Source organism: Nocardia sp. NPDC052566 (genome assembly GCF_044547285.1).
Classification (GTDB): domain Bacteria; phylum Actinomycetota; class Actinomycetes; order Mycobacteriales; family Mycobacteriaceae; genus Nocardia.
The window spans coordinates 169192-225432 of record NZ_JBIUAF010000006.1; the positions used below are offsets into that span (position 1 = coordinate 169192).

At 67.1% G+C, this 56241-nt stretch carries 57 protein-coding genes (2 of these 57 cut by a window edge); 24 read left to right on the forward strand and 33 right to left on the reverse strand.

Annotated elements, in window-relative coordinates; all coding sequences use genetic code 11:
• The 3 genes in view from ACIG5A_RS30495 to ACIG5A_RS30505 are tightly spaced (at most 2 nt apart) and all read right to left on the reverse strand, a layout consistent with a single transcriptional unit that may run on beyond the window.
• Positions 1 to 124: the 5' end (the start) of a hypothetical protein gene (locus tag ACIG5A_RS30495; protein WP_397246293.1), read on the reverse strand. Its footprint begins 1361 nt before the window's first position; 124 of the gene's 1485 nt are visible here — the first part of the coding sequence; its start codon is at positions 122 to 124; the stop codon falls past the left edge of the window.
• 2 nt (positions 125 to 126) lie between these two features.
• Complete coding sequence (locus ACIG5A_RS30500) at positions 127 to 1074, reverse strand: protein phosphatase 2C domain-containing protein (protein WP_397246295.1); 948 nt, start codon at positions 1072 to 1074, stop codon at positions 127 to 129.
• Positions 1074 to 1754: a hypothetical protein gene (locus ACIG5A_RS30505; RefSeq protein WP_397246298.1), complete on the reverse strand. Its 681-nt coding sequence runs from the start codon at positions 1752 to 1754 to the stop codon at positions 1074 to 1076. The genes ACIG5A_RS30500 and ACIG5A_RS30505 overlap by 1 nt, the downstream gene beginning before the upstream one ends.
• A gap of 551 nt (positions 1755 to 2305) precedes the next feature.
• Here ACIG5A_RS30505 and ACIG5A_RS30510 point away from each other — a divergent pair.
• Entirely contained in the window at positions 2306 to 2617 is a 312-nt protein-coding gene (locus ACIG5A_RS30510; protein ID WP_397246300.1) for a hypothetical protein, read from the forward strand.
• Between the two features lie 85 nt (positions 2618 to 2702).
• On the opposite strand, the gene ACIG5A_RS30515 is transcribed toward ACIG5A_RS30510, so the two are convergent.
• The 8 genes from ACIG5A_RS30515 to ACIG5A_RS30550 form a co-directional block, all read right to left on the reverse strand.
• Entirely contained in the window at positions 2703 to 3242 is a 540-nt protein-coding gene (locus ACIG5A_RS30515) for a tetratricopeptide repeat protein (protein ID WP_397246302.1), read from the reverse strand.
• A 116-nt stretch (positions 3243 to 3358) separates the two neighbouring features.
• Complete coding sequence (locus tag ACIG5A_RS30520; RefSeq protein ID WP_397246305.1) at positions 3359 to 4336, reverse strand: M64 family metallopeptidase; 978 nt, start codon at positions 4334 to 4336, stop codon at positions 3359 to 3361.
• Between the two features lie 237 nt (positions 4337 to 4573).
• Complete coding sequence (locus tag ACIG5A_RS30525; protein WP_397246307.1) at positions 4574 to 4990, reverse strand: hypothetical protein; 417 nt, start codon at positions 4988 to 4990, stop codon at positions 4574 to 4576.
• A 159-nt stretch (positions 4991 to 5149) separates the two neighbouring features.
• A complete protein-coding gene (locus ACIG5A_RS30530) occupies positions 5150 to 6112 on the reverse strand; it encodes an isopenicillin N synthase family dioxygenase (RefSeq protein WP_397246309.1) in 963 nt (320 codons plus the stop codon).
• Positions 6113 to 6366: 254 nt separating this feature from the next.
• Positions 6367 to 7641 (reverse strand): alpha/beta hydrolase, encoded by a 1275-nt coding sequence (locus ACIG5A_RS30535; protein ID WP_397246311.1) that lies wholly within the window; start codon positions 7639 to 7641, stop codon positions 6367 to 6369.
• Positions 7642 to 7704: 63 nt separating this feature from the next.
• Positions 7705 to 8358 carry a pyridoxamine 5'-phosphate oxidase family protein gene (locus ACIG5A_RS30540; protein WP_397246313.1) on the reverse strand — a complete coding sequence of 218 codons (654 nt, stop codon included), beginning with the start codon at positions 8356 to 8358 and terminating at the stop codon, positions 7705 to 7707.
• A 243-nt stretch (positions 8359 to 8601) separates the two neighbouring features.
• On the reverse strand, positions 8602 to 9372 hold the full coding sequence (locus ACIG5A_RS30545) for an SDR family NAD(P)-dependent oxidoreductase (RefSeq protein ID WP_397246316.1): 771 nt from the start codon (positions 9370 to 9372) through the stop codon (positions 8602 to 8604).
• A 157-nt stretch (positions 9373 to 9529) separates the two neighbouring features.
• The gene (locus ACIG5A_RS30550) at positions 9530 to 9976 is read right to left on the reverse strand and encodes a MarR family winged helix-turn-helix transcriptional regulator (RefSeq protein WP_397246319.1); all 447 of its coding nucleotides are present in this window, start codon (positions 9974 to 9976) and stop codon (positions 9530 to 9532) included.
• An 83-nt stretch (positions 9977 to 10059) separates the two neighbouring features.
• Between ACIG5A_RS30550 and ACIG5A_RS30555 the strand changes: the two genes are divergently transcribed.
• A complete protein-coding gene (locus tag ACIG5A_RS30555; RefSeq protein ID WP_397246322.1) occupies positions 10060 to 10434 on the forward strand; it encodes a cupin domain-containing protein in 375 nt (124 codons plus the stop codon).
• A 32-nt stretch (positions 10435 to 10466) separates the two neighbouring features.
• Positions 10467 to 10841, forward strand: coding sequence for a cupin domain-containing protein (locus ACIG5A_RS30560; protein WP_397246325.1), 375 nt, complete (start codon positions 10467 to 10469; stop codon positions 10839 to 10841).
• Positions 10842 to 10906: 65 nt separating this feature from the next.
• On the opposite strand, the gene ACIG5A_RS30565 is transcribed toward ACIG5A_RS30560, so the two are convergent.
• Together ACIG5A_RS30565 and ACIG5A_RS30570 are read right to left on the reverse strand one after the other, a co-directional pair.
• Positions 10907 to 12187, reverse strand: a complete 1281-nt coding sequence (locus ACIG5A_RS30565) for a hypothetical protein (protein ID WP_397246327.1) — start codon at positions 12185 to 12187, stop codon at positions 10907 to 10909.
• A 16-nt stretch (positions 12188 to 12203) separates the two neighbouring features.
• Positions 12204 to 13529 (reverse strand): tannase/feruloyl esterase family alpha/beta hydrolase, encoded by a 1326-nt coding sequence (locus ACIG5A_RS30570; protein WP_397246330.1) that lies wholly within the window; start codon positions 13527 to 13529, stop codon positions 12204 to 12206.
• A 157-nt stretch (positions 13530 to 13686) separates the two neighbouring features.
• On the opposite strand from ACIG5A_RS30570, the gene ACIG5A_RS30575 reads away from it, so the two are divergent.
• Positions 13687 to 15585 carry a helix-turn-helix domain-containing protein gene (locus tag ACIG5A_RS30575; protein WP_397246332.1) on the forward strand — a complete coding sequence of 633 codons (1899 nt, stop codon included), beginning with the start codon at positions 13687 to 13689 and terminating at the stop codon, positions 15583 to 15585.
• Here the strand turns inward: ACIG5A_RS30575 and ACIG5A_RS30580 are convergent, their stop codons facing one another.
• Genes ACIG5A_RS30580 through ACIG5A_RS30590 form a run of 3 tightly spaced genes read right to left on the reverse strand, consistent with a single transcriptional unit; the run spans position 15586 to position 19623 of the window.
• Positions 15586 to 16938, reverse strand: a complete 1353-nt coding sequence (locus ACIG5A_RS30580; RefSeq protein WP_397246334.1) for a cytochrome P450 — start codon at positions 16936 to 16938, stop codon at positions 15586 to 15588. It abuts the gene before it with no gap.
• Positions 16935 to 18026, reverse strand: a complete 1092-nt coding sequence (locus ACIG5A_RS30585) for an alpha-hydroxy acid oxidase (RefSeq protein ID WP_397246337.1) — start codon at positions 18024 to 18026, stop codon at positions 16935 to 16937. Before ACIG5A_RS30585 ends, ACIG5A_RS30580 begins: the two co-directional genes overlap by 4 nt.
• A gap of 7 nt (positions 18027 to 18033) precedes the next feature.
• Entirely contained in the window at positions 18034 to 19623 is a 1590-nt protein-coding gene (locus ACIG5A_RS30590) for an NAD(P)-binding domain-containing protein (RefSeq protein WP_397246339.1), read from the reverse strand.
• Positions 19624 to 19933: 310 nt separating this feature from the next.
• Here ACIG5A_RS30590 and ACIG5A_RS30595 point away from each other — a divergent pair, with 310 nt between their 5' ends.
• Positions 19934 to 21247 (forward strand): MFS transporter, encoded by a 1314-nt coding sequence (locus tag ACIG5A_RS30595; RefSeq protein WP_397246342.1) that lies wholly within the window; start codon positions 19934 to 19936, stop codon positions 21245 to 21247.
• Positions 21244 to 22425, forward strand: a complete 1182-nt coding sequence (locus ACIG5A_RS30600; protein ID WP_397246344.1) for a 4-hydroxybenzoate 3-monooxygenase — start codon at positions 21244 to 21246, stop codon at positions 22423 to 22425. The genes ACIG5A_RS30595 and ACIG5A_RS30600 overlap by 4 nt, the downstream gene beginning before the upstream one ends.
• 4 nt (positions 22426 to 22429) lie before the next feature.
• Here the strand turns inward: ACIG5A_RS30600 and ACIG5A_RS30605 are convergent, their stop codons facing one another.
• The 10 genes from ACIG5A_RS30605 to ACIG5A_RS30650 form a co-directional block, all read right to left on the reverse strand.
• A complete protein-coding gene (locus tag ACIG5A_RS30605) occupies positions 22430 to 23257 on the reverse strand; it encodes an IclR family transcriptional regulator C-terminal domain-containing protein (RefSeq protein WP_397246346.1) in 828 nt (275 codons plus the stop codon).
• A 19-nt stretch (positions 23258 to 23276) separates the two neighbouring features.
• Positions 23277 to 23663: a 4-carboxymuconolactone decarboxylase gene (gene pcaC / locus ACIG5A_RS30610; RefSeq protein WP_397246348.1), complete on the reverse strand. Its 387-nt coding sequence runs from the start codon at positions 23661 to 23663 to the stop codon at positions 23277 to 23279.
• Positions 23660 to 24433, reverse strand: coding sequence for a 3-oxoadipate enol-lactonase (pcaD, locus tag ACIG5A_RS30615; protein WP_397246350.1), 774 nt, complete (start codon positions 24431 to 24433; stop codon positions 23660 to 23662). Before pcaD ends, pcaC begins: the two co-directional genes overlap by 4 nt.
• Positions 24434 to 24719: 286 nt before the next feature.
• Positions 24720 to 26072 (reverse strand): 3-carboxy-cis,cis-muconate cycloisomerase, encoded by a 1353-nt coding sequence (gene pcaB / locus ACIG5A_RS30620; protein WP_397246352.1) that lies wholly within the window; start codon positions 26070 to 26072, stop codon positions 24720 to 24722.
• Positions 26065 to 26604 (reverse strand): protocatechuate 3,4-dioxygenase subunit alpha, encoded by a 540-nt coding sequence (pcaG, locus tag ACIG5A_RS30625; protein ID WP_397246354.1) that lies wholly within the window; start codon positions 26602 to 26604, stop codon positions 26065 to 26067. Before pcaG ends, pcaB begins: the two co-directional genes overlap by 8 nt.
• The gene (gene pcaH, locus ACIG5A_RS30630; RefSeq protein WP_397246357.1) at positions 26597 to 27310 is read right to left on the reverse strand and encodes a protocatechuate 3,4-dioxygenase subunit beta; all 714 of its coding nucleotides are present in this window, start codon (positions 27308 to 27310) and stop codon (positions 26597 to 26599) included. The genes pcaG and pcaH overlap by 8 nt, the downstream gene beginning before the upstream one ends.
• On the reverse strand, positions 27307 to 28485 hold the full coding sequence (locus ACIG5A_RS30635; protein WP_397246360.1) for a thiolase family protein: 1179 nt from the start codon (positions 28483 to 28485) through the stop codon (positions 27307 to 27309). The genes pcaH and ACIG5A_RS30635 overlap by 4 nt, the downstream gene beginning before the upstream one ends.
• Positions 28482 to 29258, reverse strand: a complete 777-nt coding sequence (locus ACIG5A_RS30640; protein WP_397246362.1) for a CoA-transferase subunit beta — start codon at positions 29256 to 29258, stop codon at positions 28482 to 28484. The genes ACIG5A_RS30635 and ACIG5A_RS30640 overlap by 4 nt, the downstream gene beginning before the upstream one ends.
• Positions 29255 to 30067, reverse strand: coding sequence for a CoA transferase subunit A (locus tag ACIG5A_RS30645; RefSeq protein ID WP_397246364.1), 813 nt, complete (start codon positions 30065 to 30067; stop codon positions 29255 to 29257). The genes ACIG5A_RS30640 and ACIG5A_RS30645 overlap by 4 nt, the downstream gene beginning before the upstream one ends.
• Positions 30068 to 30163: 96 nt before the next feature.
• Positions 30164 to 30574 carry a hypothetical protein gene (locus tag ACIG5A_RS30650; protein WP_397246367.1) on the reverse strand — a complete coding sequence of 137 codons (411 nt, stop codon included), beginning with the start codon at positions 30572 to 30574 and terminating at the stop codon, positions 30164 to 30166.
• 180 nt (positions 30575 to 30754) lie between these two features.
• On the opposite strand from ACIG5A_RS30650, the gene ACIG5A_RS30655 reads away from it, so the two are divergent.
• Positions 30755 to 32377, forward strand: coding sequence for an MFS transporter (locus ACIG5A_RS30655; protein ID WP_397247951.1), 1623 nt, complete (start codon positions 30755 to 30757; stop codon positions 32375 to 32377).
• A 33-nt stretch (positions 32378 to 32410) separates the two neighbouring features.
• Here ACIG5A_RS30655 and ACIG5A_RS30660 read toward each other — a convergent pair whose 3' ends face one another.
• On the reverse strand, positions 32411 to 32794 hold the full coding sequence (locus ACIG5A_RS30660; RefSeq protein ID WP_397247953.1) for a potassium channel family protein: 384 nt from the start codon (positions 32792 to 32794) through the stop codon (positions 32411 to 32413).
• On the opposite strand from ACIG5A_RS30660, the gene ACIG5A_RS30665 reads away from it, so the two are divergent.
• The 8 genes from ACIG5A_RS30665 to ACIG5A_RS30700 all read left to right on the forward strand — a co-directional run bounded on the left by ACIG5A_RS30665 (position 32712) and on the right by ACIG5A_RS30700 (position 42179).
• Complete coding sequence (locus tag ACIG5A_RS30665) at positions 32712 to 33005, forward strand: hypothetical protein (RefSeq protein WP_397248027.1); 294 nt, start codon at positions 32712 to 32714, stop codon at positions 33003 to 33005. The two genes, ACIG5A_RS30660 and ACIG5A_RS30665, sit on opposite strands and share 83 nt — an antisense overlap.
• Before the next feature lie 94 nt (positions 33006 to 33099).
• A complete protein-coding gene (locus ACIG5A_RS30670) occupies positions 33100 to 34428 on the forward strand; it encodes a hypothetical protein (protein ID WP_397246369.1) in 1329 nt (442 codons plus the stop codon).
• 86 nt (positions 34429 to 34514) lie between these two features.
• A complete protein-coding gene (locus ACIG5A_RS30675; protein WP_397246372.1) occupies positions 34515 to 35819 on the forward strand; it encodes a transcriptional regulator in 1305 nt (434 codons plus the stop codon).
• 92 nt (positions 35820 to 35911) lie between these two features.
• Positions 35912 to 37435, forward strand: a complete 1524-nt coding sequence (adh, locus tag ACIG5A_RS30680) for an aldehyde dehydrogenase (protein ID WP_397246374.1) — start codon at positions 35912 to 35914, stop codon at positions 37433 to 37435.
• Positions 37435 to 37968 carry a DUF779 domain-containing protein gene (locus ACIG5A_RS30685; protein ID WP_397246377.1) on the forward strand — a complete coding sequence of 178 codons (534 nt, stop codon included), beginning with the start codon at positions 37435 to 37437 and terminating at the stop codon, positions 37966 to 37968. The genes adh and ACIG5A_RS30685 overlap by 1 nt, the downstream gene beginning before the upstream one ends.
• A 25-nt stretch (positions 37969 to 37993) precedes the next feature.
• A complete protein-coding gene (eat, locus tag ACIG5A_RS30690) occupies positions 37994 to 39427 on the forward strand; it encodes an ethanolamine permease (RefSeq protein WP_397246380.1) in 1434 nt (477 codons plus the stop codon).
• Positions 39424 to 40836, forward strand: coding sequence for an ethanolamine ammonia-lyase subunit EutB (locus tag ACIG5A_RS30695; RefSeq protein ID WP_397246383.1), 1413 nt, complete (start codon positions 39424 to 39426; stop codon positions 40834 to 40836). Before eat ends, ACIG5A_RS30695 begins: the two co-directional genes overlap by 4 nt.
• 434 nt (positions 40837 to 41270) lie before the next feature.
• Positions 41271 to 42179, forward strand: coding sequence for an ethanolamine ammonia-lyase subunit EutC (locus ACIG5A_RS30700; RefSeq protein ID WP_397246386.1), 909 nt, complete (start codon positions 41271 to 41273; stop codon positions 42177 to 42179).
• Positions 42180 to 42212: 33 nt separating this feature from the next.
• Here ACIG5A_RS30700 and ACIG5A_RS30705 read toward each other — a convergent pair whose 3' ends face one another.
• The 3 genes from ACIG5A_RS30705 to ACIG5A_RS30715 all read right to left on the reverse strand — a co-directional run bounded on the left by ACIG5A_RS30705 (position 42213) and on the right by ACIG5A_RS30715 (position 44922).
• Complete coding sequence (locus ACIG5A_RS30705; RefSeq protein ID WP_397246388.1) at positions 42213 to 42638, reverse strand: type II toxin-antitoxin system VapC family toxin; 426 nt, start codon at positions 42636 to 42638, stop codon at positions 42213 to 42215.
• Entirely contained in the window at positions 42626 to 42856 is a 231-nt protein-coding gene (locus ACIG5A_RS30710; protein WP_397246391.1) for a CopG family transcriptional regulator, read from the reverse strand. The genes ACIG5A_RS30705 and ACIG5A_RS30710 overlap by 13 nt, the downstream gene beginning before the upstream one ends.
• Before the next feature lie 89 nt (positions 42857 to 42945).
• Positions 42946 to 44922, reverse strand: a complete 1977-nt coding sequence (locus ACIG5A_RS30715; RefSeq protein WP_397246393.1) for a glycosyl hydrolase family 18 protein — start codon at positions 44920 to 44922, stop codon at positions 42946 to 42948.
• A gap of 502 nt (positions 44923 to 45424) precedes the next feature.
• Between ACIG5A_RS30715 and ACIG5A_RS30720 the strand changes: the two genes are divergently transcribed.
• Both ACIG5A_RS30720 and ACIG5A_RS30725 read left to right on the forward strand, forming a co-directional pair.
• Positions 45425 to 45760, forward strand: a complete 336-nt coding sequence (locus ACIG5A_RS30720) for a hypothetical protein (RefSeq protein WP_397246395.1) — start codon at positions 45425 to 45427, stop codon at positions 45758 to 45760.
• Positions 45761 to 45812: 52 nt separating this feature from the next.
• A complete protein-coding gene (locus ACIG5A_RS30725) occupies positions 45813 to 46373 on the forward strand; it encodes a hypothetical protein (protein ID WP_397246397.1) in 561 nt (186 codons plus the stop codon).
• Between the two features lie 37 nt (positions 46374 to 46410).
• Here ACIG5A_RS30725 and ACIG5A_RS30730 read toward each other — a convergent pair whose 3' ends face one another.
• Both ACIG5A_RS30730 and ACIG5A_RS30735 read right to left on the reverse strand, forming a co-directional pair.
• Positions 46411 to 47838 (reverse strand): protein kinase, encoded by a 1428-nt coding sequence (locus tag ACIG5A_RS30730; RefSeq protein WP_397246399.1) that lies wholly within the window; start codon positions 47836 to 47838, stop codon positions 46411 to 46413.
• A gap of 281 nt (positions 47839 to 48119) precedes the next feature.
• Entirely contained in the window at positions 48120 to 49316 is a 1197-nt protein-coding gene (locus tag ACIG5A_RS30735; RefSeq protein WP_397246402.1) for an MFS transporter, read from the reverse strand.
• Between the two features lie 306 nt (positions 49317 to 49622).
• On the opposite strand from ACIG5A_RS30735, the gene ACIG5A_RS30740 reads away from it, so the two are divergent.
• The 7 genes from ACIG5A_RS30740 (at position 49623) to ACIG5A_RS30770 (ending at position 55578) form a co-directional block, all read left to right on the forward strand.
• A complete protein-coding gene (locus ACIG5A_RS30740) occupies positions 49623 to 52328 on the forward strand; it encodes an AAA family ATPase (RefSeq protein ID WP_397246405.1) in 2706 nt (901 codons plus the stop codon).
• A gap of 37 nt (positions 52329 to 52365) precedes the next feature.
• Positions 52366 to 52839, forward strand: coding sequence for a hypothetical protein (locus ACIG5A_RS30745; RefSeq protein ID WP_397246408.1), 474 nt, complete (start codon positions 52366 to 52368; stop codon positions 52837 to 52839).
• Complete coding sequence (gene atpB, locus ACIG5A_RS30750; RefSeq protein ID WP_397246410.1) at positions 52836 to 53558, forward strand: F0F1 ATP synthase subunit A; 723 nt, start codon at positions 52836 to 52838, stop codon at positions 53556 to 53558. Before ACIG5A_RS30745 ends, atpB begins: the two co-directional genes overlap by 4 nt.
• Positions 53559 to 53577: 19 nt before the next feature.
• Positions 53578 to 53838 (forward strand): ATP synthase F0 subunit C, encoded by a 261-nt coding sequence (gene atpE, locus ACIG5A_RS30755; RefSeq protein WP_397246413.1) that lies wholly within the window; start codon positions 53578 to 53580, stop codon positions 53836 to 53838.
• A gap of 6 nt (positions 53839 to 53844) precedes the next feature.
• Positions 53845 to 54318, forward strand: a complete 474-nt coding sequence (locus ACIG5A_RS30760; protein WP_397246416.1) for a F0F1 ATP synthase subunit B — start codon at positions 53845 to 53847, stop codon at positions 54316 to 54318.
• 3 nt (positions 54319 to 54321) lie between these two features.
• A complete protein-coding gene (locus tag ACIG5A_RS30765) occupies positions 54322 to 54819 on the forward strand; it encodes a hypothetical protein (protein WP_397246418.1) in 498 nt (165 codons plus the stop codon).
• A gap of 141 nt (positions 54820 to 54960) precedes the next feature.
• Positions 54961 to 55578: a hypothetical protein gene (locus ACIG5A_RS30770; RefSeq protein WP_397246420.1), complete on the forward strand. Its 618-nt coding sequence runs from the start codon at positions 54961 to 54963 to the stop codon at positions 55576 to 55578.
• Here the strand turns inward: ACIG5A_RS30770 and ACIG5A_RS30775 are convergent, their stop codons facing one another.
• On the reverse strand, positions 55579 to 56241 hold the 3' portion of the coding sequence (locus ACIG5A_RS30775; RefSeq protein WP_397246422.1) for a lactonase family protein. It continues 477 nt past the right edge of the window; only the last 663 of its 1140 coding nucleotides appear in the window; its start codon lies off the right edge, out of view; its stop codon occupies positions 55579 to 55581.

The following is a 56241-nucleotide window of genomic DNA, read 5'->3' on the forward strand; positions in this document are numbered from 1 at the left end:
CGTCGGTGTTGTTGATCTTCTTGTTGCTGACGTGGTAGACGCTGCCCTGACCGCCTCGGCCGATTTGGTTTCCCACCTCGAGTGAGTGGTAGCCGACGGCGTGGGATCTATTGGGCAGGTTCACTATCAGCTCCGGGCGCGGGGCCAGACCGCGAGCAGAGTTCGATCGTCGTCGAAGGTTTCGCGGGAGAAATCCAGTACGTGGGCCAGCCAGATCGCAGACGGTGGGGCCGTCAGGTGGCGGCTGAACAGTGCGCCGACCAGACCGTCGCCGTCGCCGAGTGGATCACCGAAACCGTCGGTGCCGACCAGCAGCGTTTGCTCCGCCGAAAGGCGGGCTGTGACGAGTTGGTCCAGCGGATCGGGCACATACGGCAGGGGTGTCACTTCGTTGGAAACCACTTCGATGTCCGCACCTGTCTTGGACGAGAACAGCGGATGGTAGCTGGCCGCTGCCCCGTCGAAGATCCATGCGCTGGAGTCACCGATCCGGAAGACGTCCACGACCGGACCTTTCGGATCGGGACGCACCGTTCCGGCGACAAGTGTCGTGCCGTACAAGTTCGCGACCTCGGCCGAGGTCGGGTCGTTCACGTCCAATTGCCACTGCGCCAGCTCAAATAGTCGATCGGCGCAGCTGTAGGCGACGTTTTGGAAGTCGATGGGCCCGGAGGTTTCGGCCAGCAGGTTCAGCATTGCCTGGACGGCGATTTCGCACGCTTCCAGCGCGCCGCACTCCGATCGCGTCGCGCTCGATACGCCGTCGGCGACCGCGAAGACGATCGTGCCGGTCGGTTCATGGGCGGCGGCGCGCGCGGAATCTTGACGTGGGCGCCGATAGTAGCGGTGATTGGCGCCACGCACCGAGGCGAACCGGAGCGTCAGGGCTGTGGTCGACCAGCCGTCGCACTCGGTGTCGGGCGGGTGGGAGGCGTCCAATCCTGGTGGGCGGGCTTCGAATTGCGGGCCGGGTACGTCCACGATGATCGGCTGCCACGGACGTGGCGGCGCCGGTTCCTCGGCCGATGGAGTCTGCGTCTGGCTCGCGGCCGCAACGGCGCTCCATGGGCGCACTAGCCGACCTCGTCGATCGCCATCGTGAACTGGTCGGGACGGTTCACGACCAGTTGCGGATTACCGGTACCCAGTGCTTGGCTCGACGCGACGAGGCTGGCGGTGAGTGAGTGGAAGAACTCCGAGATCGCAGCACCGATATCGACCCCGGCTTTGGCAACGAAGGCGAACTCCTGTCGCGTGGCGACTTCGAGCATGGTCACCGCCCGGGCATCACCGATGCCGCAGGCGATGATGTTGGGAGCGGTCGGAGTGCGAGCTTTGTCGATCAGCAGGCTGTGTGGAGCACGCCACGCCCCATTGTCAGTCGGCTGACCGTCACTGAGGAAGAACACGACAGGGCGATGAACCTTATACCCTTCTTCGCGTAAGAACTGCACATCGGTGGGAATCCGGGCCAGCAGATCGTCGAACACTGCCTTGTAGTTGGTCAAACCCCGGATAATTACGCCGGGAAGAGAGGTTTCGGTGCGCATGTCGGTGATGGCCAGACGGACCTGGACATCGTCGGAGAATCCGAGTACAGCCAACCGCAGTTTGGCGGCGACCATCGGCTCGGCGCGCAGCCCTTCACACAATGACGCCAAGCCGTTGAACAGCTCGTCTTGGTATGGCCCCATCGACCCGGACTCGTCGGCCAGCACATACGCGGGCAACAACACCCCTCTAGTCTCGGCCACCGATCCTCCTGAACATGCTGTGTACGGACCTACCTCGGGAAGGAAACAGTCCCGCAGGAGCGCGCGTTCTCGTAACTACTACGGCTTCTAGGCCGCAATGCCCGCTCGGGTCCGAGCGCGTCAGCGTGAATAGATCTCCCCGGTCGAGAACGGTGCCCTTTCGGCAGGCGGCGGTCTCGATCTACCAACGATACTGTATAACAACGGATTTGATATTGAACAGCCATTGTTGTGGGGACGCGGCAGTTCCTCGACAGCGCGTCCAGCAGATGGTTGGCTGGTCGAATCTCGTTCTCGTCGAACCGTTCTAGCCCGGGGCGGACTTCCGCGCCATCGGCTGCGTGTCATTCAAGGGGTGCTGGGAGATTGCCTACTCCGTGCCGAGGGCGCCACCTGGACGGATGGGTAACGCACCGCGGGCTTGCGATCGGGTGTCGCCAGTGCGGCGCACGCTGTTGTGCCGGATGCGCCGGTGGTCGAATCGAACACGCCCCGTGTCGACACGCGCGAGGGAATTCGGTAGTGGTGAACTGGGGCAATATCATTCGGCTATGACAGGCAACGGTGATGTGCTCGTGGTGCGGGAGCTCGATGTCGGTGGTCGGCGGGTCAGGGTGACGATCGACATGCCGCAGAGAATCTCGGAGTCGACGGGTAATGGCTACCTATGCCAGGTCGGCATCGAAGGTTTGGCGCCGCAACCGGTCCGGTTGCAGGCGTGTTCGGCCACGGTGCCGCAGGCGCTGCGGACGGCGCTGTCGACCATCACACGTCGGCTCGGCATCGGATTGGAGACCCTGCTCGGCGACGCCCTCATCGGAGTCCGGCCGCGGGAATCCTTCGCCGGAGCCGGGAAACTCTGAACCGACGTCGATAGCTCGGAGCGCAGGCCCGGAGCGTGATGCCGATCGCGTTCCGGGCCTGGCTCGCGTAATCATTTGTGCCGGGCTAATTGCCGACCTCTCGGTCTGGCGTCTGCTGCTGAGCTGTGCTCAGCTGGCTCTGCTGGTGAATGAGATCGCCGCGAGTCCGCAGGGTATCCGGGTGGTCAGGGCCGAGCACCCGGTCTCGCGTGTCGAGCAACTGCTGGAAGTCGGCGGCGGCGGCCTCGTGATCTCCGGCGGATGCCCGGGTGTCGGCCAGCATGTCCAATGTTCGCAGTGTGTCCGGATGGTGGAAGCCAAGCGTGCGTGCTCGCCCGTCGTGCACCTGCTGGTAAGCGGCGATGGCCGCGGCGTAGTCACCCATCATGGCCCGGGAGGTGGCCAGGTTGGACAGCGTGATCAGCGACTCCTCGTGATCGGCGCCGAGGATGCGCACCCGGGCGGCATGCAATCGCTCATAGCCGGCGGCTGCTCCGGCGAAATCGCGGCAGTCGAACTGGAATTCGGTCAGCCGGCGCAGGCTGGTCAAGGTGTCACGATGATCGGCCCCCAGTATGCGAGTCTGGTCGGCAATCAACTGCTCATAATCCGAAACGATGCTCACACGATCCACGGTACGACTGGAAAGCCCATCTGCTCAGCACTTTTCGGAGCGGGGTAACGTATCCGAAACCGGCCGGAGCGGCCGGCCGGTTGTGGTGGCTCGAATATGTCGGTGGTTCACCGGGATTGGGCCGGATCGGAGAGGTCGCGTGGGGCTTTGCGTTCGATCGCGGAGACCATCGCGTCCAGGCCGATCAGGTTGAATTCGCGGCCGAGGGAGCGCATCAGGGAGTTCTCGGTGGGGCGGTAGACGCCGTACTTGTGGTAGACAGCGCCCTCGTAGGTGCTGACCACGCCGCCGTCGGGGGACTGTTTGCCGAGGTACTGGTACCACTTGGTGCGGTACTGCTGCATCTGTGCGCTGGTGTAGGTGGACGCGTTGATCTCGCGTGGCTCACGTCCGGTGTAGCGGTCGTTGGGGTAGTCGTATTCGTCGGCCAGACCGGCGATCGAGTGCCCGAGTTCGTGCATCACGATCTGTCCTGCCTTGGCGTTGCCGCCGGACGATGTCGCGACCTGGCCGCCCGCGCCGCCGTACTTCGTGGTGTTGGCCAGCGCGATCACCTGGTCGGCTTCAGGTGCGAGCCTGGCGTACTGGAGCGCCTTGGTCTCGTTGACGCACAGCAGCCGTTCGGTGCCGCCGCACCAGAAGGTCATGTCCAGGGCTGTGTTCCGGTAGGTACCGCGCGGATCGTTGTCCACGCCGGACTGCTGGGACACCACATTGACCGCCCAGACATTGAACGAGTTCTTATGCGATTTGAACGGCTCGAGCTGAGCGATCTCGTTCCACCGATTGACGGCATGCTGCTGGTAGGTGCCCAGTTGACTCGAGGTGTACCCGTCACCGACGAACACCAGATCGAACCGCTCGCTCGACGGTCCGGTCTGCTGGATCGCCACGACGTCCGCTTGTACGGCGGACCGCTGTGCCGGGGGTTGGTCGGGAACCGGGATGACAACCCGGCTGATGGTGCCGTCCGGTGAGAACACTTCCCGTTCCTCGGTCGGCGTTGCCCATCCGGTGGCCGACGAGAGTCCGGCGATCAGCAACGCGCCGAACAGGATTGTGAGCAGGCGTCGAAATAAGAGCATGGTGAAGCTCCTGACATGGTTTCGCGAGTCCGATCCGAACAGCGTCGGCGTGCACATCCGCAGGTGGATGCGTCGAATTCACTACCAAGGAACCATGTTTGGGCGTTCATCTCGACTGGCGCACAACTGGGGAGAACGCACAGGGGCGGCTGCCACCTGAGCCGCGATTCTCGCGGGTTGGTGGCAGCCGCCCGGTGTGCGCTGAGGGCCCCCGCCCCTCGCGCTCTACCGTGTGCCTCAGACGATCCTGACGTTCAGCGTGTAGGAGGCGTCGTGCTCATTCGAGCTGATCGTGATGTGGTACTTGCCGGTCTGCGGGAGGCGGATCTGGCTCCAGGTGTTGTCCCGGCAGATCACCGAGCCGTCGGGCGCCGCGATATCGAAGCGGGCGGTGCCGGAGGCGGAGGTGTAGTGGGAGATCAGGTCGGTGGTCATCTGCTGACCGGCGCGTGCCTCGAGCACCCAGACGTCGCGGTAGCCACGGTTGATGTAGCCGTTCACCGAGCCGTGGTCGGTGTTGGGCGCGAACCGGATCTGCTCGTAGACCCCGCTGGCGTTCGCGGCGCCCGCACCGGCGGTGATGGCGAAGAACGCCGCCGCGATCGCGACCATGGCGAAGGCCGCCTTACGAATGGTGGTGAGAAAGACACTCATGATGTTCCCGTTTCTCGATGTACTGGAGGTGGTACGCCACAAAGATTGCCGCCCAGCGCTTATGAAGATCTTTTGGTTTGCTAGCGACCGCCTCTGCGCCGCAACGGGACTGGGCGCGAGGCCGCTGCGGCTGGTTGGCGCGCAGCGGCCTGGTCTGGATCAGGAGTAGGTGGCGGCCATCTTTTCCCGGTACCAGCGGCCCGGGGTCGTCGCGGGGGTGTCGCCCTGTCGGGTCAGCGGTTGCACCGGTGCGTCATGGTTGGGGAGGTAGAAGTATGGGATCGATAGGCGGGTATTGGATTGTCCTGCCTCGGGATTCAAGACTTGGTGGGGAGTGGAGACCCACTGTCCGCCGCTCCAGAACGCCATCATGTCGCCGATGTTGATGATGAAACTGCCTGGGACGAAAGGTATGTCGCGCCAGCCGTGGCCGTCCTGGTGTACCTGGAGGCCGCCGATGTCGTCCTGGTAGAGGATGGTCAGTACGCCCCAGTCGGTGTGTGGTCCGCGCCGCAGCTGGCCCGGGACGGGGGCGGTGGTCTGTGGGTAGTAGAAGTTCGCCACGATGGCCGAGATGTGCTCGTCGATCTTGTCGTCGAAGAAGGTTTCGCCGAGTCCCAGGGCCAAGGCGAACAGCCTCATCAACCGGTGCCCCAGCGTTTCCATGGCCGCCATGTATGCCAGCCACGTCTGCTCGAAATGCGTTGGGGTATCGGGCCATAGGTTGGCGCGGGTCCACGGGTCGGTATCGGTGCCGTACCGCATCCGATGCGCCCGATCATGGTCGCCGAGCACATTGGCGACGAACACATCGCACAGATCGGGCGGTGCGTCCAAGCCGCTGCTCTTGGCGACGCTGCCGCCCTCCCGCAGGCCGCAGGTGCCCGGTTCGCTCACGACCGCCGCTTTTCGCTCGGCGGGCAGCTCGAAGAACTCCCGGGTGATCGCGTACATCCGATCTATCAGGCTCTGTGCGACGCCGTGCCCGACAACGGCGAAGAACCCGGACTGCGCGCAGGCGTCGCCGATCGCCTGGGCCACAGTCGATTCGGCCGCGGCCGACAGGTCGATCACCGGAACGTATCCGTCGACGACGGTCACGGTGCGGGATGTCAGGCTCATGAAGACTCCTCGAAGGCCAAAGATGTTCGATGCCAGGGCAATTCGCGGTGGCATCCACCCGGGCCGGTGGTCCGGGCAGGCGCCAATGTACTGCTCCCGCGAGCACCGGTGAGGGCCGTTTTGTGACGAGGATCACATCTTTCTCGGACTTTCGGCAGCTCGCGGACGGGCTGAATCGCCGGTGCCGCAAGGCCGATAGGTTCAGGAGGTGCGGAGCTCGGTGACCTGCGCTGCCAGCACCTGGTGTTCGCGGCTCATCGGGGGCTGTCGGTGACGAGGAAGTCGAACAGTAGCTGTCGGCTGGCCTGGGAAGACAGGCTGCCGTAAGCGTCGTCGAAGGCGTGCACGGCGAAGGGGAGAACGTGTACACGATTGTCGACTCCGGCGGTGTCGAGTGCCGCGCCGAAATCGGTGACGGTGCTCGGGATCGCGCTGGTGTCGCGGTCGCCGACGACGAGCAGTGTCCGAGGCAGGCCCTGGCGGATATCCGAAGTCGGCGAGACCACGCGGTATCGATCCGGAAATTGCTGGGGCGTGCCACCGGTGAACAATTCGGCGGCTTCGCGGGTGCCCTGGGAATTGTGGTTCCACATCCAGGTCACATCGGTGCCGGGATAGAAGCCGACCACCGATGCCGGAGCTTTCGGGGCGTTCCCACAACTGGATTCGATCTCACCCCGGCTGAGCCGGTAGCCCGCGTTCATGGCCAGGGTGCCGCCCGCCGACATGCCGCCGAGCGAGACGCGAGCTGAGTCGACGCCGTACTGTCCGGCGTGCTCCTGCACCCATCCGACGGCGCAGGCCACATCCTGCGGCGCCCGATCCCAGGTGGGCTGCTCGCGCGTCGCCAGCCGATAGTCGATGGCGAACACCGCGACACCCCGATCCGCGAGCCACCTCCCGGTGCCACGCAAATCCTCCTTGTCGAAGGTGTGGAAACCCCCGGCGTGCGCGAGCACGATAGCCGGAACGGTTGAACCCGAACGCTTCTCGGGCAGATACACATCCACCCGCAACGCTTGCCCACCCGGCTCGGCGTAGGTCTCGACCGAATCCGGCACGGCAGCGGGCAATCCCAACTCGCTGAACATGTCATGCCACGACACGACGGTCCAGACCCGCCGCGCATCGGCATACTGCAGCCCGGCCACCACCAGCGCGGCGACGGTCGTCACCACCGCCACCGTGGTCACTGTGCCGCCCCACCGCGGCCATCCCAAAGCCCAAGCGCCCACTGCGAGCCCACCCGCGACCACCGCGAACAACGCCATATGAAACGGATACTGCCCCGTCAGCACCGGACCGATGACGCCGATCTTGGGAATTCGTGGAAAATACGCCCCCAGGACGGCCAGCGCGAGCGGCAGCGCTAGAGCGGACGCGGCCAGCGCGACGATCACCCCCAGGATCCGAACGACGATCCGAACGAACGAAGTCTTCGAGAGTTTCTCCGGCGCAGACGAATTCGCAGGCATGGACACGCGGCCGACCTTCCCCTGGATGGCGACGACGAGCATCGGATGCGTCAAGTATCCCCGCCGCCCTGCGCTTGCACAGGGCGGACGAACTGAAACGGCCGTGGTCGGAACGACTCACCCCGCTGCTGCGCGCAGCGCGTCGTTCTCGCGTTCGAGTTCCGTGATGCGGTCGCGCATGCCCTGGACGACCTCGACGATCTCTTCGCGCGGGTACAGCTCGGGGATGTGCTGGCTGCAGTTCCAGTCGAAGGCTTCTACATCGATGAGCACGGCGCGCTCGAGTCGTCCGCGGTAGTCGGGATCGGCCAGTGTGGCAAGGAGTTTCGGGTCGGCGGCGGCCTCGATGATCCGGGCTCGGCCGAAGATCTTGAGTCTGGCCTTGGCGGCGTAGTCCATGAGGAAGAGGGCGACGCGGCCGTCGTGGTCGAGGTTGCCGCGGCTGATGTACTGCTTGTTGCCGGTGAAATCGGCGAAGCCCAGTGTGCGGGAGTCGATCACCTTCAGGAAACCGCGTGGGCCGCCGCGATGCTGAATGTAGGGCCAGCCGGTTTCGCTGACGGTGGCCAGGTAGAAGCTGTCGCGTTCGCCGATGAACCAGGCCTCCTGTTCACCGAGCCGGTCGGGTGTCTCGGGTACCGCCGCCATCCGTTCGTAGCTGCGCAGGCTGCCGTGCGCGCGTTGGTGTCCGCGGACCGCGTCGGTGAAGGCGATCTGTGCGTAATGCCCGGTCATATCGTCGGCTTTCGCTGTCGGGTCGATGATGTCCACCGCTGGCCAGCCTAACTGGTCAACTATATATAGAAGGTTATTTCCCAGATGGGGTATTCCCGAGTAGTCGAATGGCCTGCAACAGAACGAGCGGTATCCTGCGCGGGTGATCGAGGGTGCCGTCCTCCACCGCCTCCCAGCCGACGCCGGGATCGGTCACCACCGCGCGGAGCGCGACCCGAAGCGCGGTCGCCCGAACCAATGCAGCGATCCGCGCTGACATGCCGAACCGCTGAATCGGGTCTATTTCGCGAGGTAGCCGCCGTCGACCGGTAGGACGACGCCGGTGATGAAGGAGGCTGCGTCGGAGGCGAGGAAGGCGATGGTGGCGGCGACTTCGCCAGGTTCGCCGATCCGGCCGAGCGGATGTGCGCTGGCCATGGTGTCCAGGTAGTCGTCGCCGCCCGGCTCGTCGCTGAGGGCGAGCACCCGCTCGGTGCGGATCGTGCCCGGCGCCACCGCGTTGATCCTGATGCCGCGATGGGCCCACTCGACCGCGAGGTGCATGGTCAGGCCGGAGGCGACGAATTTCGCTGGGCCGTAAGCGGCTTGGCGTTCCTGCCCGGCCAGCCCGGAAATCGACGACACGCAGACGATCGCGCCGCCACGCTCCTGCATCGCCGCGATCGCGTACTTACAGGTGAGGAACATGCCGCGCCCGTCGACGGCCATCACCCGGTCCCAATCCTCGGCCTCGGTCTCCAGCACCGTCGACAATGGGATGATGCCCGCGTTGGCGACCGCGACATCGATTGGCCCGTAGGCGTTTTCCACCGCGTCGACCATTCGCCGCACATCGGCGGGCACCGAGACGTCACCCACCTCGCAGTGCACTTCGCATCCCTCGGCGACCAGTTCCTCGCGCACCAGCGCCAGCCGTTCGCCGTCGATGTCGGTGGCGACCACCCGGGCCCCCTGCCTGGCGAACAACCGCGCCGTCGCGCCACCGATTCCGCTGGCCGCACCGGTCACCAGACACGCTTTGCCGTTCAGATCGATCACCGGGCCACTCACTACGGGCTCCTTCGGTCGTGCGACGAGGTCGGCATCCGGATTCACGGTAGCCGCTCGGCAATGCGTAGGCGGCGAGATCGGGGGCAGGTAGACGCGCTCGCCGACTACCGCTCCCGCGGCCGATACGGGTTCACGCTACGGGTGAACGCGGCGATCCTCAGTACGGGCGGAAGCCCCGATCGGCACCGGAATCGGGTGCCGCGCTGACGATCTCACTCAGCACCGCCCGAACGGTAGCGACCTGATCCTTGTCCACCCGTGCGATCAGCCTGCGTTCGAAAGCGGCGTGGAATTCGCGCACGGTGGTGTACATGTCGCGGCCGCGGTCGGACAGGTGCAGGAGTTTGGCGCGTTTGTCGACCGGGTCCTGGCGCCGCTCCACGTACCCCTGGCGCACCATTTCGTCGACCAGCTTGGCCGCGCCCTGGGCGGTGATCCCGAGGCGTTCGGCCAATTGGCTTGCGGTGAGCGCGTTATCGGCCAGGGTGCGCAGGACGTAGCCGTAGGAGGCGCCGACCATGTGATGGCCGCGCTCGGCCATGTGGGCGTGCAACTCCTGGACGAACTGCTGATAGGCCTGCCCGAGCAGGACGCCGAAATCCATCCTTGACTCTCCTCGCGTCGATATGTACAACTTAAGTTGTACACCATGGTTTAACACCTTGGTTGAAGACTAGGAGTTACAGCATGCCATTGATCAAATCCGCCGACGCACCCGTGTTCGAAGCCCCGCTCATGACCGCCGTCGGGCTCGCCGCCCCTAGCCGCGGCTCCACCGAGAACAGCGTGTGGCGCTTCACCATGCACCCGGGCAATCCGGGCCACGCGCACGCGGTTTCGCGCGAGGAGATCTTCATCGCCGTGTCCGGCCGGGCCCGCGCCACCATCGACGGCGAAACCCGCGACTTCTGCGCTGGTGACGCGCTGGTGATCCCGGCGGACACCCTCTTCAGCATCGCGGTGCCGGGCGACGAACCGTTCGAGGCGGTCGCGATCCTGCCGGTCGGCGCCTACGCCCACATGCCGGGTGGCGAGCGCGTCAGCCCGCCGTGGGCCCAATAAGCCACGCACACAGACGATTACCAGGGAGACACATGCCGCACATCACCGCCGACAGCGCCCCGCGCTTCGAGAACGACCACGCGACCTTCATCGGCCTTGCCGCACCGAGCCGCGGCTCCACCGAGAACAGCGCCTGGCGCCTCACCATCAAACCCGGCGTCGACGCACCCCCGCACGCCCTCGACCGCGAGGAGATCTTCATCGCCCTCTCCGGCTCGATGACCGTCACCATGAACGACGAAACCTTCACCGTCGCAGCCGGAGACGCTCTCATCGTCCCCGCCCACCACCAATTCGCCATGGCCAACCCCAACAGCGAACCCTTCGAAGCCGTCGTGGTCCTCCCCGTCGGCGGCCAGGGTCTGATCCCCGGCCAGCCCCCGATCACCGCACCCTGGGCCCGCTGACCGCCGTAGCCACCGCTATCCATGCAGTCGCGCCGCTTCGGAAGGAATGCGAACGGCCGTGGGCGTCAGCACTTTTCCCAGTAGTTGGGGGAGGTTTGCTTGATTGTGCTCTTGGTGAAGATGTTCCAGAGGCCGAGGTTTTGGTTGGAGCCGTTGGCGAGGGCGTAGCCGCCGGAGACGTGGGCGCGGCCCGCGGTGGTGTGGGCATAGTTGGTGTCGGTTACGCAGGTGGGGGGATTGGGGGTGGTGGTTGGTGGGGTTGTTGCCGGTGGGGTGGTGGTTGGCGGTGTGGTGGTTGGGGGTTGGCCGCTGGTGAGTTTTTTGACCATGGACATGATGGATTCGATCTGTTTGCCGCCGTGCCAGGCGTAGGCGGTGTCGCCGCCGTAGCCCCACCAGTTCCAGCAGCCGTTGGGGTTGGTGATGTTCGCGGTGCTGAGGGGGATCGCTTGGGGGTAGAGGATGATCATGGCGTTGGTGTCGGCGTATTCGTTGAGGTAGGCGTCTTTCATGAAGGCGTCGCCGAATGATTGATAGCTGTAGCCCTGTTTGCAGCCGTGCAGACTGACCATCAGGCGGCAGGCGGCGCCGTCGGCGCAGGTTTGAGGGATGTAGGCGAATCCCTTGGCGTCCATGCTGATCGCGTTCGCGTTGCCGCCGGGAGCGTAGGCGTTCTGGTCGAATTGGACGAGTTTGCCGGTGAGCGTGGTGGCGGGCGCGTGCACGGTGCCGAGCAACTTGGTGAGCATTTCGTTCTCGGGGTCGTTGCCGCAGTTGTTGATGAACGGTGACTGGGTGCTTGCGCAAGCGACCGGTCCGAGCGGGCTGACCCAGGCGTGCCCGGCCGCACTGGACTTGTTGTAGGTTACGTTCGCGTCGAAGACCGAATAGTAGGTCGCGAGATCGTCGTTCACCGGCTGCAGGACGGTGTTGTCGTTGGTGCCGTGGTAGAGGTAGACCGGGTCGCCGGCCAAGTCGGTGACCGCGTCGATCTTGCCGGAATCCGCGAGATTTCTTGTCTCGGTAGCCAGTTGGGCCGGCGTCTTACGCGCACCGTTTTGCATACAGCCGTTCTGCGCCGTGCTCGCGTAGTCGAAATCTCCGGCGCATCGATAGGGGCCCGCCGTGAAGATGCCCGCGCCGGAGAAGACACCGGAGTAGGCGACGTGCAATTGGGTGGCCATATAACCACCGGACGAGACGCCCGAAACGTAGCTGGCGCTGATGGTGTAGCCCCGCAACGGTTCCTGGGTCGGCGTGGGGACTGCGGCGAATACCGCGGTCGTGGTGGCGACGGCCACGCCGAGGGTGACGGCCGAGGCGGCGAGCGCTTCGCGGAACTTCATGGTGGATCCTCGTGATTCAGTTGCGCAACACGCATGTGTTGGCCAGATCGCCGGAGACCGGGCGCGGCAACGTCGCGTCCGGTGGCGGCGGTTGCCCTGCGGCGGTCCAGGATTCGAGCGCGGTGAAGGCGCCGCGGAAGCACGGCAGCAGCGGGCGCAGCAGATCGGGATGACTGTCGTACAGGCTGTCGGTGTGGTTGCCGCCCTCGATCCGGTAGTACCGGTGCAGCGCCCCGTTGCCCTGGTCGCGGATCAGTCCGGCGTAGACGTCGGAGTCGAGACCGATCGGCAGCAGGGTGTCGAGTGTGCCGTGAATCGTGAGGAGCGGCCGCTGGATTCGGCCGGTGAGCGATACCCGACGCATGGCGTCGTGGACGGCGGCCGGGCGCGCGGCATAGTCGTATTCGGCATCGCTGCCGGCGTAGCCGGGGTCGAATTCTTGACGGTAGATCCGCTGGGTCAGCTCCCAGTAGACCTTGTTGTGATACTCCCACAGCGGTTCCGATTCGGCCGGAAATCCCGCGGCGTGTACGGCATCCCGATCGGCGGGGTAGGCACGCAGCGCGGAAGGCAGGAAGGTCAATGGATTCGGGCCATCCGCCTGCCACAGGCTGCCCTCCCAGTCGACGCCGCCGTCGTAGAGCCACGGCGCATTCTCCAACTGCCAGCGAACCAGGTAGCCGCCGTTGGAGATACCGGCCATGTAGGTGTGCTTCGCCGGCCCGCCGTAACGTTGGGCGACGACGGCCTGTGCGGCCACCGTCAGCTGGGTGACCCGGTTGTTCCATTCGACGAGCGCATCGCCAGGTGTGGCGCCGTCGCGGTAGAAGTCGCTCCCGGTGTTGCCCTTATCGGTGGCGGCGTACGCGTAGCCCTTGGCCAGCACCCAATCGGAGATGGTGAAATCGTTCGCGTACTGGCGGCGATTGCCCGGCGTTCCCGCGACTACGAGACCACCGTTCCAGTTCTCCGGTAGTCGAATGACGAACTGGCTGTCGTGATTCCAGCCGTGATGGGTGTTCGTGGTGGACTCGTCCGGAAAATACCCGTCGATCTGCATACCGGGCACGCCGACCGGATTGCGGGCGCCTGCCGGGTGCAGTCCCGCCCAGTCGGCCGGAACCGTGTGACCCGAGGCGACCGTGCCCGCGGTGGTCAGATCGTCGAGACAGGCGACGATCTGCCGCTGGGCACCTAGCACGAGCGGTGCCGAGCACGCCGCGGGACGGATAGCGGCACGCTCGTCGGTCGTGTGCATGGCAACGGCGGCAACGGATCCCGCGACGACGGTGGCGACCGTCGCGGTCACGGCATACGTTCTCAGGCGGTGGAACAGCGACATCGAGCGTCTCCTCGGGGGCGGGAATGCCGGAAATTCTGTTCGCTGACAGCCCGCGCGGCGAGGTGGCCATCCGCCACACTTCACGACCGGAATGTGGGGTGAGTCACCATCGAAGCCGATGGCCGATAGTGTGCGCGGGCGGTTCACAATGATCGCCATGACTCGCGAGATCTTCCTGGAAATGCTCGAACGGGAAGCCCCCGCTGTCGAATTCGAAGCGCCGCTGCTGGAGGCGCGTGCCGCGGGCGCCTCGGCGGCGACGCTGGTCGAGTTGGCGGCGACCAAGCTCGCCGCGCTGCGGGTCCGTGCGCTGCTGGAGCGCCGGGCGCGCCGTGAGGCGGAGTTGGCGGCATTGTTCGATACGGCAAGCGATCTGGCGGGTCTGCGCGATGTCGACGCGGTATTGCAGGCCATCGTGCATCGCGCGCGGCGGTTGCTGCACGCCGACGTCGCCTACATGACCCTGCCCGATCCGGAGCGCGGCGATACCTATATGCGGGTCACCGACGGCTCGGGCGCGCAGGCGTTCCGCGCGTGCCGGCTGCCGATGGGCGCGGGGCTCGGCGGGCTCGTCGCGCAGACCGGCATGCCGTACTCCACCGCGGATTACTTCGCCGATAAGCGTTTTCACCACACCGAGGGGATCGACAGTGCGGTCAGGGAAGAAGGGATCGTCGCCATCCTCGGTGTGCCGATGAAACTCGGCGATCAGGTCATCGGGGTGCTGTTCGCCTCGCACCGCTCCGCGAGACCCTATGCGCCCGAGGAGATCGCCTTGCTTGTCTCGCTGGCCGCGCACGCGACGATCGCGCTGGATTCCGCGCGGCTGCTGACCGACACCAGGACCGCGCTCGCCGAACTCAGCGCCGCCAACGCGGCCATCCGCGCGCATTACGACACGGTGGAACGCGCTGCGCAGGCGCATGATCGGATGACGGACCTCGTCGTGCGCGGCGGGGGAGTCGAAGACGTGGCCGCGGTCGCCGCGGACATTCTCGGTGGCGCGCTGCTCGTCCTGGATGCCGGTGGCCGCCGGATCGCCGTCGCCGACCTACCCGGCCGCGACACACCCGAGGAACTCGGCGATGAGCGGATCGTCGGCGAAATCGCCACCACCGCGGCACAACTCGGCCGGACGGTGCAGCGGAAACAGCTGTGGGCGGCGCCGGGTGGGGCGAGCAGTGAGCCGCTGTGCACCCTCGTACTGCATCACCCGGCCGACCTATCGCCTTCGGACCAGCGGATTCTCGAACGCGCGGCGCTGGTCACCGCGCTACTGCTGCTGTTCCGCCGCAATATCGCCGAGGTCGAGGGACGCGTGCGCGGTGAGCTACTCGACGATCTCCTCAACGGGCGGGTGCCGAGCCGCGACGCGTTGCACGGCAGGGCCGCGCTGCTCGGTATCGATCTCGCCCAGCCCTATGTACTGGTCGTCATCGACCATGGCGAGCAGCGCCGGACGGCCAGGTGGACCACCGGCTACGTCATGTCACGCCACGGCTTGGCGGCCACTCGTGGCGACCACACGGTGTTGCTGCTGCCCGGCGCGGATCCCACGGCCACCGCGCGCGAGGTGGCACGGGATCTCACGGCAGCGGTCGAAACCTCCGCTACCGTCGCCGGTGCGGGCCCGGTCGACCTTCCCGCTGCCGCTCCGGCCGCATACCGTGAGGCGCGCCGGTGCGTCCAGGTGCTGCACGCGCTGGGCAAGCAGGGATCGGCGGCCAGCGTGCGCACCCTCGGCTTCGTCGGCCTGCTGATCAGCCAAGGGGCCGACGTGCTCTCGTTCCTCGACAGCACACTCGGCCCCGTCGTCGACTACGACCGGCGTCGCGGCGCCCCGCTGATCCACACCCTGGAAACCTATTTCGCCACCGGCGCCAGCCTGAGCAACAGCGCCAAACGCCTGCACATCCACGTCAATACGGTGACCCAACGCCTGGAAAGGATCACCGGCCTGCTCGGCGAGGGCTGGCAGCACCCCGACCGCGCCCTGGAGATCCAGCTCGCACTGCGACTGCACCGGGTCCGCGAATCGGCCGTCTTCGCCGACTGATCACGGCATATCCGCGAAGTAATTCCGGCACAGCTGCTTTCGGCGCGCGTCCCAGACCATGTAGCTGCCGAGCACCAGCTGAACGATGCTGCGCGGCACCGTTTCCCAGCGATCGCGCTGCCGCATGAAGGCGAGGCGAGCCGAACGCCGCCGGTCCGAGGTGTGGTGCGCACGGGATATCAGCAGGCACGGGCCGCGGTTGGGCAGCGATCGGGTGTGTTCCGCTGAGGATTCGAGTCGATAGCGGCGCAGCACTTCTCGTGCCGCGACCCGCATGGTCAGGGCGGCGAAGCCGCGGGCAGGACACGGCCGGTTCGTCGTCATGCCGAACGGGATGTAGTGCGGTGGTTTCGATTCCGGCGCCAGCCACCTGTCCGGGTCGAATCGGTGCGTCGCGTCGCCTTGCTGATAGCCGGGATAGTCGAACAGCAGCACCGAACCCGGCGGGATGGCGGCACGGCCGTCGGCGCGCGGGATCGCCCCGGTGGTGATTCGGTGTGCCACACCGAACAGCGGGTAATGCCAGAGTGTCTCGTCGATGACGCGATCGAGGTAGTCGTCGTCGGCCGGGTCGGTGAGCAATCGCCGCTGCACCCGCTGGTCCGTGGCGATGGCGAGCAGCAGGTGTGCCATCCCCTCCGACATCTGCACGACCGCGGTGTTGAAGAACGTGCCCTGTAGGTAGTACGCCTGCTCCCATACCGACAGCGACGTGGGCAAGGGAACGGGCGGTGGCTCGGTGACGAGTCGTTCCCGCAGGTAGTCGGTCAGCCGGGCGCGCCGGTCGAGATGGCGCAGCGCGGTGCATTTGATCGAGCTGACCACATCGTCGGCGTTGCCGGTGATCAGTTCCCGCACGCTCCGTGGACAGCGCTGGCGGAAGACCAGTTCGAAGTAGACCTCGGCCCAGATCGGCATCATCAGGTCCCGCAGCCGCACGGAGTGGATGCGATCGGCGCCGAGATCGTCGAGCACGCCGCGGGTGCAGCGCGAAACCAGTTCCGTCCATTGGCTATAGGACAGCCCGGCGAGAATCTGCCGGGTGGTCCTTGCGACATCGTCGTACCGCGCGCCGGGTTCGAGATGTTCTTGATGCACCTGCGGGCCGGGCGCGAGCCAGTACCAGAAAAGGTCGGACAGCGCGGCGCCACGGCTGCGGCCGTTCGCCGCGGGATGCCCGTAAACCTGTTTGAACTCCTCGATCGGTATCTGCGGGCCTGGCGCCGCGATGCCGTCTTCACCGTTGACCCACACGAAGATTCGCCCGCGCAGTGCGACAACGGCGCGGGGCAGCCAGCGCGGCAGGCTGACGACGAGCGCGGCGAACAACCCGCTGATGATCAGCCGGTTCATCCGGTCACCGTCCGCCGCACCAGATCCGGGGTCAGGTCGCGGACACCGGTCGCACCGCACAGCGTCATCGCGTGGTCGAATTCGTCGCGCAGCAACTCGAGCACGAGGCGCACCCCCGCTTCACCGCGCAGCCCGAGGCCCCACAGGATCGGGCGGCCGAGCGCCACCGCCGATGCACCGAGTGCCAGCGCCTTGATCACGTCGGTGCCGCGGCGCACCCCGCCGTCGAGCACGATGGGGATCCTGCCTGCCACCGCGGTGACGATCTCGGGCAGCAGATCGATGGTGGCCGGTACCGTATCCAGCTGCCTGCCACCGTGATTGGACAGCAGCAGACCGTCGACGCCGTGCTGCACCGCGATGCGCACGTCCTCGGGATGCAGCACGCCCTTGAGCAGGATCGGCAGCGCGGTGATCCCGCGCAGCCAATCTATGTGCTGCCAGGAGATCTCGGGTGACATCACGATCTGATGCAGCTGTCCTGATTCGCCGTCCCGCAGATCGCGCAGATTCTGGCACGCCAGCCCGGATGGGAGGTCGGCGAATCCGTTGCGCAGGTTGCGCTCGTTCGGCCCGCGGGCCGGCGAGTCGACGGTGACCACCAGCGCGGTGGCGCCCGCGTCGGTGGCGCGCCGCACCAGCGTTTCGGTGATCTCCAGGTCCGGCTGGATGTACAGCTGGAACCACAGCGCCGCGGGACCGCCGGTGACCGCCCGTGCCGCGTCGGCCATCTCGCCCACCGATACGGTCGCCGCCATGCTGGCGATCGTGACCGTGCCCGCCGCCGCGGCCGCCCGGACGGTGGCGAGTTCACCGTCCGGATGGACCAGCTTGTGGAATGCGGTGGGCGCCACCAGGATCGGCATACTCGGCTGGCTGCCGAACAGCGTCACGCCGAGTTCGCGCTTCGCGCTGCCACGCAGCACACGGGGGAGCAGCCGCAGCCGGGCGAACGCGGCCTCGTTGTCGCGCACGGTGATCTCGTCGCGCGCGCCACCCGCGATGTAATCGATGTAGACCGGATCGAGCACCGCGCGCGCCGCGGCCTCGATCTCCCGCAGATTCAGCACATCCGGTGGGGCAGGCACGGCGATCTCACCGTCCGGACACGGTGGCCGCCGACGCCGCCAGCGCGTCGGCGAAGAAATCGTGCAGCGGCGCCCGATGCGCTTTCGGGTCGTCCCAATGGTTTTCGAGATTCTCCGCCATGTGATGGGTCGCGATCAGCGCGCCGCCCAGGTAGTGGCGGATTACCGGATGCAGATAGGCGGCGTCCACGGCCTGGTCGACCGCGTTCTGCGCGGTGCGCCGGACGGTGATGTCGAACGGATCGACCTTGTCGTGGTCGGGGCCGTATTCCAAAGTGACGGTGAACAATCCCGGCGCGTGCGCGCTGTCGCGCACGTAGTCGACCGGTACTTCGTCGTGGTACTCGGCCTGCCCGTCCGGTGTGACGACGATGAGGTCGCCGATGACCCCGAACTGCTGCCACAGCGCCGAGCTGCGGTTGACCCTGGCCACCACGGCATCGGTGAGCGCCGCCGGTGTCGCGTCGATGGTCCGATACGGCCATGGCCGATCGTGATGGCGCTGGTCCAGTATTCGACCGAGTGCCCGGACCGCGTAGCGGAATCCGTGGATGAATCCGCCGGTGGACTTGCGGTAGTCGCGCTGCTGCATCAGCGTGCCCGCGAAATACAGGCCGGGTACGTTCACCGACTCGTATGCGGAGGTCAGCGCAGGCAATTTGTCGTGGATCGCCAGTTCGGGGCGGCAATCCTGCTCGAATATCGAAGCGTCGAAACGGAATCCGGTGCAGACGATGACGCGGTCGTAGCTCAGTTCCTTGATTACCTCGTCGGCCCGCGAAAAGCTGAAGCGCACCAGGTACTTTCCGTCGGCGTTCCGATCGATCGACAGTACGTCGCCGTCGAGCAGCGCGTTCTGCGATTTGAGCTGATAGGTGTCGAGGAAGTTGTTGTTGACCGCCCGCAGGTGTCCGACATAGTGGGTGTTCCAAGCCATTTTGACGGAGTGCGGCCCCGCCACGTGGATCACCGCCGCGGTCGCGACGAGGTTGTCCGCGGTTTCGAAGGCGGAGTTGCCTTTCCCGATGATGAGGACCCGCTGGTCGATGAAATCCTCGGGCACGACGGATACCGTGCCGTAGAGCTCGGCCGTGTCGATCCCGGGGATATCGGGAATTCGCGGCTTGCTCACACCGGTGGCGATCACCAGTCGCCGGGCCCGATGCTCGCGGCCGTGCTGGTCGGTCACGGTGAACCCGCTGTCGTCGCGGTGGATGCGCACCGCGTCGGTGTCATAGGCGATGTCGAGGGCGTGCGCCTTCGCGAAGTCGGCCAGGTAGCGGCCCATATCGTCGGCCTGCGGAAAGTACTGCTTGCTGTACCGGGTGAAGAGCAGTTCCGGATCGGCGGATAGCAGTGAATTCCAGTCCATCCGTAGGTTCAGCTCAGGGTCGGTGGTGCCGGTGTGTGGCTTGTTGATCGAGATCAGCTGGCGGTGGCGGGGAAAGGTCAGAAAGAAGGCCCCGGGCGCGTTGCCGCGCTCCAGGATTCGATAGCGATGCCCCGCGCCGTGCAGGAAGTGCCCGAGCTGGAGTCCGCCGGGCCCGGCGCCGATGATGAGGTAGTCGAGGAGATTGCCAAGAGGTTCGGTGTGCACATGTCCTCCCGAGTGCGGCTTGCGCGCGTTGGTGGCGCATCCATTGTTACGGGAAATCGGCACTGCCCGTTCAAGGTTCAACTTATTGACCGGACAACATCCGGTGAAACCGGTTGTGTCAGTACGTTATTCATAAGGTCAACTGGTCATTCGCGGCGAAATCCAGCGCGCGGCAAGCGGTTGTGGTCGGTGGGGTGCAACCAGCCCGTGCGGTGTCGGCGCTGCTCGTCGACCGGCATCCATACCGTGACGAAACTTTTCAGGGGCGGGTGGTTGGGTCAGTGCCGGGCGCCGATCTGAAACGGGCGCCTTGACATGCGCGGCGACCGGTGACTACCGTCACAGCGAACAACATGCGCACAAGTGTGCGCAATGCGAACGGATTGGGACGATGCGTAAACTCCTTTCGTGGCCGGCGGCACTGTGCTGGCTCACCGTTCTGCTTGACGGTTACGACCTGGTCGTCCTCGGTGCGGCCATCCCCACGCTGATCGAGCAGCACCATCTCGGCTTCACCGCCGCCCGTGCCACCTTCGCCGCGACCATCTCGCTGGTCGGCGTGGCGATCGGCGCGGCGGGGTCGGGTCCGCTCGCCGACCGGTTCGGCCGTCGCAAGGTGCTGCTCACCTCGATCCTGCTGTTCTCGATATTCACCGCCGTCGTGCCGTTCGCCGGGGCGGTCACCGTCTTCGGCGCCTTCCGGTTCATGGCCGGGCTCGGCCTCGGCGCCTGCATGCCGACCGCGCTGACGCTGATGGCCGAGCACATGCCCGCCTCGCGCCGTGCCTTCGCCAGCACCATCACCATGACCGGCTATCACACCGGCGCGGTGATCACCTCCCTGCTCGCGCTGCGGCTCGTGCCGCACTGGGAGCCGCTGTTCTACATCGGCGGCGCGGCCGGGCTGCTCCTGTTGCCGGTGATGTGGGCGAAGCTGCCCGAATCCGAGGCGTACCTGGCGAGCAGGACGGCGCCGAACCGCGTCCAGCCGACGGTGCTGCTGCAGCGCCCGTATCTGCGGGTGACGCTCGGTGTTTGGGTCGGCTCGTTCATGGGCCTGCTGCTGGTGTACGGGCTGAACACCTGGCTGCCGAAGCTGATGCGCGATGCCGGATACAACATGTCGACCTCGCTGACGTTGCTGCTGGTGCTGAATATCGGCGCGGTGATCGGGCTGCTCATCGCGGGCACGCTCGCCGATCGGCGCGGCACCAAGCCGACGGTGCTTGCCTGGTTCGGTGCGGCCGCGGTGCTGCTCGCACTGCTGAGCGTGAAGCTGTCGAGCAACCTGCTGCTCAATGTGGTGGTGCTGGTGACAGGCATCTTCGTGTTCTCGGCGCAGGTGCTCATCTACGCCTATGTCACCCAGGCCTACCCGGCCGAGGTGCGGGCGACCGCGCTCGGTCTCACCGCCTCCGTCGGCAGGCTCGGCGCCATCTTCGGCCCGACGATCACCGGGTGGTTCATCATCGCCGGTTCGGCCCATCCGTGGGGCTTCTACTTCTTCGCCGCGGTGGCCGCGGTCGGCCTGCTCGCCATGGCGGTCGTGCCGCGTTTGGCCGTGCACCGCGCCGAGCGGCCGGCAGCGAGCATCACGGCGGGCTCGGAAGGCTTTGCCGCATGAGGACATTCAGGACCCAGGTCGCCATCGTCGGTGCGGGCCCGGCCGGACTGATGCTCTCGCACCTGCTGCACCGCTCGGGCATCGATTCGGTGGTGGTGGACAACAGAACTCACGAGCAGATCGCGACGACGATCAGGGCCGGGATACTCGAGGCGGGTTCGGTGCGGCTGCTCGTCGACTCCGGCGTCTCGGATCGCGTGCTGACCGAAGGGGATCGCCACGACGGTGTGGTGCTGCGGTTCCAGGGTGACAACCATCGGATCGATTTCCAGGACCTGGTCGGCGAATCCGTCTGGCTGTACCCGCAAACCGATGTATTCCTCGACCTCGCCGCGCGTCGCAAGGCCGACGGCGGCGACGTCCGCTACGGCGTCTCCGGCACCGCGGTCGATGGCTCCGGTGACCGTCCGACCGTGGATTTCATCGACGCGGACGGTACTCCCACGCGCATCGAGGCGGAACTGCTTGTCGGCGCGGACGGTTCACGGTCGATCTGCCGCCATGCCTTTCCGGAAGGGGCGCGCACCGAATGGTTTCGCGCCTATCCCTTCGCCTGGTTCGGGTTTCTCGCCGAAGCGCCGCAGTCGCATCCCGAACTGATCTACACCCGCTCCGACCATGGGTTCGCGCTCATCAGCCAGCGCACCGCGACGACGCAGCGGATGTATTTCCAATGCTCGCCCACCGAGCAGGTCGACGCGTGGGACGACGACCGGATCTGGTCGGAGATGCGAAAGCGTGTCAACGGCAACGGTTTCGAGCTGAAGGAGGGGCCGATCAGCGCCAAGATGGTGCTGCCGTTCCGCTCCTACGTCACCGCCCCCATGCGGCACGACAGGATGCTGCTCGCGGGCGATGCCGCCCACACCGTCCCGCCGACCGGCGCGAAGGGGCTGAACCTCGCACTCGCCGACGTGCGCGTGCTGCACGAGGTGATCGCGGAATTCTTCACGCGCGCAAGCGAAGACGTGCTGGACACCTACACCGGTCGTGCGCTCGACCGGGTATGGCGGGCACAGCATTTCTCCTACTGGATGACGTCGATGCTGCACACCGCCGAGGACGCGTCCCCGTTCGATATCGAGCGGCAGCACGGCGAGCTCGCCTCGATCATCGGATCACGGCACGGCGCAGCGTATCTCGCCGAGGCGTACACCGGCTGGCAGCACCAGAAATGACGGCTCAGCCCAGGCGGGTGACGGGCGTGGCGACGGCGAGTTCGCGCTCGATCCGCCCTGCCGCGGCGAGCAATGGCGCGACCAGTTCGGTCCGGATGGAATCCATGCTGCGGCGGCTGGCATGCGTCGAGATGTTGACGGCCGCGACCACCGTGCCGGAATGGTCGCGCACGGGCGCGGCGACCGAGCGCAGGCCCTCCTCCAATTCCTGGTCGACGATCGAATAGCCCTGAGCGCGGACCTCGGCCAGTGCCGCGCGCAGCGCCGCGGCGTCGGTGAGCGTGTGCGCGGTGCGCGGCGCCAGCGGTGTGCCGTCGAGGTAGGCGTCCAGCTCGGGCGTGCCCAGCCCGGCGAGCAGTACGTGACCCATGGAGGTGGCGTAGGCGGGAAACCGGGTGCCGATATTGATGCTCACGGTCATGATCCGCGACGCGGCGACGCGCGCGATGTAGACGACGTCCGCGCCGTCGAGCACCGAGACCGAACTGGACTCGTGCACCTCGGCCGACAGCTGCTCCAGATGCGGCTGTGCCACCTCGGGCAGCGTCATGCTCGACAGATACGAATAGCCGAGCTCGAGCACCTTCGCCGCGAGCGAGAAATGCTTGCCGTCGGTGCGGACATAGCCGAGATCGGCCAGGGTGAGCAGGAATCGCCGGGCCGCGGCGCGGGTGAGGCCGGTCTGGCGGGCGACGTCGGACAGCGTCAGCAGCGGATGCTCGGCATCGAAGGCCTTGATGACGGCGAGGCCGCGTTCGAGGGACTGCACATGATGGGCGCCGCGCTTGGTGTCGTCGCGGTCCATCGAGTCGTCGAGCTCGTCGCTCGCCATTCTGTCCTCCTCGGCTGTGCTACGTGGCGGCTTCGTCACCGAGTTCGGCCAGCACCTGCTGCCCGATGGCGAACGCGGCATTCGCCGCGGGCACACCCGCGTAGGCGCCGGTGTGCAGCAGCACCTCGGCGATCTCGGCGGCGGTGAGGCCGTTGCCGATCGCGGCGCGCACGTGCATCGCGATCTCCTCGTGCCGCCCGAGAGCGGTGAGGACCGCCAGCGTAACGCAGCTGCGAGTGCGCCGGTCCAAGCCCTCACGCGTCCAGATCCCGCCCCACACCGACTCGCTGATGTACTCCTGGAAGGGGCGGGTGAATTCGGTGGTGCGGGCGATCGCGCGGTCGACGTGCGCGTCGCCGAGCACCTCGCGCCGGACCGCCATGCCCTGCTCGGCTCGTTCGTTCATGCGTGGTCCTTCAGCTGCTCGATGATCAGGTCGTTGATCGCGCCGGGTTGCTCGGCGCTCGCCAGATGGGCTCCGGGGGAGAGGATTTCGAAGCGGGCGCCGGGGATTTCGGCGGCGATGCGCCTGCCGTGCCCGGGTGGCGTCGCGGGGTCCTCGTTGCCCGAGATGACCAGCGTCGGTGCGGTGATGCGCGTGAGCCCGGCGGCGATATCCATCGTCTCGATCGCGGCGCAACACGAGGCATAGCCCTCGGCGGGCGTCGCCGCGATCATGGCTTCGTAGTGGCGCATGCGTTCGGGGTTGGCGGCGCGCCATGCCTCGCTGAACCAGCGCTGCGCGGCGGCGGATGCGATCGCCTGTGTCCCTTCGGCTCGTACGAGGCGGGCGCGCTCCGCCCAGCCGCTCGGCGGGCCGAGTTCGGCCGAGGTGCAGCACAGCGTCAGCGTGCGCAGCCGGTCCGGTGCGTGCTGGGCCAGCCACATGCCGACCATGCCGCCGAGGGAGAGGCCGACGAAGTCCGCCGTCGCGATACCAAGCCGGTCGAGCAGTGCGACGGTATCGCCACCGAGGTCGGCGAGTGTGTACGGACCGGTGGGCACCGGGGAGCCGCCGTGCCCGCGGTGATCGAAGCGCACGACGCGGTAACCCGCCTCGGTGAGCGCGCTCACCTGCGGCTCCCACATACGCAGATCGCTGCCCAGCGATCCGCTCAGCACGACAGGCGATCCCTCGGCGGGGCCGTCGATGACGTAGTGCACAGCGGTGCTCATGATTGCCTCGGCTCTGCCGGGAGCGATACGGCTGTCCCGGTGGCTCGCTCACTCGCGTCCGCGTCCTCCGGTCGCCGAGCGCCCGGTGGATGAACTCGTCCGAAAGTCGCCGCGCCGATTGTTCGTTCGCTCATGTCCGCGTTCTCCACTCGCTGAGCGCCCGGCCGATGAGCTCGTCCGACCGCCGCCGTGCATATGGTTCGCATGTCCACGACCGTGCCCTCCAGTCGGGGAGTGGTCGGCGAATGAAATCGTCCGAAAGCCGCACCTTCGATTGTTCGCTCGCTCACGACTGCGTCCTCCAGTTGTCGAGCGTCCGGCGGATGAATTCGTCCGTCGACCCCAAATACGTTGTCGGATCCAGCAGTTCGTCGATTCGCCGCCGCTCCAGATACTTGGTGATCACGGGATCGGCGGCCAGCAGATCGGCCAATTCGCCGGTGCCCGCGAGTGCTTCGCGGCAACGGTCGGCGACGGTGTCGGTGGCGGCTTGCCTGCCCACCGCCCCCTCGGACGCGGATACCAGTGCGGTCGCGACATTCTCGGCGAGGAGCAGGCCCGCGGTTTCGTCGAGGTTGGCCCGCATCCTGTGCGTGTCGACGTGCAGCCGTTCCAGGCTGGTGCGCAGCCAATGCACGGCGGATCCCGTGGTACGCAACAACTCCGACAGCGGCCGCCATTCGGCATGCCACGAACCCGCCGCGCGCTGATGTTCGTGCGCGGCCGCGCCGAGTAGCGCGGCGACCAGGCCGGGCGCCTGCCCGGCGGAGCCCGCGGCGAGCACCGCGGCGACCGGATTGCGCTTGTGCGGCATGGTCGACGAACCACCCGATCCGGCGGGACCCCGCTCGCTGAGCTCGCCGATTTCGGTCTGGGCGAGCAGGGTGATGTCGCGGGCGATCTTGGCCACCGCACCGCATGTCTGCCCCGAAACCGCTGCCACCTCGGCGATTCGGCTGCGTTCGGTATGCCACGGCAGCGCCGGTTCGGCGAGGCCGAGCTGCCGCGCGATGCCGCTGAGGACCGGAATTCCCTTGTCGCCCAAGGCGGCGAGTGTGCCCACCGCGCCGCCGAACTGCACCGCGAGGCGATCTCGGCGGATCTCGTCGAGCCGGTCGATCGCGGCGGCGATACCGCTGAGCCAGCCCGCCGCGGTCAGCCCGAAGGTGACCGGCGGCGCCTGCTGGAGCAGACTCCGCCCGGCCATCACTGTGCCCGCGTATGTCTCGGCCGAGCGAGCGAGCAGAACGCCGCACTCACGCAACTCACCGCGCAGCACATCGAAGGCACGCGCCGTCACCAGCATCGCGGCGGTATCGCTGACGTCCTGACTGGTGGCGCCGAGATGGACGTACGCGGCCGCCTCGGCTGGGACACGCGCGGTGAGGGCGCGCACCAGCGGACCCGCCGGATTGCCGATGCCGACGGCCCGCGCGCCGATCTCGGCGATGTCGTAGTCCTCGGCCCGGCAACTGCGCGCGATCAGCTCGGCGGCATCGGCCGGAAGCACCCCGGCCTCGGCAGAGGCCAGCGCGAGCGCACCCTCGAAATCGAGCATCGCTTGGAGCCAGGCGCGGTCGCCGACCTGCTCGGCGACCGGCCCGGCCGCGAGCACGCCGTCGAACAGCCCGTCAGACATCGAAGAACACCGTCTCGGATTCACCTTGCAGGTGCACATCGAAAACATAGCCGTCGGCGACGGGCGCGGCGATCAACGTGCCGCGCCGCTCCGCGGGCACCGCCGCCAGGACCGGATCGGTGCGGTGCAGGTCGGCGTGGTCCGGGAAGTACACCCGGGTGACGACGCGGTGCAGCAGGCCGCGGGCGAAGACCGACATGTCGATGTGCGGTGCTTGGCCGTCATCGGCGCCGGGCAGCACGGTGTGCACGGCGAACCCGCCGGAGCGGGTATCGCAGCGGGCGAACCCGCGGAACCCCGCGCGCACCGGGCGCGGATCGTCGGGATGGTCGAAATGCCCGTCGGGATCGGCCTGCCAGATCTCGACCATGGCGTCATCGATCACCTCGCCCGCGCCGTCGAACACCCTGCCGCGCAACCAGATCGCGCCCTCGGTGCCGACCGGCACGGCGTACGGGCCGTCGTCCCGGATAAGGCCGATGTGCAGATAAGGTCCGACGGTCTGCGACGGCGTGGTCGGCAGACTAGTCATCGTGATCGTCCTCGTCGCTCTCGAAGGGGGTGGCGTCGCGGCCGCGAAGCACGATGTCGAATTCGAAGGCCAGCGCCCGTTCCGGTTGGGTGCGCGCGTAATCGAAGCGGCTGATCAACCGCGGCCTGGCGGCCTCTGGCACCGCGTTGAAGATCGGGTCCTGGAAGAACATCGGATCGTCCGGGAAGTACATCTGCGTGACCAGCCGCTGGGTGAACGCGTGCCCGAACACCGAGAAGTGGATATGCGCTGGGCGCCAGGCATTGTGGTGGTTGCGCCACGGGTAGGCGCCCGGTTTGACGGTGGTGAATTCGTAGCGGCCGTCGCCGTCGGTCACGGCGCGGCCCGCACCGTCGAAGTTCGGGTCGAGCGGGCAATCCCAGCGGTCTCGGTCGTGCCGGTAGCGGCCGCCCGCATTGGCCTGCCAGATCTCGACGAGCGAATGCGGGATGGGTGTGCCGTCGCCGTCGAGCAGGCGGCCGTGCACGACGATGCGCTGGCCCATCGGTTCACCGGGATGCCCGGCGGTCAGGTCGTTGTCCGCGGCGCCGATCAGGTCCTCGCCGAAGACGGGGCCGGTGATCTCGGTGAGCCGGTGCGGCAGCAGTACCAGGGGCTGCCGCGGATGCCGGAGCGCGGTGGATTTGTAGCCGGGGGAATCGAGGGGCGGGTGGGTGTCCGGATCGGGACGGAACGCGGTGCTCATGCTGCCTCCAAAACCACGGCGAGGCCCTGGCCGACGCCGATACACAGTGCGGCGAGCCCCCATCGGCTGCCGCGGCGCCGCATTTCGCGGGCGAGCTGGTTGACGATCCGCGCGCCGGAGGCCCCGAGCGGGTGGCCGAGCGCGATCGCCCCGCCGTTGACATTGACGATCGCCGGATCCAGCTCCGGCCAGTCGGCCAGGCAGGCCAGCGATTGCGCGGCGAACGCTTCGTTCAACTCCACCACATCCAGGTCGGCCCAGCCGATACCGGCCCGCCGCAGCGCGGTCCGCGCGGCCTGAATCGGGCCGATGCCGAACATGCTCGGGTCGACCCCGGCCACGCCGCGGCCCGCGATCCGGGCGAGCGGCCCCTGCCCGAGCCGGTCGGCCAGCGCCTCGTCGCCGAGCAGCAGCGCGGCGGCGCCATCGGTCAGCGGGGAGGCGTTGCCCGCGGTGACCGTGCCGTCCCGCCGGAACGACGGCTTCAGCCCGGCGAGCTTCTCGGTGGTCGTATCCGGCCGCATCGGCTCGTCCCTGGTGAGCTCGGCGCCGGGCGCCGCGACGACGTGGTCGTCGTAGAAGCCGTTCGCCCACGCCGCGGCGGCGAGCCGGTGACTGCGCGCGGCGAACTCGTCCTGTGCGTCGCGGTCGATTCCGTAGGCGCCCGCGAGGATTTCGGTGCTCTCGCCCAGCGAGATGGTCCACTGTTCCGGCATGGCCGGGTTGACCATGCGCCAGCCGAGCGTCGTCGAGTGCAGCGTCTGGTCACCGGCGGGAAAACCCTTGGCGGGCTTGAGCATCACCCATGGCGCGCGGCTCATCGATTCGACCCCGCCCGCGACAACCGTTGCGGCATCGCCGGTTTCGATGAGGCGGGCGGCCTGCATGACCGCGTCCATGCTGGATCCGCACAGCCGGTTCACCGTGGTGCCCGGCACCGAGGTGGGCCAGCCCGCAAGCAGTGCCGCCATCCGCGCGACGTTGCGGTTGTCCTCACCCGCCTGATTGGCGGCGCCGAAGACGACGTCGTCCACCGTCGCCGGATCCAGATTCGTCCGTGCGGCAAGTGATTTCAGTACGTGCGCGCCCAGGTCGTCGGGCCGGAGTCCGCTCAGCGCGCCGCCGTAGCGGCCGAACGTCGTGCGTACGCCGTCGTAGAGGTATGCCGCGGTCACGCCGCCGCCAACGCGCGCAGGGCCGCCAGCTCGGCGGCGGTCGGCGGAGCGGTGACGGTCAGCTCCGCGGCGACCTGCAGATCCCAGCCGGTGGCCGCGCGCACCTGCTCGACGGTGACGCCGGGATGCACTGCGGTGAGGATCAATTCGCCGTTCTCGTCGGGGCGGAGCACGCCGAGGTCGGTGATGATCAGCGTCGGGCCCGCGCCGGGCATGCCCAGCGCCGCCCGTTCCCCCGCACCGCGTCCGTGGCCGAACGAGGTGACGAAATCGACCTGCTCGACGAAGGAACGCCGCGATTGCCGCACCACGACGAACACCTCGCCACAGGACGCCGCGATCTCCGGCGCACCGCCCGCGCCTGGCAGCCTGACCTTCGGGTGCAGGTAGTCGCCGACGACGGTGGTGTTGATATTGCCGAACCGATCCAGTTGTGCGGCACCGAGAAAGCCGATGTCGATGCGGCCGGGCTGCAGCCAGTAGTTGAACACCTCGGGCACGCTGATCACCGCGTCGGCGGTCTCGGCGAGTATCCCGTCGCCGATCGAGGCGGGCAGGCGGTCCGGTTTGGAGCCCAGCGTGCCCGATTCGTAGACGAGGACGAGGCCGGGCGCGTGTGTCGTGCGTGCCAGATTCGCCGCGGTGGACGGCAGCCCGATCCCGACGAAGCAGCGCTTGTCCCCGGTGAGTGCCCGCGCGGCGGCGACGGTCATCACCTCGTCCGAGGTGTATGCCGGATCGGTTGCGGCCGAGGTGGTTTCGGTCGTAGTCATGCGTCGCTCCCGATCGTCGAGGTGCCGGTGTACACGTGTTCGTGCAGCCAGCGGTCGAAAGTGCCGCGGTCGCGGCTGATTTCGTCCCATGCGGCGTAGTAGGCGTTGTCGCGCTCCGAATAGCCCTGTGCGTAGGACGGATGCGCACCGCCGGGCGCCTCGGCGACTGCGGTGATCGCCCAGGCGGGCAAGACGATCGCGCCGGGGACCGGCGTGAGCGTGTCGACGATCTCCTCCACGGTCACCAGGCTGCGCTTCGCGGCGAGCACCGCCTCCTTCTGCACGCCGAGCAGCCCCCACAGCTGCACGTTTCCGGCGCGATCGGCGCGTTGCGCGTGGATGATCGTGACGTCCGGGTTCAGCGCGGGCACCGCGGTGAGGTGTTCGCCGGTGAACGGGCACACGATCGGCTTGATCGTGTCGGTCACCGTCGGCAGATCGGTGCCGACGTAGCCGCGCAGCACCGCGAACGGCAATCCCGACGCGCCAGCGACATAGCGGTTCGCCATGCCCGCGTGGCTGTGCTCCTCGATCAGCAACGGTGCGGGCCACGAGTTCTGGACGGCGTCGCGGAACCGGTGCAGCGAGCCGACGCCGGGGTTGCCACCCCAGGAGAAGACCAGCTTGCGCGCGCACCCGGCGCCGATCAGCTGGTCATAGACGATGTCCGGCGTCATCCGTACCAGCGTCAGATCGCGCCTGCGCTGCCGGATGATCTCCTGCCCGGCCGCCACCGGAATGAGATGGGTGAACCCTTCCAGCGCGACGGTGTCACCGTCGCGCACGAGGTCGGCAACCGCCTCCGCCACCGACGAAATCCTGGCCACAAGCTCTCCCGTGTTCGGATAGTGAACATTTGTGCTCATTATGAACAAGGAGGGGCGGGTGGGTCAACCGTTGATCACTCAGTCCAAGGCTGGGCGCCAGGTGGCCACGGCCCAGATGACGACGATGTTCAGTCCGATGATCAGCATCGACCAGGCCGGGTAGTAGGGCAGCGAGAGAAAGTTCGCGATGATCGACAGCGCCGTGACCACCAGCGCTCCGATGCGTCCCCAGAGCGTCCCGGTCATCAATCCGATCGAACAGATGAACAACAGCAGGCCGAGCACCGTGTGTGTCCAGCCCCAGACTGTCGTGTCGAACCGGTAGAGATATTCGACGCCGACAACATAGATCTGGTCGGCGATGACCGCCGAGATGCCCTGTAAAACGGAAAGCACGCCGACGGTCGCCAGCACGACACCGGCCGCGATCGATGTGCCGGCGGCCACGCCCTGGCGAACCGGATGTTCGGTGTCCGACTGGTGTGTCATGGGTCGTCCCTTCCTGATGCGGTGAGTTCTCCCGAATCTGCCCTCGGCCGTCTGGAGGCACCTCCTCCGTAGCGGATGACGTTGTCGGCCGCGGTCCGCGGGGCCGCCTCGCGCACCGGCGATTTCATCCGCGCCGTGTGAGGACATCGCGGTGCCGAAGCCGCAGGGTCGATTCCGATGATGCGTCACCGCCGATCAAGCCGAAACGGCAGCCGCTCGAGCGCTGTTCGCGTGCTCACCGTGCTCGCCGCCGGGCAATTCCTGATGACGTTGGACAGCACGGTCATGAACGTCTCGATGGCGAGCGTCGCCGCCGATCTCGGCACCACGATCACCGGAATCCAAACCGCCATCACGCTGTACACGCTCGTGATGGCGAGTTCGATGATCACCGGTGGACGGCTCGGCACGCGGCTCGGCCGCCGCCGTGCCTTCACGATCGGGCTGATCGGATACGGCATCGGTTCGCTCACTACCGCGCTCGCGCCGAACCTCGCGGTCCTGCTGCTCGGTTGGTCGCTGTTCGAAGGCCTGGGCGCGGTGTTGATCATGCCGGCGATCGTGGCGCTCGTCGCGGCGAACATCCCCGTCGAACGCCGCACCGGCGCCTATGGATTGATCGCCGCGGCGGGTGCGAGCGCGGTGGCGGTCGGGCCGTTGATCGGTGGCGCCGTCACGACTTTCGCCTCCTGGCGCTATGTCTTTCTCGGCGAGGTCGTCGTGGTGGCGATCATTCTGCTATTGCTGCGCGGCATCCAGGATGTGCCCGCCTCGCGTATCGGGTTCGACCTGCTCGGATCGGTGCTCTCGGTGCTCGGCCTCGGGGCGATGGTCTTCGGCGTGCTACGCGCCGGCGAGTGGGGGTGGGTGCGCGCGAAACCCACAGGGCCCCAGGTACTCGGCCTGTCTCCGGTCATCTGGTTGCTGCTGACCGGGCTCCTCGTGCTCTACGGCCTGCTGCGCTGGGAAGCCCGGCTGACCGCCGCCGGGCGTGAACCGCTGCTCGACGTCGGGTTGCTCCGGAACCGGGAGCTTGCCGGTGGTCTCGGAATGTTCTTCGCGCAGTTCCTCGTTCAGGCCGGGGTCTTCTTCGCGGTGCCGCTGTTCCTTTCGGTGGTCCTCGAACTCAGTGCGCTGGAAACCGGGCTGCGCATTCTGCCGTTGTCGGTCGCGCTGGTGCTCACCGCGATCGGCATTCCGGCCTTACGGCCGCGCGCCGGTCCGCGCCGGACGGTTCGGCTCGGGCTGGCGTCGATGATCGTCGGCATCGTGATCCTGGTCGCGGGCCTCGACCCGGGTGCGGCGGCGAGCGTCGTACTGATCCCGATGGTGTTCCTGGGGTTGGGATTGGGCGCTCTGTCCGCACAGCTCGGCGCGGTTACCAGCGCGGCGGTTCCCGACTCGCGCGGCGCGGAGGTCGGCGGATTGCAGAACACGGCAACCAGTCTCGGCGCGTCGCTCGGCACGGCGCTGATCGGATCGGTGCTCATCTCGACGTTGATCGTCGTGGCGGACAGCGGGATTCAAGGCAATCCCGCCGTGCCCGAATCGGTGCGCACACAGGCGAGCGCGCAACTGGCCGACGGCGTCTCGTTCGTCTCCAGTACGCAGCTACGCGACGGGCTGGCCGCGGCGGGGGTGCCGCAGGACGTGGCGGCCGAGATTGTCCAGATCAACGCCGCGGCCCGGCTCGCCGCGCTGCGTGCCGCGCTGGCGGTGGCCGCGCTGCTGGCGGTCGCGGCGCTGTTCGGCACCTGGCTGCTTCCGCGCCGCGCGGTTGGCGCATCCCGAGGAGAGGAGTGAAATATGAGGCCACACTGGGAATTTCAACGACGATCAGCTCCCGGACCGTCCGGTCGCCGCGCTGTCCGGCCCGCCCAGTTGCGATCGGCGCAGCCGGACCGACGCCGTCAATGCCCGCAGCGCGAATCCGATCAGAATCATGTTGCCGACCATCTGAGCGAGCACTACCGCCCTGGCCGGTTCCGTCCGCGCCGCGATATCGCCGAAGCCGACGGTCGCGAAGATCGTCACGCAGAAGTAGAGCGAATCGAGTTTTGTCATGGGTTCGCTGAAATTGTGCGAATCGGTCACCGACAGTATGTAATACACCGTCGCGTAGCCGGCGGTGTAGCACGTGAATATCGTGATGGCCGCCTCGATTGCCCGCGCGGCCGGATATGCCGTTCGCAGCACCGCGCGGATCTGCCAGACGCACATCCCGCACACCCCGAGCAGTCCGCAGACCAGCAATGTGACCGTGCCGATGTCGCCGATCCGCGTAAACGGCAGCAGAAAGTACGCCAGCAACAGTGCAAAAGTCGTTCCGCCGGTGACAGATACATCGCGCCACAGCCGTTGGCGCCGAATTCGGCCCGCATTGTTTTTCGAGGAGTTGTCGTTCGGCATCGGGTATCCCCTTCGGCCGTAGAACATGCCGCGCGTCGCCTGTCCGAATCGACTGTACTACCGGGCCGGATTACCGGCCATCGCGCCGCTGTGTGGCACGGGGAAATGAGGGCGGCATGACCACGAATGACAACGTGCGGGCACTCATCGCGGAGGAACGTGCGGAACTGGAGCGGTTGCGTGCGGCGGTCGCGGTGCGGCCGCATCGAATCCGGCACACGCTGCGCTGGACCGGTGTGGGAATCGTGCTGGTGCTGATGGGGATCGCGCTGTTCGGGGCGGTGGTCGCCCGTTTCTGCCGCGGCGAAATCCTCGATACCGACCGATATCTGGCGACCGTCGCGCCATTGAGCGCAGAGCCCGCGATACAGGCCGAACTGGCCGACCGGATCACCACCGCGATCACCACCCGCGTCGATGTGGCGCGCCTGACCGCGGATGCGCTCGACCTGCTCGTCGCCGATCTGCCGCAATCGGCCGATCGGCCGCGGATCTCCGCCGCTTTGCACAATGTACCGCCGCTGGTGGCAACCCAGACCGAGGCGCTGATTCGCCGGACAGCCCAATCTTTCGTGGCGAGTGAACAATTCGAAAGGATCTGGATCTCGGCGAATCGGCACGCCCACGAGATCCTGGTCGCTGTCCTCACCGGACGATCAGGAACGGCCGTCGTCGTCGATGATAAAGGCACGGTGAGCATTTCGCTTCAGGCGATCCTGTCCGAGGTGCGCCAGCGGCTCGACGAGCGCGGCATCACCTTCGCCGACCGGGTGCCCGACCTCGACGCGCAATTCGTGCTGTTCCAATCCAGTGAGTTGGTGCGCGCGCAGCATGCCGTGCGCGTGCTCGACCGGTTGTCGGGTGTGCTGCCATGGCTCGCGCTGGCCGCCGCCGCGACGGCGGTCTTGCTGGCGCCCAGGGGATATCGGCTACGGGCGATATCGCTGGCCGGTGCCGCCGCGGTGGTGGCGATGGTGCTCCTGGCGATCGCGCTGGTGATCGGCAGGCAGGTCTATCTCGGCGAGATGCCGCCCGAAGTGCTGTCCCCCGCGGCCGCGGCGGCCGTCATCGATGCGGTCTATCGGCCGCTGCGCGCAGCGCTGCGTGCGGTGGCGGCGGTGGGTTTACTCGCCGTAATGACGGGCTACCTTGCCGGACAGTCGAATTCGGCCCGTGCGGTACGGGAGAGCGCGGCGACCGCGCTCGCGAAGCTGCGTGGGGCACGTGCGGATCGGCCGCCGACGACGATCGAACTCGCCGCCGCCCGCTTTCTGCTGCCGCTGCGATTGGCGGTTCTCATCGCGGCGGTGGTGGCGCTGGTGTGGTGGCGCTATCCGACCGGTCTCGTCGTGCTCGGTATCGCGCTCGCCGCCGGGGTCGCGCTCTCGGTCCTGCAATGCGTGGCACTGCCCGCGAAGAAGGCGTCGCGGGCGCATCGGCCGTAGCGGGCGGGCGGCGAAACCACTGGTCGTTATGGGTGGCGACGTGACCGGCGTTACAGTGGGGTGGGCAGATGGTGAAGGAAAACTGATTGAGCACAGTCGCGCAGGGCAGTCCGTGGGTTGCCGTTCGGCCGGATGACGACGTCAACCAGTTGGCGCGGCGAGTGTCGTTCGCGCACCGGTCCTTTGTCGAGGGTGTGGACCGGTTGCCGACCGTGCGGCCCGGCGGGCTCTCGGTGCGTTCGGTGGTGCTCGATTCCTGGCGGCGCAGCCGCAGCAGCGGCGTCGACCCGGATGGGTTCGGCGGTGCGCTCGAGCTCGACGGCCCTGAGCTGGAACGCTATCGGGCCACGCATCCGACGGCGCTGATCTGGCCCGCGGTGCGCAAACTCCTGGTCGAGGACGCCGCCGACGCCGGCTTGCTCGTCGCGATCAGCGATGCCCGCGGGCGGCTGCTCTGGGTCGACGGCGATCCGAAGGTCAGGGATCGGGCCGTGGGGATGAACTTCGTCGAGGGCGCGGACTGGAGTGAGGATCGCGTCGGCACGAACGCGCCGGGGACCGCGCTCGCGCTCGATCATCACGTGCAGATCTTCGGCGCCGAGCATTTCAGCCGCGCGGTGCACGAATTCAGCTGTACCGCGGCGCCGGTGCACGACCCGCTCAGCGGCCGGATCATCGGCGCCATCGATATCACCGGCGGGCCGCGGGTGGCCGCGCCCGAGGTGCTGTCGCTGATCCGGGCGACGGTGCTCGCCGCGGAATCCGAACTGCGACTGCATCTGCTCGATGCCCCCGCGCCGCTCGACGCGACGACCGCGCGACTACAGGTGCTCGGGCCGGGCCCGACGTTGACGCTGAACGGCGAGCGAATTCGCCTGTCGCAGCGGCACGCCGAGATCCTGCTGCTGCTCGCGGATCATCCCGAGGGGCTCAGCGCCGATCATCTCGCCATGCTGCTCGACGAATCCGAGCTGGATCCGGTGACGGTGCGCGCCGAGCTGTCCCGGGTGCGAAAGATCCTGGGCGCCAACGGTCTCGGCTCGCGGCCCTACCGGTTGCTGATCGAGCTGGATACCGATGTCGCCGAGGTGCGCCGGGCGCTGGCGCGCGGTGACGCGGCGGCCGCGCTGCGCGCCTATCCGGCCGCGGTGCTACCCCGTTCACTCGCGCCGGGGATCGCCGACCTGCGCGCGGAGTTGCGCGGGCGATTGCGCGCGACGCTGCTCGCGGCGGGTGATCGCAGGCTGCTCGCGCGCTGGACCAGCTCCGTGGACGGGCGCGACGATCTCGCGGCGTGGACCGCCTACCTCTCCGCCCTCGATCCGCAGTCCTCGATGTATGCGCAGGTCCAGGCCCAATTGATCTTGATAGACCATAAATTGGGCATCTGACCAGTTTCTTGCAACGCTCATGCAACATGCCCGCTCGTAGTGTTCCGAGTCACACCTGACACGCGAAATGTCAGCACTACGAGGAGCATGCGATGACTGTCTTTGCCCGCCCCGGAACCCCCGATGCCGCCATGTCCTTCCAGCCGCGCTACGAGAACTGGATCGGCGGCGAATGGGTACCGCCCGTCAAGGGCCAGTACTTCGAGAACCCGACGCCGGTCACCGGGCAGCCGTTCTGCGAGGTGGCGCGCGGCACCGCGGAGGACATCGAACTCGCCCTCGACGCCGCGCATGCCGCCGCGCCCGCCTGGGGCAAGACCTCGGTCGCCGAGCGCGCCGTCATTCTCAACAAGATCGCCGACCGGATGCAGGACAACCTCGAGGCCATCGCGCTCGCGGAAACCTGGGACAACGGCAAGCCGATCCGCGAAACCATGGCGGCCGACATCCCGCTGTCGATCGATCACCTGCGGTACTTCGCGGGCGCCATTCGGGCACAGGAGGGTTCGCTGTCGGAGATCGACTCCGACACTGTCGCTTACCATTTCCACGAGCCGCTCGGTGTGGTCGGTCAGATCATCCCGTGGAACTTCCCGATCCTGATGGCCATCTGGAAGCTCGCTCCCGCGCTGGCCGCCGGAAATGCGGTGGTGCTCAAGCCCGCTGAGCAGACACCGGCCTCGATTCTGTACCTGATGAGCCTCATCGGCGATCTGCTGCCGCCGGGTGTGGTCAATATCGTGAACGGTTTCGGTGTCGAGGCGGGCAAGCCGCTGGCGTCGAGCCCGCGCATCAAGAAGATCGCCTTCACCGGTGAGACCACCACCGGCAGGCTGATCATGCAGTACGCCTCGCAGAACCTGATTCCGGTCACGCTGGAGCTCGGCGGCAAGAGCCCGAACATCTTCTTCTCCGATGTGCTCGCCGCGAACGACGAGTACCAGGACAGCGCGCTCGAGGGCTTCACCATGTTCGCGCTCAACCAGGGCGAGGTCTGCACCTGTCCATCGCGCGCGCTCATCCAGGCCGATATCTACGACGAGTTCCTCAGTGCCGCCGTGGTGCGCACCAAGGCTGTGCGGCAAGGGGATCCGCTCGACACCGAGACCATGATCGGCGCGCAGGCCAGCAATGATCAGCTGGAGAAGATCCTGTCCTACATCGAGATCGGCAAGGGCGAGGGCGCGACGCTGCTCACCGGTGGCGAGCGCGCCGACCTCGGCGGCGATCTGTCCGGCGGCTACTACGTGCAGCCGACGGTGTTCGCCGGGAACAACACCATGCGGATCTTCCAGGAGGAGATCTTCGGGCCCGTCGTCTCGGTGACCTCGTTCGCCGACTACGACGACGCCATCAAGATCGCCAACGACACCCTGTACGGGCTCGGCGCAGGCGTGTGGTCGCGCGACGGCTCGGTGGCCTACCGCGCGGGCCGCGATATCCAGGCCGGGCGGGTGTGGACGAACACCTACCATCAGTACCCCGCGCACGCGGCGTTCGGCGGCTACAAGCAGTCCGGCATCGGCAGGGAGAACCACCGCATGATGCTCGACCACTACCAGCAGACCAAGAACCTGCTGGTGAGCTACGCGGGTAAGGCGCAGGGCTTCTTCTGATGCCGGGCACCGCCCCACGGCGGGTGCGTGCCACCGCGGCGGCGATGGACCTGCTCCGTCGCCTCCGCGGGCTGCACGGACCGCTGATGCTGCACCAGTCGGGCGGATGCTGCGACGGGTCCGCCCCGATGTGTTATCCCGCAGGCGAATTCGTGATCGGTGATCGCGATGTGCTGCTCGGATTGCTCGATCTGCGGCTGCGGGCCGATGAGCTACCCGACACCGATCCCGAACCGGAAGACAGTGCGCCGGTATGGATCTCGGGTCCCCAGTTCACCGCGTGGCAGCACACCCAGTTGATCCTCGATGTCGTGCCGGGGCGTGGCTCCGGTTTCAGCCTGGAATCGCCGGAAGGATTCCGATTCCTCAGCCGCGGAAGGGTTTTCGAACCCGGCGAACTCCGCGCGCTGGCCGCCACCGAACCGGTCACCGGTGCGGGCTGGGAGCGCGGCGAACGGCCGTTGCCCGCCGCCGAGCCCCAGGTCGTCGCCGAGGCGGCCGACGCATGCCCGGTCCCCGGCCGGTCCCACTGATTCATCCAGCTAGAAGGAGGTCGCGATGGCGATCCCCGTCAATCGGCCAACCCGTGCGAACTCGCACAGCGAGAACAGCGAATACCTCGCGAAGCGCACCCTGAAATCGGGGTCGGCGGGGTGGCTACTGCTTGCCGGTCTCGGCGTCAGCTATGTGATCTCCGGCGATTTCGCCGGGTGGAACAACGGTTTGGCGCAGGGCGGTTTCGGCGGATTGCTCATCGCGACCGTGGTGATCGCGGGCATGTACCTGGCCATGGTGCTCGGCATGGCCGAGATGTCCTCGGCCTTGCCCGCCGCCGGCGGCGGTTACACCTTCGCGCGGCGGGCGCTCGGGCCGTGGGGCGGATTCGCTACCGGCGCGGCGGTTCTCATCGAATACGCGATCGCGCCCGCGGCGATCGCGACGTTCATCGGTGCGTATGTGGAGTCGTTGAATCTGTTCGGGATCACCGATGGATGGTGGGTGTATCTGGCGGTGTACGCGTTGTTCATCGGTGTGCATTTGACCGGTGCGGGTGAGGCGTTGAAGGCGATGTTCGTGATCACGGCGATCGCGTTGGTCGGGTTGGTGATTTTCGCGGTGTCGGCGTGGGGGTTGTTCGATGTCGGGAATCTGACCGATATTCCGGCTGATCCCGCGGCCGTTGGTAGTTCGTCGTTCCTGCCGTTCGGGTACTTCGGTATCTGGGCGGCGGTGCCGTTCGCGATCTGGTTCTTTCTTGCGGTGGAGGGTGTGCCGCTGGCGGCGGAGGAGGCGCGGGAGCCGGAGAAGAATGTGCCGCGCGGGATCATCATCAGCATGCTTGTGCTGATCGTCACCGGCGCTACGGTGCTGTTCCTGGCTACGGGAGCGCTGGGTGCGCAGGCGATTTCGACTTCGGGTAATCCGCTGGTCGAGGCGCTCGGTGATAGTGGTGCCGCTCGGTTGGTGAACTACATCGGCTTGGCCGGGTTGGTGGCGAGCTTCTTCTCCATCGTTTACGCGTATTCGCGGCAGACTTTCGCTTTGTCGCGTGCCGGGTATCTGCCGACGAGTCTGTCTGTGACCAATTCGCGTAAGGCGCCGGTGCTGGCGTTGATCGTGCCCGGTGTCATCGGATTCGCGCTGTCGCTGACCGGGCAGGGCGCGATGCTGCTGAACATGGCCGTGTTCGGTGCGGCGCTGAGTTATGTGCTGATGATGATCAGCCACATCGTGCTTCGCGTTCGCGAACCGGGGCTGGTCCGGCCCTACCGTACGCCCGGCGGCATCCTCACCACCGCCTTCGCCCTCGTGATCGCTTGCGCCGCGGTGATCGCCACCTTCCTCGTCGACCGGACGGCGGCGACGTGGACGCTGGTCGCCTTCGCGGGCTTCATGGCCTACTTCGGGCTGTACAGCCGGCACCGGCTGGTCGCCAACTCGCCCGATGAGGAGTTCGCGATGCTGGCCCGAGCCGAGGAGGAGCTCGAATGACGGTGTACCACCAGCGAATCGGCGGGATCGGCTATCGGTTCGACGGGCTGGTCGAATTGCTGGCCAAGGCGACACCGCTGCGTAGTGGTGACGAATTGGCCGGGTGTGCCGCACATTCCGATGCGGAGCGGGCGGCCGCGCAGTGGGCGCTGGCCGAGGTGCCGTTGGTGACGTTCCTGAACGAGCTGGTGGTGCCGTACGAGACCGATGAAGTCAGCCGGTTGATCATCGATTCGCATGATCGGGTCGCGTTCCAGGCTGTTTCGCATCTGACCGTTGGCGGGCTGCGGGATTGGTTGCTGGATGCGGCGTCTCGCGATAATGCCGCTGAGCTGTTGCGTGCGGTTTCTGCGGGGTTGACCCCGGAGATGGTCGCGGCCGTTTCCAAGATCATGCGTAATCAGGATTTGATCGCGGTGGCGCGTGCGATCGAGGTGACCGCGGGATTCCGCACCACCGTTGGCGTGCGGGGTACTCTGGCGACCCGGTTGCAGCCCAACCATCCCACCGACGACCCGCGCGGGATCGCCGCGGCGGTGCTCGACGGGTTGTTGCTGGGGTGTGGGGACGCGGTGATCGGTATCAACCCGGCTACCGATTCACCCCAGGCGACCGCTGATCTGCTGTATCTGCTCGACGAGGTCCGTACTCGTTTCGATATCCCGGCTCAGTCGTGTGTGCTGTCGCATGTCACGACCACGTTGGGGTTGATCGAGGCGGGTGCGCCGGTGGATTTGGTGTTCCAGTCGATCGCGGGCACCGAAGGCGCGAATGCCGGTTTCGGAGTGAACATTTCACTGTTGCGTGAAGCCAACATTGCTGGGCGGGCTTTGGGGCGCGGCACGGTCGGTGACAATGTCATGTACCTGGAAACCGGCCAAGGCTCAGCCTTGTCGGCCGGAGCGCATTTGGGTGTGGGCGGGAAACCGGTGGATCAGCAAACCTTGGAGACCCGCGCGTATGCGGTAGCGCGGGATTTGGATCCGTTGTTGGTGAATACGGTGGTCGGGTTCATCGGCCCGGAGTACCTCTACGACGGTAAGCAGATCATCCGCGCGGGTCTCGAGGATCATTTCTGCGGCAAACTCCTCGGATTACCGATGGGTGTGGATGTTTGTTACACCAACCACGCCGAAGCCGACCAGGACGACATGGACACCCTGCTCACCCTGCTCGGCGCAGCGGGTTGCGCGTTCGTCATCGCCGTCCCCGGCGCCGATGATGTGATGCTCGGCTACCAAAGCCTCAGCTTCCACGACGCCCTGTATGCCCGCCAGGTCCTGGGCTTGCGCCCGGCCCCGGAATTCGAAACCTGGCTCACCGACCTCGGAATGCTCGACCCGACAGGCCGCATCCTCCCGGTCGAGCCCCTCACCTCCCCGCTACGCGCCCTGGCAGGTGCGGTATGACCGGTGTCGAGCGCAGTCATATGGCCCCCGAAACCGGCGTGTCGCAGGGCCATTCGACTGCGCTGGGCGAGACCAGAGCCAGGTCGGGCATGGCCAGGGTGGCCGATCGCGTCGCCGCCGCGCGCCTCGGCTGGTGTCGGGTGGAGCCTGTCGAGCGCGGTCGCGCGGCCGCGGAAGCCATTGTTTCGTACGGCCATTCGACTGCGGTCGGCGAACCGGACCGGATTCGGGATGTTCAGCGCGTGGGCTGTGTACTGCCAGTCGATCCCTCACCTCCCCGATGCCCGTTCTGGCAGGTGCCCGGTGACCCCGGTCGAGCGCAGTCGAATGGCCCCGGATTCCGGCGTGTCGCAGGGCCATTCGACTGCGCTCGGCGGAAGCGGATCTGAGGGTGCGGTTGTGATGGTGGGGGATGTCGTGAGCGAGGTTCGGCGATGGGAGATGTTGTGATGCATCCGGCGGTGGCGGCGGGAGATGGTGCGGTGCGGGGGTTTTGGGAGGAGTTGCGGGGTAGCACGCAGGCCAGGATCGGGTTGGGGCGGACCGGGGATGCGTTGCCGACGACGCAGGTGCTGGAGTTCCGGGCGGCGCACGCGGCGGCGCGGGATGCGGTGCATCTGCCGCTGGATGTCGAATCCTTGCGTGAGCGGGTGGTGGCATTGGGTTTGGGCGAGCCGGTGCATGTCACGAGCCGGGCCCGGGATCGGGCGGAGTATCTACGCCGACCTGACCTTGGGCGGTTACCGGCTTCATCCGGATTGGCGGCGGTGCCGCACAGTGGGGCCGAGATCGGAGATGGATCCGGCTCGGGGGCTGTGACGCGTAGTGGGGCGGGGATCGGAGATGGATCCGGTTTGGCGGCGGTGCCGCACGGTGGGGCCGAGATCGGAATCGTGCTGGCGGACGGGCTTTCGCCGCTCGCGCTCAGTGCGCACGGGCCTGCGATGGTCGCTGCGCTGATCAAGGAGCTCGGGCCACGGTACTCGATTGCGGCGCCGGTGATCGCGACGCAGGCCAGGGTCGCGCTCGGTGATCACATTGCCGAGGCGATGGGCGTGGCGACGGTGTTGGTGTTGATCGGGGAGCGACCGGGGCTTTCGGTGGCCGACAGCCTCGGGATCTATCTGACGCATCTGCCGCGGCCGGGGCGTACCGACGCCGACCGCAACTGCATCTCCAACATCCACCCGCCGGAAGGGCTCGGGTACGCGCAGGCGGCAAAAGTGGTGGCGGGCTTGGTCTCCGGCGCGCGGACGCTCGGCCGCTCCGGGGTCGACCTGAAAGACACTTCCACGCGCAACGCTCTCGAGCACGTCGCTACCTCGATCCTGCAGGGGCAGTAAGGCTTTCGGACCACTGCGCGGCCTGCCGATGAACTAGGGCAGCAGTGTGAAGCTACCGGTGTGCCTGGGGCGGACCACGGAGAAGTGACGTCGATCAGTGGTGGCGATCTGCGTCAGGTTCCGCCGCTCGGCCGCGGCGATCACCGAAGCATCGGCGGTTCCCAGCGGCAGGTCGCGATACTTGGCGACCAGCTCGGCGATGCGCAGCCAGTCGGCCGCGTGCACGGGCTCGACCGTGAACAGGCCCTCGGCCAGGTCGCCGAGGAAGCGCACCGCGGCGTCGGTGCCGAGGCGGGTGCTGATCAGGTAGACGGCCTCGGTGATGACCAGGGTGGGTACGACGAGCGGTCCGCGGTGAGTCTGCAGGAGTTCCGGGCAGGCGTGGTGATGGGCATCGTCCGCGTCGACGTAGGCGTACAGCGGCCCAGCGTCGACAACCAGGGTGCTTATCGGCCCCACTCCTCGCTCAGGATCTCATCGATCCGGCTCGACACATCCGAACGCCCGCTGTGCCCCGCGCCTGCGGCGCCGAACCGTCGTCTCCCCTCGGGCGGCGCGGCGAGATACTGCGCGATTGCTTCACGAGTCACCTCGGCGACCGTGACGCCTCGTCGCTGCGCTTCGTGACGCAGGCGCTCATCGAGCTCGTCGGGTAGTTTCACTGTCGTCCGCCTCATGGTATGCCAGCATGCCCGCGAGTCGCGGGGTGTGAGCACGCGAAAGGTGGGTCTCCGGAGGGGAGACCCACCTGTTCGTTCGCAGGCAATTACTTCAGGGTGACGTCATCCACGAAGTACTGGCCCTGGCCGTACCAGCCGTGGAGCCAGATCGTGACGCTCGTGGTCGAGGCGCCGGTGGTGAACTGGGTCGAAAGCTGCTGGTAGCCAGTGGTACCCGGGGTCCAGGTGGATGGGTCGCTGGTTCCCGTGCCGGTGACGCCGAGGTAGACGTACTTGCCGTTGACCCACGCCGACAGCGTGTAGGTGTGCCCCGCTTCGACGGTGATCTTCTGCGAGCACTGGGCATTGTCGCTGCTGCTCGGTGCGGCCGCCAGCGCGCTCTTGCCGCCGTGCACCGGGGTGGTGACGATCGAGCCGAGGTTGCTCGGGCAGGTCCACGGTGCCAGCGCGCCGCTCTCGAAATCGCCGTTGATCACGCCTTTACCGCCGGGCGGGGTGGTCGTGGTCGGTGGCGTTGTCGTGGTCGTCGGCGGCTCGGTGGTGGTCGTCGGCGGCACCGTCGTTGTCGTGGTCGGTGGTGTTGTCGTGGTGGTCGGGTTCGCCGTGCAGTCGGGCGCGCTGCCGTTGACGCCGTCGATCACCTTGTTGAACAGGGTCGATGCCGGATCCAGGTTCTCCAGCGAGTACATCATTCCGCCGCCGAGGCCGCGGCAGTGCAGGAAGTCCGCCTTGGCCTTGATCGACTGCACCGAATCGCCGCCCCACCAGTTGGTGCCGTCGTAGAAGTACGCGGCCTGCGCTACGGGGTCGTAGAACGTCTTGGACGGGTTGTCGACGACGCCGGTGAGTTCCTTGTACATCCGGATACCCGGTACGTTCCCGGAGGACGGTCCGCCCGGCGCCGGGCCCGACGCGGGTTGGAACAGTCCGTGGTTACTGCCCGCGGCCACACCGGTCCAGCCGCGGTAGTAGAACGGGAACCCGATGGTCAGCTTTTTCGGCGGGAAGCCGCCGGGGATGCCGTACGAGCTGTCGCCCGTGGTCCACGCCGTGATCGCCTCGTCAATGTTGTATTTCGCGTTGCCCGGCGGGACCGGGGTCATCGGATCGTCCGGCCTGCTGTAGATCGGATCCTGGAAGTTGGTCGGGCCCTTCGCATCCCAGGCGCCGTGCATGTCGTAGGTCATGACGTTGGCGAAGTCGAGCTGTGCACCGAGCTTGTCGGTTTCGTAGTTGCGGATCTTGTCCTGGCCTGCCGCGACCGCGGCGGTCAAGGCGTAGCGCTTGCCGTCGGCCGTGCCCTGCGCGTCCAGTTGCTTACGCAATTCGGCTGCGAGCAAAGTGAAGTTGGCCCGGTCCGCCGCCGACGCGTGGTTGCCGACGTGCCCGCCGCCGCCCGGGTACTCCCAGTCCAGATCGAGCCCGTCGAAGACGCCCTTACCGGTGCCTGGGCCGCCATAGCCGTTCTGCGACGGCAGGTTTCCCTTGATGAACATGTCGATGCAGGACGCGGCGAACTTCTTGCGCGCGGCATCGCTGGCGGACACATCGGAGAAGTACTTCGAGTAGGTCCAGCCGCCGATCGACAGCAGCACCTTGAGATTCGGGTGCTTCGCTTTGAGTTGCTTGATCTGCTTGAAGTTTCCGACGATCGGGTCGTCCCACTTGTCCGCGGTGCCGTCGACGCTGATCGAGGCGTCGAACGACTTGCCGTAATCGGCGAACGAATCACCGGCGCCGTCACCGGCGTTCGGATTGTTCTCGTTCTGATCGGCCGCCTTGTTCGCCTCGAAGCAGGTCAGGTTGACCGGGTCGATGTTCGCGAAGGCGTACATCATGTAGTCGAGTTTGCCTGCCATGCCCGAGGTGTCGACGTTCTTGAGGTAGAAGCGGTTCTCGTACACCGACCACTGGTTGTAGTAGGCGACCTTGACCCCACCGGCGGTCGGTTCGACCGCCGCACTGTCCGCCGGTGTGGCATTGGTGAATCCCACCAGCATCGATACGCCGATCAGCGCACTGGCCGCGGTCGCTATCAGCCCGGATAATTTCGCCGTCCGCATGGGGACCTCCCTATGGCGACGTTGATACTTACCCCGCTTACCGGGTCGGCACGCGAGGGAGACACGTACCGGACCTACCGCCGGGGTGTCAGCGCACGCTGATGTCGCCGGGTCGACGAATGAACAGTGTTGCGGGCCGAGCGATCTCGAACCGAGACGCGTGAGTACGACAGCGAATCCATCCACCGCGACATCGATATTCCCGATCACCCGCAACGGGGACGCCGAAGGGTGCAGCCGAACGAGAACCAGGAACCGTTGTGCGAGAGGCGATTCCATCCTTATGGCGTTGTGTTCCGCCACAGTTTGGACCGCCGACTGAAGCATCGCACGCATCGAGTGGTCCGAGGCTCCCCAGTGGAGTGGGGATCGCTGAAGGGAGCGTGCCGGTGTGCTGATACCCCCTGTGGTACAGGGCATACTTACAGTTTGTAACTTTCTGGGCGGGGGTTCGGATAGGCGGGGTATGCGAATGAATTCGATGATGCGCGGTGGGTTCGTGATGTTGAGTCTCACTGCGGCGCCGCTGTTTCTGGCTCCGGCGTCGAAGGCCGCGCCGCCCGGCACGGTGACCTGTGTGTCGGTGCCGACCGAGACCCGGCTGGATGTCACATGCACCAACACCGATGTGGGTGCGGGGACCGCGGCCATGGTCGGCCTGTGTAGCAACGCGCGGGTGCTGTTCGAGCCCGCGGTGCGCCTGGCGGGCAATTCGACGGAGAAGTTCAGCGGTGAATGCGGCCCCGACGCCCACCCGATCTCCTGGACCGTCAACGGCGAGACCGACTACCAGCGCGCCATCCGGATAGACCGCGAGCGCCGCACGGGCGTGCGTTAGCCCCGAAATTGATTGTCTGGTAATCAGTTTCGCACTGACGGTACGGTCGGGCATGGTTCACGACCTGCCCGACACCTATCGGGAACTCCTCGCGGAGGTGGTGATCGCGCTGGAGCGATTCGATCACCGATCGCGACTCGACCGCCTGTTCGCCCTGATCTCCCCACTGCTCGACGATGTCGCCGCCCAAGACGAAGAGCACGACGAAGAACCCGAAATGCGAACCGCCGACGCGGTAGCGGGTTTTCGCGGCATCGCGACAGGCGAAGACTTACCCATCGATACGATCCACTACACCCTGACCTGCTTCGCGCTCACCGAATCCGAAGACCAGGACCCCCGAATGCTCGTACGCTCCCAATCCGCCTGGCTCGCCGCCGCGTGGCTCCAACTCCACGCCGGTCGCCACCTGCGCCTGGTGGAGGAGGTCGACGACTACGGCCTCGCTACCCTCCCCGACATCGTCAACATGCTGACCTGGACCCGCTCCCAGCAAGTCGATGTCCATACCGAGTACCTGGGCGATGCCCACTCCGACGGTTACGCCGACCTGCCCGCCGCCCTCGCCGAACTACGTGTCATACACACCGGACTCGCCGCGCCACGGCCGTAGTCGTTTCGCCTGATCGAGCCGCGTGGGAAAACCCGGGCTATCCGCACTCGCCGGTGGCGGCGAGGCGGATGGCCTCGATGATGACAGCCTGGTCTTGGGGGCGGAGGAGAAACCAGGTCGGGGTGCCTTTCATGAAGGCTATGGTGCCCTCCATGCCGCGTTGCTGGACCGGGGCGACGTAGCCACGGCACTCGATCAAGGCCTTTGCCTTCAGGTCGTCGATCGGCGCAGGGGGTTCGGGCTGAGTGGTGGTTTCGAGGGGGCGGCTGGTCGGTGCGGGTGTGGTTGTGGGAGTGGCGGAGGTCGGTGCCGCAGGGGCGGATACCGGTGCCGGTGTGCGCGCGGCCGGAGTTGGTTCTGGCGCTACAGGTTGGGCTGTGGGTGGGGCAACCGTTGTGATGGGGGCGCCCGATGTTGCTGTGGTGGACTGGGTTCGAGTGTCGATCACCAGGAACGCGACGATGGTCGCGATGGCGGCGACCGAGGCGGCGGCGGTCCACGGCAACCATGGTCTGCGGGGGCGCGTGGGCGGGGCCGGTACGTCTTCGGTGTCCGGGGACCAGGACGCGGTCGATGAATCCGGTGGTGCCGTAACGCGTTGGGCCGGCTGGGTGGCTCCGACATCGGAAGGCGTGCTCGCCAGGGCGCGCTGGGCGGCCTCGGCCAGCGCCTGGCAGGTCTGGTAGCGGTTGGCGGGGTCCTTCGCCATGGCCGTGCGGATCACGCGGTCGAAACCCTGGGGCAGGCCGGGGCGGACCGCGGTGGGACGCGGGGGCGGCTCGTTGAGGTGGGCGACCATCACCGCCGCGGGATCGTTGCGGGGGAAGGGCATTTCGCCGGTGAGGAACTGGTACAGCGTGCACCCGAGGGAGTAGACATCGGCGCGCTGATCGATCGGCTTGTCCGAGAAGCGTTCCGGTGCGGCGTAGGCGAAGGTCGCGGTGATATTGGTCGAGCTGACGCTGTCGTCGAGCGACCGCGCGATGCCGAAGTCGGTGACCAGCACCTGATGCGTGCCCGTCGAATTGCGTTCCACCAGAAGGTTCGCCGGTTTGATATCGCGATGCAGCACACCGGCCGCATGCGCGTGGTCGATGCCGCGCGCGGCCTGCGCGATCAGGTCGACCGCCTGTTCGGGCGGCAGCGCGCCGACGTCGGTGATCAGTTCGTCCGCGTCGGTGCCCTCGATGAACTTCATGGCGATCCACAGCTGTTCGTCGCCGGTCGCGCTGTGGTCGTACACCGCAACGATATTCGGATGGTCCAGCCTGGACAGCAGCGCCGCTTCCCGCTCGAACGCGGCACGCGCCTTGGGCTGCATCGCGAAGGCATCGTTGAGGACCTTCAGTGCGACAAGCCGATCCATGCGCGGATGCCGCGCCAGGTAGACCGACCCCATCCCACCCGCGCCGAGCAGCCGATCGATGGTGTAGCCCGCGAGTAGCTCACCCTGCCCAAGCCGCACGCGGTCCCTCCTCCGTAGATCGGCCACCGGAGTGCATTCCGGGCACAGTTGCGGAAGCTTACCGGTGCCGCCCGAGTCTCGGCATCCCGAGCCTGTCCGGCTTATCCGTGAAACCGCGAGCCGGAAGTCATCTTTCGACTTCCGGCTCGCGGCCGCTGTCGGGTGCGGGCCGATCGTCGGTTCGGCTCTCGGCGGTACACGGTCTCGTTCGCCAGCCGCCGAGCCTGGTTCGGGTGGGGTGAACGTCCTCGGGCTCGGCGGCGGTCGTGTTGTCGCTCATATCAATTCCGGGCGGGGCGGGTGGTCAGCACGGCGACGGAGGCAAGGATGCTGAGCGCGGCGCCGAACCAGAGCACGGCGGTGAGCGCGACCGAATCGGTGATGATGCCGCCGAAGAGGGCGCCGAGCGCGATGGCCAGGTTGAACATCGCGGTGTTCAAAGCCGTTGCCGCCTCGGCGGAATCGGGAGCGGCGCCGAGGATCCAGGTCTGCACGCCGACCGGGATGCCACCGAAGGCGAGGCCCCAGGCGATCAGCAGCACGATGCCGACGATCGATGTGGTGCCGATGAGGGCGACGAGCACCAGGATGCTGGCCAGGACGATGCTGATGGCGATGATGGTGGCGCGGATATTGCGGCTGCCCGCCAGGCCGGTGAGGAAGGTGCCGATGATCCCCGCCACGCCGTAGGTGAGCAGCACCGGCCCGATGAGGTTCTTGTCGATGCCGATGTGCGACTCGATGATCGGTGCGATGAAGGTGAACGCCGCGAAGTGACCGCTGACCAGCAGGAAGGTGACCAGCACGCCGGTGCGGACCACCGGGTTGCGGAACTGGGCGGCCAGGGTGCGCAGGTGGACCGGCCGATCCGCGGGCATCTGCGGTAGGAGCAGCAGCAGCGCGGTGACCACGAGTAGCCCGAGTCCGCCGAGTACGCCGAAGGCGATGCGCCAGTCGGTGAGCTGGCCGATCAGGGTGCCCGCGGGTACGCCGAGCACGTTCGCGGCCGTCGCGCCGCCGAAGGCGATGGCGGTGGCCTGTGGCACGAATTTCGACGGCACCATGCGCACGGCGATACCGGCCGCCAGCGCCCAGAATCCGCCGATCGCGATGCCGACGAGGAACCGGGAGATGAGCAGCACCGCGAAGTTCGGTGCGGCGGCCGACATCACATTGGCGGCGACCATGAGGGTGATCAGGCCGAGCAGCACGATGCGGCGGTCGAGGCGGCCGATCGCCACCGGCAGGATCGGCGCCGTCGCGGAGGCGACCAGGCCGGGCACCGTCACCATCAGTCCCGCGGTGCCCTCGGAGACGCCGAGCGCGCCGCTGACCGAGGACAGCAGTCCGACTGGCAGCTGTTCGGAGGTGACGACCGAGAACGTGCCGACGGCTACCGCCGCGACACCCAACCAGCGCTCGAGCGGCACCCGATCGGGTTCGGTTGAGGTGGACGAGGTTTCAGTGACGGTGGTCATGATCGAGCTCCTTCATCAGGTATATCGATGTTAAATATCTCAACATTGAGATTTATTTCCGCGCACCGAGACGCCGGCGCCGGTCGCGCCGGAGCCCCAGGCAGACCCTAGGAACTCGCCGCGGCCGCCGGTATCGGACGACTGACTGATGTCCATCGGACGGCGGCCGGTGCCGATCCGCCCGGCGCGAGGGTGTGCCGCAAAGCTGCCACTGCGTCAATGTGCCTGCTATTCATGGCCTGACCTGGCGACTTCGCATCGGGCGCGCGTTTGCTGATTCGCTCGCCGCACCCTAGGTTTGAGGGCATGCTGTTCGGCCGTATGCGTGAGGAGCGGCAGATCGGCACCTTGCTGACGCGGGCATGCGCGGGCCGCAGCGCCGCACTGGCGTTGGTCGCCGAATCAGGTTCGGGGAAGACCGCGTTGCTCGATCGGGCCGTCGAATTGGTGGACGCGGACTGGCGGATACTGCGCTGCGCGGGCGTCGAGGCCGAATCCGAGCTGTTGTTCGCGGGATTGCAGAGCCTGTTCGCTTCGGCGTTCGGCGATTGCGCGGCGCTGCCCGTCGACGCGCTGCCCGAGCCGCAGCGCGACGCGCTGCGCTGCGCGATCGGCTTGGCCTCGGCGACACAGCAGGCCGATCCTTTCCTCGTCGGTTTGGCGACTCTGTCGCTACTGGCCGAGCTATCCGCCGGTGGCCCGGTGCTGTGCCTGATCGATGACGCGCAGTGGCTCGATCAGGCCTCGGCCGAGGCGCTGCGCTTCGCGGCGCGGCGGCTCGGGGTGGAGGGCGTCGTCATGCTGTTCGCCGGTCGCACGGAATTCACGGCCGCGGGCATCACCGAGCTGCGGCCCGCGCCGCTCGACCCGGCGGCGGCGGGCGCACTGCTCGCCGAACGCTGGCCCGCGCTGCCGATCGAGGCGCGCGAGCGGATACTCGCCGAGGCATCGGGAAACCCGTTGGCGCTGCTCGAGTTACCCCGTATGGATCTGGACGCACTGCCGGTCGGCCCGCTGCGGTTGCCGTATCGCCTCCAGTCCGGATACCAGCGGCAGATCGCCGAGCAGTCCGATGCGGTCCGCACGGCGATGCTCGTGGTGGCCGCGGAGGAATCGGGCGCGCTGAGCTTGGTGCTGCTCGTACTGAACGAACTCGGTCTGACGGCGGAGGTGCTCGCGGCCGCGGAGCGCTGCGGGATGGTGATCATCGCCGATCGCTCGGTTGCGTTCCGGCATCCGCTGCAACGGGCGGCCGCCTATCACTGCGCGTCGTTCACCGAACGGCTCGCCGTGCACGCGGCGATCGCCGCGGTACTCAGCGACGAACCGGACCGCCACGCGTGGCACCTCGCGGCGGCGACGCCGGGGATGGACGAAACCGCCGCGGCCGCACTGGAATCGACCGCGCAGCGCTCGCGCGATCGTGCCGGATACGCCACCGCGTCCACCGCCATGGAACGTGCCGCCCGGCTGAGCCCGGACCGTTCGGCCCGCACGCGACGGCTGGTGCTCGCCGCCGAGCTGGCGGCCGAGGCGGGGCGCACCGATCGGGCGCTGCGGTTGGCGCAGGAGGCGCAGCGGCTGCCGCTGGCACCGCTGGAACGAGCGCGTCTCGATGCGGCGCGCGCGTTGATCGAATTCGAGTACGGCTCATTGCACAGGGCGCGGGATCTGCTGATGGCCGCGGCGGACCATGCCGCGGCGGACGCGCCCGCGCGGGCGGTGACGATGTTGCTCGATGCCAGCCGGGCCTCCTGGACCATGGGTGAACTCGCCGATGTCCAGGCGGCCCGCGCGAAACTCGCGGTGCTGGTGGCGGGTGACGAGGAGCTCGCGCCGATGCTCGTCGCACTGGACGGCGTGCTCGGGGTATGTTCCGACGATCTCGGGCCCGCCATCGCCGCCATTCGGGGGACGGTGGCCTACAGCCGGTCCGTTCCCGCGGAACTGCCCTCGCTCCAATTGGCCTTCGCGGCACAGTCGATGCTCATCGGCGATATCGACAACGGTCGCGACATCCTCACGCAGCTGGTCGACGATCTGCGCAATCGTGGCATGCTCGGCTGGTTTTCGGCCGCGAGCGCCTCATTGGGGACGGCCGAGCTGATGCTCGGCCGCCTGCGGGAGGCCGATGCGGCGTCGAGCCAGGCGCTGCGCATCGCGACCGATATCGGCCAGCCGAGCCGGATCGCCCACGCCGAGGCCAATTTGGCGTTGCTCGCGGCCATTCGGGGTGACGAGGACCGCTGCCGCGAACTCGCCGAACGCAATCTGCGCCAGTCGCCGGGCGACTACAACTTCATCGATGTCACGCACTGCGAGTGGGCGCTCGCGCTGCTCGACCTCGGCTACGGGCGGAACGAGCAGGCGCTCGACCGGCTCGAAGCGCACTATCGGATTCCGAATCGGGTGCGCGGGCACTGGATTCACCTGTTGCGTGATCTCGTCGAGGCGGCGTTGCGGCTGCGCAGGCCGGATCGCGCGGTGCGGGCGGTGGCCGAGATCGAGCGCTGGTCGAACGCGCTGGGCGCCCCGTTCGCCGAGGCGATCATGTCGCGCTGCCACGGCATGCTGCACGGTGACGAATCGGCGTACCTGCGCGCGATGAAAATCCAAGCGGGCGAGGGTCTTTCGTACGATCTCGCGCGCACCGGCCTGGTGTACGGCGAGTGGCTGCGGCGCGAGCGCCGTCCGGGTGAGGCCCGTACACAGCTGCGCAAGGCGCTGGAGATCTTCGATCGCCTCGGCGCCGTGCCGTGGGCCCAGCGCGCCCGCACCGAATTGCGCGCGGCGGGTGAGGGTGTCGTGCCCGAGGTGGTCGCGGATCTGACCGTCACGCTGACACCGCAGGAACTGCAGGTGGTTCGGCTCGCGGCGGTGGGCGGCACCAATCGGGAGATCGGCGCACAGCTGTTCCTCAGCCCGAAAACCGTTGCGCACCACCTGTATCGAGCTTTCCCGAAACTGGGCGTCGCCAACCGTTTCGAACTCGCCCACCTCGATCTCGACTGACGCGCCGAGTCGCTGAACGGCCGCACCGCATCCCGTGGTGCGGCCGTATTTCGTCGTGGGTAGCTGCGGGCTCGCGAACGCTGGTCAGCCGTTCGGCGCCGAGGCGAATCGGCGGATACGCATCTCTCTATCTAACCGCATGAACCCTAGCTCAGTCAATAGTGTTGCTGCGATGAAATGTAGCAACTATGCTACGTCGTATACCGACCTCAATGGGGAGGCCTTGATGGCGATATCGCTGGTTGTGTTCATCTGCGCAGGGTTTGCGCTCGGCTGGGGGAATGCCCGATTCGCTCGGGTGACTGTCGCCAGGATCGCCGAATCGGCGACCGCGGGCGCCGGTCGGCTACTTGTTCTCTCGGCTGCGAGATTGCTTGTCCTGACGGCTGTTTCGACTTCCGTGGCCTATTTCATGCGGCCGGGCGGTATCGGAATCTTCTTCGGGCTCGCGACATTTCAAGCCGCCGCGCTGCTGCGGATCGCGCGGCCGATGGTGGGAAGGCAGACATGACGGCGATCAAGGTCGGCGAGCACGAGACCGTGCGGTGGCTCGGGATGGAGTTCAACCTCGACACGATCGTATCGACATCGGTCGCGGCGGCGATCGTGCTCGGACTGGCCTTCTACCTGCGGGCGACGGTGACTTCCGGTGTGCCGAGCGGCGTTCAGCTGTTCTTCGAAACCGTGACGGTGCAGATGCGAGCGCAGGTAGAGAACGCTATCGGGATGCGGATCGCCCCGTTCGTGCTGCCGCTCACGGTCACGCTGTTCACCTACATCCTGCTGTCGAACTGGCTTGCGGTGCTGCCGGTGCGCTACGGCGAGGGGGAGCTGATCCACCCACCGGCGGCGGACGTCAACTTCGTCTACGCGCTCGCGGCGTTCGTCTTCGTCGGCTATCACGTGGCCGGTGCGGCCAGGCGAGGCCCGCTGACCCATGCGAAGCAGCTGTTGAAGGGGCATACCGGGTGGGGGCCGATGGTCGTCATCAACGTCATCGAGGAGCTCGCCAAGCCGATCTCGCTGTCGCTGCGGCTGTTCGGGAACATCTTCGCCGGTGGCGTGATGCTCTCGGTGATCACCCTGCTCCCGGCCTGGATCAGCTGGGGCCCCACTGCGCTGTGGAAGCTGCTCGACCTGTTCGTCGGGCTCGTCCAGGCATTCATCTTCTCGCTGCTGACCATCCTCTACTTCGGTCAGGCGATGGCGCGCGAGCACGAAAACCACTGAAAGAAGGGAAGTGAAGGACATGGCGGACATCACGAACGCGGGCATCATCCAGGTCGCCGCGCTGCTCGGCGGCGGGCTCATCATGCTCGGCGGCGCGATCGGCGCGGGAATCGGCAACGGTATGGCGGGCTCGGCGATGCTCAATGGCGTTGCCAGGCAGCCGGAGGCGGAAGGCAGGCTGCGCGGCAACTACCTGATGGCGGTCGGCTTGATCGATACGGTGTACATCATCAACCTGGCGTTCATGGCGCTGTTCGTGTTCGCGACACCGGGTAAGTAGCGGGCCATGTCGACGAGAAACACCGCAGGGGAGAACTTCCTGCTCCCCAACGGCACGTTCTTCGCCGAATTGCTGATCTTCCTCACGGTGCTCGGTGTCATCTGGCGCTTCGTTGTTCCGCCGATCCACAAGGTGCTGGCCGAACGTGAGGCGCGGGTCGCCAAGACCGCGATCGATCAGCAGGCCGCGCGGCAGGCCCGCGAGGAAGCCGAAGCCGCCTATCGGTCGGCGCTCGTACAAGCGCGCGTTGCGGCCACCGGAATCCGGAATCAGGCACGCGAACAGGGCCGCTCGATCATCGAGCACCGTCGGCGCGTGACACAGGAGGAGTCCGACGCGCTGGTGACGCGGACGATGGCCGAGTTACGGGCCGACGCGGATCGGGTGTCCGCCGAACTGCGCGCCAGTGTCGAGCCGCTCGCGCGGACGCTGGCCGACCAGGTGCTCGGCGCCGAAAAGGCCGGGGCGGGAAGGGAGTAGGGCATGTTTCACCTCATTTGGGACTGGCCGGTCTTTCTCAGCCAGCTGTTCGGTTTCGCGGTCGTCGTCTACGTCGTGGTCAGCTGGGTGATGCCTCACGTCCGGGCGGCGATGAACAAGGCGCAGAACGTGATTCGAACACAAATGGCGGACAGCGAGCGCGCGGCGGTCCAGGTGGAGGCGGCCGGGGAAGCACACGAGGCCGCGCTGGCACAGGCGGGTATCGCGGCGGCACTCGAGGAAAAGGAGGCGAACGCCGCCGCGGCACGGATACTCGCCGGGATGCGCACCGAGGCCGATGAGGTGGCCGTGCGCATCGAACGGCAGGGCCGCGAGCGGATCGGGCAGGCGCGCAAGGAATTGGTCCGTACGTTGCGGGCCGGGCACCACGCCGACGTCCTCGATCGCACCGAGTACCTGGTGCGGCACCGGGTCGCCTCGGCGCCCGCCGAGTCGGGCGGTATCGACCGATTCCTCGATGAGCTCGACGCGGTCGCGTAACCGATGAGTCGTCGCCACGGGGCGGTGTGTGCCGGTGAACACCGTGGCGATGACGCACCGCGTTGAACCGCCGCCCGGGGCACCTCGTAGTAAAGGGGACGAGATGCACCGTGCGCCTCGAACGTAGTGGAGGTACTGAATATGAGCTCGGCCAACCGATTTCAGCGTTCCGCCGGGATTGCCGCGGCGGCCGCCGTCGTGCTCGCCGGTCTGCTGAGCGCATGCGGTAGCGACAAGGGCGCCACGTCGCCCGCCGCACCCGCGCCGCAGGCGGCAGCGACGACGACCGCGAGCACCGTCGCGGCGCCGCCGGTGTCGGGACAGGCTCCCGCGGTGGCGAAAACGCAGGGTTGGCTGAAGATCTTCGCCGGGACGGCGCCGGCCGGGACCAACGCCGTGCAGCTCAACGTGACGGCCGACCCGAGCGTCGGCCAGTTGGTGACCGACGGGCCGGGCCGGTCGCTGTACCGATTCGACAAGGACACCGCCAACCCCTCGGTGTCCAACTGTGCGGGTCAGTGCGCCACCACCTGGCCGCCGCTGACCGTGGCCCGCGACCAGGTGCTGTACGCCGCGGGCGTCGACCCGCAGCTCGTCGGGTTCATCGAACGTGCCGACGGCGCATGCCAGATCACCGTCGGCGGCTGGCCGGTGTACTACTTCGCCAAGGACCAGAAGCCGGGTGACCTGCTCGGTCAGGGTGTCGGCGGCGTCTGGTTCGCGGTCGCGCCGAGTGGCGGCAAGGCGCTCGCCAAGTAACTACTCGAACAGCACACAGGTGGCCGCGGGTGCGTTGAACGAGGTCGACGGCGCCGAAGGCAGGCCGGTGAGCGGGTCGAGGTCGAGCCAGGTGATCGAGTTCGCCTTCTGGTTGGCCGCGTAGAGACGGCGGCCGTCCGGGGCAAGGCGCAGGTCGCGGGGGAACTTGCCACCGCAGGGCGTGGTGCCGAGCGGGAGCAGGAAGCCGGGGAGGATGGCGAAGGTCGCGACATTGTCGTGGCCGCGGTTGGCGAGGTAGAGGAACCGCCCGTCTTTGGCGACCACCGGCGCGGACGGGTAGTTGCGGTCGCCGCCGCTGCTCAGATCCGCGGGGAATGCAGCGCCGGGCCGCAGCTCGCCCCGGTCGGCCTGCCAATCGGCAACGGTCACAGTGGAATTCAGCTCATTGGCGATGAAGACGGTGCGGCCGTTTGGGTGGAAGGTGAGGTGGCGCGGCCCGCTGCCGGGTGTCAGCGCGACCTGCGCGTGCCGGTTCAGCTTGCCGTCGGCGAGTCGGTAGACGTAGATCGAATCGACGCCGAGATCCACCGCCAGCACCCACCGGCCGGAGGGATCGATCGCCACCTGGTGCGCGTGCGGTGCGGTCTGCCGATCCGGGTCCGGTCCGGCGCCGGTGTGCTGGGCGACATCGGTCACCGTGCC

Bases quoted from the DNA above. Each gene is read 5' to 3' on its own strand.
- ACIG5A_RS30510 (WP_397246300.1), top strand. From the start codon at position 2,306: ATGACAGGCAACGGTGATGTGCTCGTGGTGCGGGAGCTCGATGTCGGT.
- ACIG5A_RS30520 (WP_397246305.1), bottom strand. From the start codon at position 4,336: ATGCTCTTATTTCGACGCCTGCTCACAATCCTGTTCGGCGCGTTGCTG.
- ACIG5A_RS30525 (WP_397246307.1), bottom strand. From the start codon at position 4,990: ATGAGTGTCTTTCTCACCACCATTCGTAAGGCGGCCTTCGCCATGGTC.
- ACIG5A_RS30530 (WP_397246309.1), bottom strand. From the start codon at position 6,112: ATGAGCCTGACATCCCGCACCGTGACCGTCGTCGACGGATACGTTCCG.
- ACIG5A_RS30550 (WP_397246319.1), bottom strand. From the start codon at position 9,976: ATGGATTTCGGCGTCCTGCTCGGGCAGGCCTATCAGCAGTTCGTCCAG.
- ACIG5A_RS30555 (WP_397246322.1), top strand. From the start codon at position 10,060: ATGCCATTGATCAAATCCGCCGACGCACCCGTGTTCGAAGCCCCGCTC.
- ACIG5A_RS30560 (WP_397246325.1), top strand. From the start codon at position 10,467: ATGCCGCACATCACCGCCGACAGCGCCCCGCGCTTCGAGAACGACCAC.
- ACIG5A_RS30565 (WP_397246327.1), bottom strand. From the start codon at position 12,187: ATGAAGTTCCGCGAAGCGCTCGCCGCCTCGGCCGTCACCCTCGGCGTG.
- ACIG5A_RS30570 (WP_397246330.1), bottom strand. From the start codon at position 13,529: ATGTCGCTGTTCCACCGCCTGAGAACGTATGCCGTGACCGCGACGGTC.
- ACIG5A_RS30575 (WP_397246332.1), top strand. From the start codon at position 13,687: ATGACTCGCGAGATCTTCCTGGAAATGCTCGAACGGGAAGCCCCCGCT.
- ACIG5A_RS30580 (WP_397246334.1), bottom strand. From the start codon at position 16,938: ATGAACCGGCTGATCATCAGCGGGTTGTTCGCCGCGCTCGTCGTCAGC.
- ACIG5A_RS30600 (WP_397246344.1), top strand. From the start codon at position 21,244: ATGAGGACATTCAGGACCCAGGTCGCCATCGTCGGTGCGGGCCCGGCC.
- ACIG5A_RS30605 (WP_397246346.1), bottom strand. From the start codon at position 23,257: ATGGCGAGCGACGAGCTCGACGACTCGATGGACCGCGACGACACCAAG.
- pcaC (WP_397246348.1), bottom strand. From the start codon at position 23,663: ATGAACGAACGAGCCGAGCAGGGCATGGCGGTCCGGCGCGAGGTGCTC.
- pcaD (WP_397246350.1), bottom strand. From the start codon at position 24,433: ATGAGCACCGCTGTGCACTACGTCATCGACGGCCCCGCCGAGGGATCG.
- pcaB (WP_397246352.1), bottom strand. From the start codon at position 26,072: ATGTCTGACGGGCTGTTCGACGGCGTGCTCGCGGCCGGGCCGGTCGCC.
- pcaG (WP_397246354.1), bottom strand. From the start codon at position 26,604: ATGACTAGTCTGCCGACCACGCCGTCGCAGACCGTCGGACCTTATCTG.
- pcaH (WP_397246357.1), bottom strand. From the start codon at position 27,310: ATGAGCACCGCGTTCCGTCCCGATCCGGACACCCACCCGCCCCTCGAT.
- ACIG5A_RS30640 (WP_397246362.1), bottom strand. From the start codon at position 29,258: ATGACTACGACCGAAACCACCTCGGCCGCAACCGATCCGGCATACACC.
- ACIG5A_RS30650 (WP_397246367.1), bottom strand. From the start codon at position 30,574: ATGACACACCAGTCGGACACCGAACATCCGGTTCGCCAGGGCGTGGCC.
- ACIG5A_RS30655 (WP_397247951.1), top strand. From the start codon at position 30,755: ATGCGTCACCGCCGATCAAGCCGAAACGGCAGCCGCTCGAGCGCTGTT.
- ACIG5A_RS30660 (WP_397247953.1), bottom strand. From the start codon at position 32,794: ATGTGCGTCTGGCAGATCCGCGCGGTGCTGCGAACGGCATATCCGGCC.
- ACIG5A_RS30670 (WP_397246369.1), top strand. From the start codon at position 33,100: ATGACCACGAATGACAACGTGCGGGCACTCATCGCGGAGGAACGTGCG.
- adh (WP_397246374.1), top strand. From the start codon at position 35,912: ATGACTGTCTTTGCCCGCCCCGGAACCCCCGATGCCGCCATGTCCTTC.
- ACIG5A_RS30685 (WP_397246377.1), top strand. From the start codon at position 37,435: ATGCCGGGCACCGCCCCACGGCGGGTGCGTGCCACCGCGGCGGCGATG.
- eat (WP_397246380.1), top strand. From the start codon at position 37,994: ATGGCGATCCCCGTCAATCGGCCAACCCGTGCGAACTCGCACAGCGAG.
- ACIG5A_RS30695 (WP_397246383.1), top strand. From the start codon at position 39,424: ATGACGGTGTACCACCAGCGAATCGGCGGGATCGGCTATCGGTTCGAC.
- ACIG5A_RS30700 (WP_397246386.1), top strand. From the start codon at position 41,271: ATGGGAGATGTTGTGATGCATCCGGCGGTGGCGGCGGGAGATGGTGCG.
- ACIG5A_RS30710 (WP_397246391.1), bottom strand. From the start codon at position 42,856: ATGAGGCGGACGACAGTGAAACTACCCGACGAGCTCGATGAGCGCCTG.
- ACIG5A_RS30715 (WP_397246393.1), bottom strand. From the start codon at position 44,922: ATGCGGACGGCGAAATTATCCGGGCTGATAGCGACCGCGGCCAGTGCG.
- ACIG5A_RS30720 (WP_397246395.1), top strand. From the start codon at position 45,425: ATGTTGAGTCTCACTGCGGCGCCGCTGTTTCTGGCTCCGGCGTCGAAG.
- ACIG5A_RS30725 (WP_397246397.1), top strand. From the start codon at position 45,813: ATGGTTCACGACCTGCCCGACACCTATCGGGAACTCCTCGCGGAGGTG.
- ACIG5A_RS30735 (WP_397246402.1), bottom strand. From the start codon at position 49,316: ATGACCACCGTCACTGAAACCTCGTCCACCTCAACCGAACCCGATCGG.
- ACIG5A_RS30740 (WP_397246405.1), top strand. From the start codon at position 49,623: ATGCTGTTCGGCCGTATGCGTGAGGAGCGGCAGATCGGCACCTTGCTG.
- atpB (WP_397246410.1), top strand. From the start codon at position 52,836: ATGACGGCGATCAAGGTCGGCGAGCACGAGACCGTGCGGTGGCTCGGG.
- atpE (WP_397246413.1), top strand. From the start codon at position 53,578: ATGGCGGACATCACGAACGCGGGCATCATCCAGGTCGCCGCGCTGCTC.
- ACIG5A_RS30760 (WP_397246416.1), top strand. From the start codon at position 53,845: ATGTCGACGAGAAACACCGCAGGGGAGAACTTCCTGCTCCCCAACGGC.
- ACIG5A_RS30765 (WP_397246418.1), top strand. From the start codon at position 54,322: ATGTTTCACCTCATTTGGGACTGGCCGGTCTTTCTCAGCCAGCTGTTC.
- ACIG5A_RS30770 (WP_397246420.1), top strand. From the start codon at position 54,961: ATGAGCTCGGCCAACCGATTTCAGCGTTCCGCCGGGATTGCCGCGGCG.